Source organism: Methanofastidiosum sp. (assembly GCA_035362715.1).
Classification (GTDB): domain Archaea; phylum Methanobacteriota_B; class Thermococci; order Methanofastidiosales; family Methanofastidiosaceae; genus Methanofastidiosum.
This window is the reverse complement of the sequence record DAOSDU010000004.1, coordinates 102,501-146,403: the sequence shown is the minus strand read 5'-3', so window position 1 is coordinate 146,403 and position 43,903 is coordinate 102,501. Positions and strand designations below refer to the sequence as shown.

The 43,903-nt window shown below is 33.7% G+C and carries 42 protein-coding genes, 2 tRNA genes and 1 rRNA gene (1 of these 45 running past the window's edge); 30 read left to right on the top strand and 15 right to left on the bottom strand.

The features are described 5' to 3' along the window. Positions 1 to 87: 87 nt before the first annotated feature. Together PLI06_04365 and PLI06_04360 are read left to right on the top strand one after the other, a co-directional pair. Positions 88 to 1,035 (top strand): deoxyhypusine synthase, encoded by a 948-nt coding sequence (locus PLI06_04365; protein ID HOI76827.1) that lies wholly within the window; start codon positions 88 to 90, stop codon positions 1,033 to 1,035. Beyond that, on the top strand, positions 1,035 to 1,565 hold the full coding sequence (locus PLI06_04360; protein HOI76826.1) for a nicotinamide-nucleotide adenylyltransferase: 531 nt from the start codon (positions 1,035 to 1,037) through the stop codon (positions 1,563 to 1,565). Before PLI06_04365 ends, PLI06_04360 begins: the two co-directional genes overlap by 1 nt. Position 1,566: 1 nt before the next feature. On the opposite strand, the gene PLI06_04355 is transcribed toward PLI06_04360, so the two are convergent. Next, positions 1,567 to 2,427, bottom strand: coding sequence for a polysaccharide deacetylase family protein (locus tag PLI06_04355; GenBank protein ID HOI76825.1), 861 nt, complete (start codon positions 2,425 to 2,427; stop codon positions 1,567 to 1,569). A 6-nt stretch (positions 2,428 to 2,433) separates the two neighbouring features. Further along, positions 2,434 to 2,853: a nickel-responsive transcriptional regulator NikR gene (gene nikR, locus PLI06_04350; protein HOI76824.1), complete on the bottom strand. Its 420-nt coding sequence runs from the start codon at positions 2,851 to 2,853 to the stop codon at positions 2,434 to 2,436. 138 nt (positions 2,854 to 2,991) lie between these two features. Here nikR and PLI06_04345 point away from each other — a divergent pair, with 138 nt between their 5' ends. Then, the gene (locus PLI06_04345; protein HOI76823.1) at positions 2,992 to 3,564 is read left to right on the top strand and encodes an Lrp/AsnC family transcriptional regulator; all 573 of its coding nucleotides are present in this window, start codon (positions 2,992 to 2,994) and stop codon (positions 3,562 to 3,564) included. On the opposite strand, the gene PLI06_04340 is transcribed toward PLI06_04345, so the two are convergent. Continuing rightward, positions 3,561 to 3,998 carry a pantetheine-phosphate adenylyltransferase gene (locus PLI06_04340; protein ID HOI76822.1) on the bottom strand — a complete coding sequence of 146 codons (438 nt, stop codon included), beginning with the start codon at positions 3,996 to 3,998 and terminating at the stop codon, positions 3,561 to 3,563. The genes PLI06_04345 and PLI06_04340 overlap by 4 nt on opposite strands. Further along, positions 3,995 to 4,357 (bottom strand): DUF356 domain-containing protein, encoded by a 363-nt coding sequence (locus PLI06_04335; protein ID HOI76821.1) that lies wholly within the window; start codon positions 4,355 to 4,357, stop codon positions 3,995 to 3,997. Before PLI06_04335 ends, PLI06_04340 begins: the two co-directional genes overlap by 4 nt. Before the next feature lie 106 nt (positions 4,358 to 4,463). On the opposite strand from PLI06_04335, the gene PLI06_04330 reads away from it, so the two are divergent. The 14 genes from PLI06_04330 (at position 4,464) to PLI06_04265 (ending at position 19,431) form a co-directional block, all read left to right on the top strand. Continuing rightward, a tRNA-Gly gene (locus PLI06_04330) sits at positions 4,464 to 4,535 on the top strand. Between the two features lie 288 nt (positions 4,536 to 4,823). Continuing rightward, on the top strand, positions 4,824 to 7,727 hold the full coding sequence (locus tag PLI06_04325) for a phage/plasmid primase, P4 family (protein ID HOI76820.1): 2,904 nt from the start codon (positions 4,824 to 4,826) through the stop codon (positions 7,725 to 7,727). Between the two features lie 604 nt (positions 7,728 to 8,331). Next, complete coding sequence (locus tag PLI06_04320; protein ID HOI76819.1) at positions 8,332 to 9,015, top strand: hypothetical protein; 684 nt, start codon at positions 8,332 to 8,334, stop codon at positions 9,013 to 9,015. 176 nt (positions 9,016 to 9,191) lie between these two features. Then, on the top strand, positions 9,192 to 11,600 hold the full coding sequence (locus PLI06_04315; GenBank protein HOI76818.1) for a UvrD-helicase domain-containing protein: 2,409 nt from the start codon (positions 9,192 to 9,194) through the stop codon (positions 11,598 to 11,600). Between the two features lie 59 nt (positions 11,601 to 11,659). Next, positions 11,660 to 12,622, top strand: coding sequence for a hypothetical protein (locus PLI06_04310; GenBank protein ID HOI76817.1), 963 nt, complete (start codon positions 11,660 to 11,662; stop codon positions 12,620 to 12,622). A 69-nt stretch (positions 12,623 to 12,691) separates the two neighbouring features. Continuing rightward, positions 12,692 to 14,152, top strand: a complete 1,461-nt coding sequence (locus PLI06_04305; protein HOI76816.1) for a hypothetical protein — start codon at positions 12,692 to 12,694, stop codon at positions 14,150 to 14,152. Positions 14,153 to 14,235: 83 nt separating this feature from the next. After that, positions 14,236 to 14,667, top strand: coding sequence for a hypothetical protein (locus PLI06_04300; protein HOI76815.1), 432 nt, complete (start codon positions 14,236 to 14,238; stop codon positions 14,665 to 14,667). 531 nt (positions 14,668 to 15,198) lie between these two features. Continuing rightward, a complete protein-coding gene (locus PLI06_04295) occupies positions 15,199 to 15,918 on the top strand; it encodes a hypothetical protein (GenBank protein HOI76814.1) in 720 nt (239 codons plus the stop codon). Between the two features lie 91 nt (positions 15,919 to 16,009). Further along, on the top strand, positions 16,010 to 16,132 hold the full coding sequence (locus PLI06_04290; protein ID HOI76813.1) for a hypothetical protein: 123 nt from the start codon (positions 16,010 to 16,012) through the stop codon (positions 16,130 to 16,132). 19 nt (positions 16,133 to 16,151) lie between these two features. Then, positions 16,152 to 16,349, top strand: coding sequence for a hypothetical protein (locus PLI06_04285; protein HOI76812.1), 198 nt, complete (start codon positions 16,152 to 16,154; stop codon positions 16,347 to 16,349). A gap of 137 nt (positions 16,350 to 16,486) precedes the next feature. Beyond that, positions 16,487 to 17,011, top strand: a complete 525-nt coding sequence (locus PLI06_04280) for a hypothetical protein (GenBank protein ID HOI76811.1) — start codon at positions 16,487 to 16,489, stop codon at positions 17,009 to 17,011. Positions 17,012 to 17,321: 310 nt separating this feature from the next. Next, positions 17,322 to 17,636, top strand: coding sequence for a hypothetical protein (locus PLI06_04275; GenBank protein HOI76810.1), 315 nt, complete (start codon positions 17,322 to 17,324; stop codon positions 17,634 to 17,636). A gap of 151 nt (positions 17,637 to 17,787) precedes the next feature. Continuing rightward, positions 17,788 to 18,936 carry an ImmA/IrrE family metallo-endopeptidase gene (locus PLI06_04270; GenBank protein HOI76809.1) on the top strand — a complete coding sequence of 383 codons (1,149 nt, stop codon included), beginning with the start codon at positions 17,788 to 17,790 and terminating at the stop codon, positions 18,934 to 18,936. A gap of 3 nt (positions 18,937 to 18,939) precedes the next feature. Continuing rightward, on the top strand, positions 18,940 to 19,431 hold the full coding sequence (locus PLI06_04265; protein ID HOI76808.1) for a DUF4411 family protein: 492 nt from the start codon (positions 18,940 to 18,942) through the stop codon (positions 19,429 to 19,431). Between the two features lie 84 nt (positions 19,432 to 19,515). Here the strand turns inward: PLI06_04265 and PLI06_04260 are convergent, their stop codons facing one another. Next, entirely contained in the window at positions 19,516 to 19,767 is a 252-nt protein-coding gene (locus tag PLI06_04260) for a hypothetical protein (protein ID HOI76807.1), read from the bottom strand. Between the two features lie 185 nt (positions 19,768 to 19,952). Between PLI06_04260 and PLI06_04255 the strand changes: the two genes are divergently transcribed. Then, positions 19,953 to 20,240 (top strand): AbrB/MazE/SpoVT family DNA-binding domain-containing protein, encoded by a 288-nt coding sequence (locus PLI06_04255; protein HOI76806.1) that lies wholly within the window; start codon positions 19,953 to 19,955, stop codon positions 20,238 to 20,240. Next, on the top strand, positions 20,234 to 20,482 hold the full coding sequence (locus tag PLI06_04250) for a type II toxin-antitoxin system RelE/ParE family toxin (protein ID HOI76805.1): 249 nt from the start codon (positions 20,234 to 20,236) through the stop codon (positions 20,480 to 20,482). The genes PLI06_04255 and PLI06_04250 overlap by 7 nt, the downstream gene beginning before the upstream one ends. A gap of 32 nt (positions 20,483 to 20,514) precedes the next feature. Here PLI06_04250 and PLI06_04245 read toward each other — a convergent pair whose 3' ends face one another. The 3 genes from PLI06_04245 to PLI06_04235 all read right to left on the bottom strand — a co-directional run bounded on the left by PLI06_04245 (position 20,515) and on the right by PLI06_04235 (position 23,012). Further along, positions 20,515 to 21,036 carry a hypothetical protein gene (locus PLI06_04245; GenBank protein ID HOI76804.1) on the bottom strand — a complete coding sequence of 174 codons (522 nt, stop codon included), beginning with the start codon at positions 21,034 to 21,036 and terminating at the stop codon, positions 20,515 to 20,517. Positions 21,037 to 21,045: 9 nt separating this feature from the next. After that, positions 21,046 to 21,978 (bottom strand): hypothetical protein, encoded by a 933-nt coding sequence (locus PLI06_04240; GenBank protein ID HOI76803.1) that lies wholly within the window; start codon positions 21,976 to 21,978, stop codon positions 21,046 to 21,048. A gap of 410 nt (positions 21,979 to 22,388) precedes the next feature. Beyond that, positions 22,389 to 23,012 carry a hypothetical protein gene (locus PLI06_04235; GenBank protein ID HOI76802.1) on the bottom strand — a complete coding sequence of 208 codons (624 nt, stop codon included), beginning with the start codon at positions 23,010 to 23,012 and terminating at the stop codon, positions 22,389 to 22,391. A 216-nt stretch (positions 23,013 to 23,228) separates the two neighbouring features. Here PLI06_04235 and PLI06_04230 point away from each other — a divergent pair, with 216 nt between their 5' ends. Both PLI06_04230 and PLI06_04225 read left to right on the top strand, forming a co-directional pair. Next, the gene (locus PLI06_04230) at positions 23,229 to 25,268 is read left to right on the top strand and encodes a DEAD/DEAH box helicase family protein (GenBank protein HOI76801.1); all 2,040 of its coding nucleotides are present in this window, start codon (positions 23,229 to 23,231) and stop codon (positions 25,266 to 25,268) included. Positions 25,269 to 25,406: 138 nt separating this feature from the next. Beyond that, positions 25,407 to 25,712: a hypothetical protein gene (locus tag PLI06_04225; GenBank protein ID HOI76800.1), complete on the top strand. Its 306-nt coding sequence runs from the start codon at positions 25,407 to 25,409 to the stop codon at positions 25,710 to 25,712. A gap of 65 nt (positions 25,713 to 25,777) precedes the next feature. Here PLI06_04225 and PLI06_04220 read toward each other — a convergent pair whose 3' ends face one another. From PLI06_04220 to PLI06_04210, 3 genes are all read right to left on the bottom strand, one after another. Then, complete coding sequence (locus tag PLI06_04220) at positions 25,778 to 27,490, bottom strand: S8 family serine peptidase (GenBank protein ID HOI76799.1); 1,713 nt, start codon at positions 27,488 to 27,490, stop codon at positions 25,778 to 25,780. Between the two features lie 401 nt (positions 27,491 to 27,891). Beyond that, complete coding sequence (locus PLI06_04215; protein ID HOI76798.1) at positions 27,892 to 29,091, bottom strand: tyrosine-type recombinase/integrase; 1,200 nt, start codon at positions 29,089 to 29,091, stop codon at positions 27,892 to 27,894. A 116-nt stretch (positions 29,092 to 29,207) separates the two neighbouring features. Then, positions 29,208 to 29,597 (bottom strand): hypothetical protein, encoded by a 390-nt coding sequence (locus PLI06_04210; GenBank protein HOI76797.1) that lies wholly within the window; start codon positions 29,595 to 29,597, stop codon positions 29,208 to 29,210. Between the two features lie 157 nt (positions 29,598 to 29,754). Between PLI06_04210 and PLI06_04205 the strand changes: the two genes are divergently transcribed. The 4 genes from PLI06_04205 to PLI06_04190 are packed head-to-tail and all read left to right on the top strand — an operon-like array spanning position 29,755 to position 34,373. Next, positions 29,755 to 30,399 (top strand): corrinoid protein, encoded by a 645-nt coding sequence (locus PLI06_04205; GenBank protein HOI76796.1) that lies wholly within the window; start codon positions 29,755 to 29,757, stop codon positions 30,397 to 30,399. A gap of 4 nt (positions 30,400 to 30,403) precedes the next feature. Next, a complete protein-coding gene (locus PLI06_04200) occupies positions 30,404 to 31,474 on the top strand; it encodes a uroporphyrinogen decarboxylase family protein (protein HOI76795.1) in 1,071 nt (356 codons plus the stop codon). A gap of 42 nt (positions 31,475 to 31,516) precedes the next feature. Then, positions 31,517 to 32,539, top strand: a complete 1,023-nt coding sequence (mtaA, locus tag PLI06_04195; protein ID HOI76794.1) for a methylcobamide:CoM methyltransferase MtaA — start codon at positions 31,517 to 31,519, stop codon at positions 32,537 to 32,539. A gap of 25 nt (positions 32,540 to 32,564) precedes the next feature. Beyond that, a complete protein-coding gene (locus PLI06_04190) occupies positions 32,565 to 34,373 on the top strand; it encodes an ASKHA domain-containing protein (protein HOI76793.1) in 1,809 nt (602 codons plus the stop codon). A gap of 63 nt (positions 34,374 to 34,436) precedes the next feature. Here the strand turns inward: PLI06_04190 and PLI06_04185 are convergent, their stop codons facing one another. Next, complete coding sequence (locus tag PLI06_04185; protein HOI76792.1) at positions 34,437 to 34,715, bottom strand: hypothetical protein; 279 nt, start codon at positions 34,713 to 34,715, stop codon at positions 34,437 to 34,439. 63 nt (positions 34,716 to 34,778) lie between these two features. On the opposite strand from PLI06_04185, the gene PLI06_04180 reads away from it, so the two are divergent. Continuing rightward, positions 34,779 to 34,851: transfer RNA gene (locus PLI06_04180), tRNA-Arg, on the top strand. Between the two features lie 8 nt (positions 34,852 to 34,859). On the opposite strand, the gene PLI06_04175 is transcribed toward PLI06_04180, so the two are convergent. Further along, positions 34,860 to 35,819 (bottom strand): hypothetical protein, encoded by a 960-nt coding sequence (locus PLI06_04175; GenBank protein HOI76791.1) that lies wholly within the window; start codon positions 35,817 to 35,819, stop codon positions 34,860 to 34,862. A 71-nt stretch (positions 35,820 to 35,890) separates the two neighbouring features. On the opposite strand from PLI06_04175, the gene PLI06_04170 reads away from it, so the two are divergent. The 4 genes from PLI06_04170 to PLI06_04155 are packed head-to-tail and all read left to right on the top strand — an operon-like array spanning position 35,891 to position 43,028. Beyond that, positions 35,891 to 37,852, top strand: a complete 1,962-nt coding sequence (locus tag PLI06_04170; protein HOI76790.1) for a helicase C-terminal domain-containing protein — start codon at positions 35,891 to 35,893, stop codon at positions 37,850 to 37,852. A gap of 25 nt (positions 37,853 to 37,877) precedes the next feature. Continuing rightward, positions 37,878 to 38,096 carry a hypothetical protein gene (locus PLI06_04165; GenBank protein ID HOI76789.1) on the top strand — a complete coding sequence of 73 codons (219 nt, stop codon included), beginning with the start codon at positions 37,878 to 37,880 and terminating at the stop codon, positions 38,094 to 38,096. A gap of 24 nt (positions 38,097 to 38,120) precedes the next feature. Then, entirely contained in the window at positions 38,121 to 39,680 is a 1,560-nt protein-coding gene (locus PLI06_04160) for a DNA-directed DNA polymerase II small subunit (protein HOI76788.1), read from the top strand. Further along, the gene (locus PLI06_04155) at positions 39,681 to 43,028 is read left to right on the top strand and encodes a DNA polymerase II large subunit (GenBank protein ID HOI76787.1); all 3,348 of its coding nucleotides are present in this window, start codon (positions 39,681 to 39,683) and stop codon (positions 43,026 to 43,028) included. A gap of 23 nt (positions 43,029 to 43,051) precedes the next feature. On the opposite strand, the gene PLI06_04150 is transcribed toward PLI06_04155, so the two are convergent. Beyond that, positions 43,052 to 43,426 carry a roadblock/LC7 domain-containing protein gene (locus PLI06_04150; GenBank protein HOI76786.1) on the bottom strand — a complete coding sequence of 125 codons (375 nt, stop codon included), beginning with the start codon at positions 43,424 to 43,426 and terminating at the stop codon, positions 43,052 to 43,054. Positions 43,427 to 43,593: 167 nt separating this feature from the next. Then, positions 43,594 to 43,903 (bottom strand): 23S ribosomal RNA (locus tag PLI06_04145); it runs 2,708 nt beyond the window's last position.

The following is a 43,903-nucleotide window of genomic DNA, read 5'->3' as shown; positions in this document are numbered from 1 at the left end:
ATGTGATCATTGTAAAAGACTAGTGCTTAAAATAAATATGTCCCACAGCCGAAAAGTTATTTAAGATAATTTAATCATGTTACATATATGAAAAGAGAAATTGTAAAGGATATTGACCTTAATAAAATAAAGAAGATGAAAGATCTAACTGATCAGATGACTCTATCGGGAGGTTATGTAGCAAAAAAAGTTGGCGATGGTTCCCAGATTTTAGAAAAAATGGCAAGAGACAAAGATTGTAAGAGAATTTTATCCTTTCCGGCTTCTTTAGTTGCAACGGGAACAAGAGGTATAATCAAAGAGCTTGTAAAGAGAAAGCTCTTTGATATGATAATCACAACCCCCGGTACATTAGACCATGATATTGCAAGAGTCTATAGGGACTATTATCACGGCTCGTTTGAAATGGATGATAGAAAACTTCACAAGGAAGGTGTAAACAGAGAGGGTAATGTATTAATACCTAACGAGTCATATTCAGAGATTCTTGAGGAGAAGGTAAGAAAAGTTATTGGAGATTTATACAATAAGGGCGTTAGGGATGTTTCGCCTCATGAACTTGTATGGGAATTTGGAAAATCCTTAGAAGGAGAAAAAAATAAGGAAGATTCTATTATTTACTGGTGTTATAAGAATAATATACCAGTTATACTTCCGGGGCCTCTTGACGGTTCGTGGGGGTGGCAACTTTATTATTTCTGGCAGGATGGCCATAAAGACTTCAATCTTAATTTGATGAAGGATGAGGACATTATAAGTGACTTGATTTATTCGGCAGATAAAACTGGTGCATTGATGATTGGAGGGGGCATATCAAAGCACCATACAATATGGTGGAATCAGTTTAGAGGTGGTCTTGACTACGCAGTTTATATCACTACTGCGCCTGAATGGGACGGTTCTCTTTCAGGGGCAAGGATAAGGGAAGCTATTTCATGGGGAAAGGTAAGGGAAGATGCGGATTTTATTACAATAGAAGGGGATGCAACAGTAATATTGCCAATAATGATAGCCTCTCTTCTTGAAGTGATTTAATGAGTAGGGGCCTTTTTATAGGCAGATTTCAGCCTTTTCACAATGGCCATTATATGGCGATAAAAGATATTCTGAAAATAGAAGATGAAGTGATAATCTGTGTTGCAGCCTCTCAAGTATCATACACTATTTCAAACCCCTTTTCAAGTGGGGAACGAATTGAGATGATCTTGCGTTCTGTCAAAGATCTAAGAGATAAAGTAATAATTTTGTCAAGTCCAAATACAGAAAGCAACTCTATGTGGGTAGAAAACATTATTGATACTTTTCCGCCCTTTGACAATGTATATACTAATAACACCCTCGTAAGATTACTTTGGGAAAAAAGGGGTTACAAGGTATCTGAAGTTAGATTTCACCAAAAAGAGGAGTTCAATGGGACGTTGATTAGAAAATTGATTTCTTCGGATAAAAAATGGAGTGACCTTGTACCAAATGAAACAAGGAACTATATCAAAGAAATCAGCGGAGAAAAAAGAATAAAAGAGATTCTAAACATTGAAGAAAAATTAAGAGATGGCGCAGTATAGACTACTCTTGCACAATATAATAGAGCTCTTCTAGTGTTATGTAAACGACTTTTTGATTGCCGAGGTAATCTAAAAGTGAATTTAAGTTTTCTATTGTATAGTTTCCGCATGCTCTAGTATAGCTTTGGTATTCTTCTGGCGCTTCAATCTCAACTAGTTCCCAAGGGTGAAGTCCTATAACTATAATCTTAATATCCTTATCTGATTGCTGACTTACTGCCTTATTGAAACAATCAATCCATGATCTATTGTAGGTAGTTGGGGGGTAGAAGTATGCAGGAGTATGCGAAACTGGTACCCTTAGAATGCTCATATTGCCTTCAGATGTCCAGTCAGTTTCATTTGGGTGGTAAGGATATGAATTAATTTTTTCTGCAGATGCTTCAACAAGGTATCCGTGGTCTTGGAGTAAAATCACTAAATCATTACATGCGCTGTGCCCGGGAGACCTAAATGAAACTGGGCGAACGCCTATTGCTTTCTCTATCGCATTTGTTGAAAGAATAATCTCATTTTCTATCTCAGACTTAGTCTGCGCTTTAATTGATTTGTGGTGGTAGCTGTGTGATCCAATCTCATGGCCTCTTTGGTAGATCTCCTTTAAGATGTCAGGCCTATTATCCGTCACTTCTCCTGTTACAAGGAAAGTAGCTTTTACATCGTGCTCTTCAAAAATAGAGAGTAATACAGGAATACCCTCGTCTAGGCCTTTTTCAGTATTAAGTACTGGCGGGAAATCGTATTCTGTATCGACAGTAAATAAAACATAAGTTCCTTTAATCTCAGCTTTATTGAAGAGCTCAGAATTACCAATCAAAATTAATAAAGAAATTAGAATTGCAAAAATAATCGGCTTTTTCATTAAATCCTACTCAATGCCTTTACCAGTGGACACTATAATAAAATCTCCGTGTTTTATACCTTTTATTGACAAAAGATATCTCGCAAAGTCCCTTATCTTTTCACTGTTACCTTTAATAATAATGACCTCAAGACAGTTTTCTTCATCAAGATGGACATGAGAAGTTGTTACGATTTCTTTTATATGGTGGTGCTCTACATCTGTTATCTTTTCAGCTATCCCACGCTTAGTGTGGTCGTACACCAATGAGATTGTGCAGACGGCGTCCTCTTCCCCAGAAATCCACTGGCGTTTGACTATGTATCCTCTTATCATATCTCTGATTGCTTCAGAGCGACTATCATAACCCTCCGCCTCAATTATCTTGTCAAATTTTTCCAAAAGGTCCGGGGGGATTGAAACACCAAATCTTAAAACGCCGTTCATCAAACACGCCTCTGCTTAGTTAAGGCTACAATTTTATATAGTTATGCTCAATTAATATATAAGTCAATATTATTAATAATATATGGTATAGAAAGATTTATTAGTATATAAGTATATCTTATAGTATAAGGTGATGAAATGAATAGTAATGTGCGACTTGATGAAAAGGATAGGCAAATAATAACACTTTTTCAAAAAAATCCCGAGATATCACAAAGTGATATAGCCGAAATAATAGGTCTTTCACAGCCTTCTGTTGGGATGAGAATAAAAAAACTCAAGGATAGAGGAATACTCTCCCATATTGTAGGAATGAACTTTAAGAAGGTTAATCTCTTCCTTGCTAAAGTTGAGATAGCTGCAAAAAATTCACAAAATATAATTGATACTTTTTCCAAATGCCCGTTCTTCATTAATGCTCTTATGGTATCAGGAAAATATAATATGACGCTTCTTTTTATGGGGGAAAACATTGCAACTCTCGAATCTATTGTTGACTATCATTTAAGACAAAATCTGGACATAAAAGAAGTTGATTTTAATATAATTATAAGTCCAGTAAAGGATCTAGTAATGCCAGTCAAGATAACATTAGAAGGTGAAAGAGGATGCGATCTAGATTGTGATGGATGCCCTTACTACAAATCTGGAAGATGTCTTGGATGCCCAGCGACTAGTGCTTACAAAGGAGATTTCTGGAGAAAAGATTAATCATTTTCTTCCTTTCTCAAATCACTGGAAGATATTTTTTTATTATCTTTAATAATCAAATCTACTTCTATTATATCAAGGGGATAAATTCCTAATTCTGCTCTTATGTCATTTATTTCTTTTGCCGTATCAAGTGTATCAGAAGTTACAACAATCACATCAGCTTCCATTGACTCTATTGCAAATCCGTATCTATCATTTATTTCTATTATTTGGTAATCATAGTTATTTGTTTTCCCTTCTTCAGCCAAGCATTGGATTAGATTATTTTTTCTAGTTTCAAAACTTTGGATACTTTCTGCGTATGGTTTATTTTTTATCATGTTTTCAGATGTTAATCCGATATATACATAACCGAGTGAAAATGCAGACATTAAGAAATGTTTATGGCCTTCATGGAGTCGATCAAAGGTTCCTGATGCAATGACCTTCATTCTCCCACCTTTGGTTTTGTATACCCTTTTAGATTATTAAAATCTTTAAGTGACCTTTGAACTAGTAAATAGAGTTCATTTTTATCAGTTATAGCAATCATGTGTGCAGGAGGGTGAATCTTTCGAAGTCTGTCTATTATTAGACCGCCTTCGCCCTCAACGGATGCTATCACATTGGCTTTAAATTTTATTTTTACTTCTTGTTTTAGGGTTTTTTTCAAAAGTGTTTCTGAAAATTCCTCTGTGATAACTTTGGGTTTCCCAATTACCTTTAGGTCACCATATCTCTTCATATCAGAGAGAGATGTCAATATTTTATCAAATGATTCTGATCTCAGAAGCACAAAAGTAGTTTCCACAAATTGTTTAGTGAACAATGAAATAAAAGTTTTTGCCTAAAGTTAGAGAAAAATAACCAAAACCTTTATATATATTTTTTAGGAGTAGAAAAATACTCTTAGTAATGCGGTTGTAGTGTAGTGGCTAGCACGCGAGCTTGCCAAGCTCGCAACTCGGGTTCGAATCCCGGCGACCGCACTTCTTTTTATTACAAATGCGTATTGATTTTAGGCCATTTTTACCATATTTTAATTAATAGAATAGATTTTCTAAAATAAAGTCTAATTATAATCTATTTGGCCTTAAAATTAGGGCCAAATTCTAAAATAGGGATATTTTTAATAAAATTATCATTTGAAATGCAACTATGCCGAGATAAGGATAATCAATGGCTCAAAAATATTTTATCCATGTTTTCAATAGATGCTAATTTTAGGGCCAAGATCCTAATAATCACTAAGGCCTTCTGTAAGGTGGCCTGATATTATGCTATTTTCTTATTGGGAAAAGAGTGGTATAGTTAAGCATGAAGGCATAATTCACGACGTCTACTTTGATGATAAAGACCTCGAAAGCTATCTAGAGTATACCAGTAATTATCCAGTTTCGCATACTTGTTTAGACTACCCCATGATAACTAATGAGGATAGAGAAAAAAAGTTTCTTGAAGATCTTAGGGCATGCGCAAAGGACAAGCGTTTTCAGTATCTTGACCTAGATAATGCCGTACTTGTGTATGAGAATCTAGAGGCCCTAAATTTAGGGCCAAAAACATCGATTGAAAGATTGTTCTTCCTTAAAGGATTTCACTTAGCTATGTTGGAAAGCTTCGATATAGCTTCAAACTGGCAGCAGCCAACTTCTATCGAACTGGTCACATTATACTGGGGGACAAATGAGCTTTCAAGAGTAGAGATTATTCTCTTTGAACTAATCTACGAAAAAATATTCACGCCAGTACTAAAGAGTGTACACAAAGAAGGAAATACATGGCGTCATGTCCATAGGACAATTTCAAAAGAAAAGGCCATTAATTTTTTGTGTAAGAATTCCCCAATAATTTATAGAAATCAGAAGGTTCCAGAAACTATCCTGACACTTTCACTTAGGTTAAACTATCCTCTAATTGATGAACTGGCCCAAAAAATATATCTCAAGGAAGTCTTATTCTTAGAGGATGCTCCTAACTTTTACGGAGACGATCTAAAGGTATATGGCCCTTATAAAAAAGGAGATATTGGAAAGATACCAAAAAGAACATATGAGATTCTTATCGAAAATGCAGTTGTAAAAGATGCAGCTTGTGGCCCAAAGACACTGATGGATTGGGCTTTGACCTATTATGACGCAGGATTAAACATTCTGCCCCTCGTACCCCGTGATAAATTTCCAATGATCAAATGGGGGAAGTATGAGAAAGAGAGGGCAAGAAGAGAGGATGTTATTTCTTGGTGGACAAAGCAGCCTGAGGCAAATATTGGAATTATAACTGGAGAAATAAATAACTTAGTAGTAGTCGATGTAGATAAAGAACAGGGCAAAAAATCTTTAGAAATACTTTACAACAAGGAAATGCCATTAACGGTCGTAACAAAGTCAATAAGAGGAAAACACTACTATTTTAAAAACACAGACAAATGGGGCAGTCATATTGGGATCTATCCTGATATCGACATAAGGGGGGGAGGGGGGCTTATAGTGGCACCTCCAAGCATACACCCTACTGGAAAAGAGTATAGGTGGATTAATCCCATACTTGAAACAGAAATTGCTGAAATGCCTACCGAGCTAGTTGAAGCCTTCAAGGAAAAGATTAGAAGTAAGCCCAACATATTTGAAGGTAAGATAAAACAAGGGGAGAGAAATAAGGCCTTAACATCAATATCTGGAACTCTGAGAAACATCGGTCTTGATCCAGAGCACATCCGAGCCACACTCCTTGCGATAAATCAAGTTAGAATGCAAGAGCCGTTGCCAGAAAAAGAGGTATCTAAAATAACTACAGATTTTCAAAAGAGTTTTTTCACTTTGAGCGATATGGGAAATGCAGAGCGCATGGTCAAGTACTATGGCGAGACTATAAGGTATTGCAGTTCTCTTGGAAGATGGTATATATGGAACGGGGATAGATGGGAAGAGGACTCGGTAAAAAAGATTAAGCTCATAGCTATGGAAGTTGCAAGATTTATTTTTTCAGAGGCTTCTATGGAGCCATATCTAGAAAATCAGAGAAAGTTATCCAACTGGGCGTTAACTTCTCAGATGGAGCCAAGATTAAATGCAATGGTAAATGCTGCGATGGCTATGGTGCCTATAACTCCAGATGATCTTGATAAAGATCTATTTCTTTTGAATGTTCGAAATGGAACAATAGATCTAAAGACAATGGAGTTTGATGAGGCCCATTCTAAAGATAGCTATATCACAAAGATTGTCGATGTAGTTTATGATTCCGAGGCAAAATGCCCTTTATGGGAGAATTTCCTTCATGAGATCTTCGAAGGTGATATAGAACTAATTTCTTATATCCAGGAGCTCGTTGGATACAGCCTCACAGGAGATACAGGTGAGCAGATACTTATCTTTCTTTATGGTGGGGGCCAAAACGGGAAATCTACCTTTATGAATGTTCTAAAAGCCTTACTTGGAGACTATGCAAAGCAGACTGACTTTTCAACTTTCACTGTTAGGAAGAACGATTCTGGCCCTAGAAATGATCTAGCAAGACTCAAAGGAGCTAGGCTTGTAAGCACGATAGAGATCGAGGAGGGAAAGCAACTTGCAGAGAGTCTTGTTAAACAGGTAACTGGTGAGGATACAATTAAGGCCAGATTTCTATATTCAGAGGAGTTTGAGTTTCTGCCAAACTTCAAGATCTGGCTAGTAGCCAATAATAAGCCGATAATCAAGGGCGGTGACTTTGCAATATGGAGAAGGATAAGACTAATACCGTTTAATGTGAAAATCCCAGAAGAAAAGAAGGACAAAGAGCTTGGTAAAAAACTAAAGGAGGAGCTCCCAGGCATTTTGAACTGGGCGCTTGAAGGGTGCAGAAGGTGGCAATCTGAAGGGCTAAAAACTCCAAAGTCGGTTGAACTTGCAACAAAAGAATATGAGGAAGAGATGGATCCAATCAAGGAGTTTTTAGAGGATATCTGCACGACAGAGACTCTAGGCAAAACAAAGACCGGAGAGCTTTACCAGACCTATGAAGAGTACTGCAGCTTTGTAAAAATCAATCCAATTCCAAACAGGGTATTTGGAAGAAGACTTGCCCAGATAGGAATCAAAAGATCAAGAGATCACAACGGCAGATATTATGAAGGAATTGAAATTGATAATGATAAACTTGAAAGGATGAGAAATAGCTTTAGGCCAAATTTATATTAATCTAAAAATGTGACATATGTGACATCAATGACACATTTTTTAGAAAAACTTTTTTATTCACCCAATTATAGGAACTTTTATTATTTTTAATATTTTGATGTCACGTTTGACACGGATTATGATAATATAGTATATTTAATCTTAAAATTAGGGCCAGAATAACTGTGAGCCTTTTCCCTATTTTCCCTATTTTTTTCCATATTCTTATATATATGGAAAGATGAGATTAGGCTAATAATAAAAAAGTAAGGGCCATTAAAAGCGATTTAGCATGATAAATTTTATTCCACTTATTATTGGATCATATATTTTTATACTGATAGGACTTTACTATTTTTATTCAGGGAAGACCCTTTTTCCATTTTTTTCTGGAATTCCCAAAGGCATGTATCGATTCAATGCGTGGGGCTATATCTTAGGGGGTATTTTTTTCCAATTATTTTTACTATCTCTGCCTTTGTGGTCTTCAGAATCTAGAATCGAGTTCAAAATAATCATTACTTTCCTCTATGTTTTTTCTATAGGCTGGCTTTTCTATAATACATACCAAAAATACAAAGTCAGAATAGATAAGATTAATCAAAAACAAAGAGGGACTAAATAAATGACATCTGACTTCAAACCCGGCAAGGCATACCTGATAAAGGGCAAGGACATAGAGCAGGTCAAGAGTGAGATCAAGCAATGGCTTGCAGAAAAAGGGATAGAGGTAAAAGAAGAAGATGAAAATTCACTTTTAGCATATAATTATTTTTATAGTTTTAAGATTAGTCGGATATGGATTAGTCTAAAATTGGAAAATCACATTTCTGGAACTGTTATCACTTTTGATGAAAGAGTGTATGGTTTTTGGATGTGGTTTGTTGGGGCTGAATACTATTACCATGACGAAATAAAAAAAGATATGGTAAGATATCTCAAAGGAAAAAAAGAAATTGGAATCAATACAATTGGCAGATATTATGCTTTATCACACTTGCCCACTTTACCTGCCTTAATATTTTGGGGCGTTCCATTCTTTTCGGGTATGTTTTCCATTATGCTTGAAGAGAATATCTGGAATTTATTTTTTAAATTATTTCTAATTTTTATCTTAATTGGCAATATATTCTCTATGTATCTGGCATTTATTCCTATTAAGAAAAGACTAGACAATCTTGCAAATTCAGAAGAACATTATATTGAAAAATATTCTGGAGAAGATTATAAAGTGGACATATTTCCGCTTATTGGATTCTATTTCATCTTTCTACTATTCTTTATCTTTATGTATTCTAAGATTCCCTGAAATGGATTATTATATCAAGAAATAACCAAATCTAGTTTATCAAGTTAAACTGAATGATTTTACTAGTGTTATTTTTAGGGCCGCCCTTTTCGCTATTTTCCCTATTTTTTTCCATATTCTTATATATGCTGTATCATATCAGTGTTCATAGTATTTTTTTTATTGATGGTGAAATAATGAATCCTACTCTCCAAGGACTTAACGAAAAGCAGAGAGAAGCTGTTGTAAGTGAGGACAAACGGTTACTTGTCTTGGCCGGTGCAGGAAGTGGCAAGACAAAAACAATAATTCAAAAAATCATGTATCTTATTTTTGAACAGAATGTAGACCCTTCAGAGATTTTAGCCATTACATTTGCCAGAAACGCAGCAAATGAAATGTTTGATAAGTTAATTATTGAAGCCGATGATAAATGTGAGTACAAGAATATAGTATATAATAAAAAAATAACAAACAAGCAGAAATATGAGGAAAGAAAAAAATATGTATCAAAATATCCGTGGCTCAATAACTTAACAGTCAGAACTTTTCATAGTCTTTGTTTTTATATATTGAGAAATAATGGTGCCAAAGAATTTGATAATAGATTTAAAATTCTGCCAGATAAGGAATACGGTGATACACTAGGAACTTATTTTCAAGCACCTGAGGATTCTAAAGAAATCTTACATAAACTAATATTAGCTTGTGCTAGCGATAAAGAATATTTATTGTTATTAAAAAGGTATATTCTAGACCATTACGTTGAAGAATTAAGGTTAAAGGTAAATACTAATTACCCTAATCAATATCCACGGCCTTATATTACTCTAAGGGGCGAATCTGTAAGATCCAAATCTGAGAGATATATTGCAGATTGGCTTTATCGACACAATATAGATTATGAGTATGAATCACCCCTTCAAATATCGGATTATAAAGCAAATCCAGATTTTTTCATACCAGAAGCTAATCTCTACATCGAACACGTAAGCAATCGCAGCTCCCCAACGGCACTAAAGGAAATAGATTTCAAAGAAGCAGGCAAAGCTTATTTCAAAGTTTTTGAATCTATGACTGTCGATATAAATGAATTTCACAGAGAATTAGAGAAAGTTATTTCGCCAAGAATTCACAAAGATATTACAAAATTACCTGCCCTTAAGTTTGAAGAAGAGTTTTCAGGTTATCATAAGGAACTGGATAGATTTGTAGCGGAGTTAACTAGTGTAATAGATAAAATAAAAGTTGAGGGAAGAGATTTTTTAGAAATATATCAAAAATCTCAGAATGATCCGCATAAAAGAGTAAAAGATTTTTACATTCTTATAGAACCAATAATCAAAAGCTTCTCAGATTATTGTACTTATCATTCATATCTAGATTTTAACGATTTAATAATAAAAACGATTGACTTACTTAATAACTATCCTGACGTTAAAAGTATCTTCCAAACAAAATACAAATATATTCTAGTAGATGAGTTTCAGGATGTAAATACTCTCCAAGTAAAATTACTTAAACTATTATTGACAGAAGAAACACAATTATTTTGTGTAGGAGACGACTGGCAGAGCATTTATGGGTGGAGAGGTTCAGAAGTAGAATACATAGTTAACTTTGAAAAATATTTTGAAAACTCTAAAATCATAAAACTTGATATAAATTACAGGAGCCATGATAATATCGTTTCTGCTTCTAGTGAGGTTATAAAGCACAATAAATTTCAAATAGCTAAAGAAATACGCTCTATATCAAAAAAAGGAAAAAAACTTTATCTTTACGCATCAAAGAAAGAATCAGAAGACGGTGTCGAAAAGGTAGTAGAGAATATAAAGCAATTTTTAGATAACGGCTATAATCGTGAAGATATTTTAATTCTTTACAGAAAGAAACGAATGTTTGACCCATACAAATACGAACTAGCTAAAGCAAATATCAGAGTGCCCTCTGGAACGATTCATTCTGCCAAAGGCTTAGAAGCTAGAGTAGTATTTCTAATAGGATTAACTTCAGGCTTGTATGGATTTCCAAGTGTATGGGGAGAAGATCGAATATTCCAGATCATAAAAGAAACAAATTACGAGTTAAGGATGGAAGAAGAGCGAAGGCTTTTTTATGTGGCAATGACTAGAGCCAAGGAAGAGCTATTTTTGATAACTGAAATAGGCAACGAGTCTTCTTTCATAAAGGAAATACCTGGAGAATTTATCGATAGAAGTAACTTCTTGATATTAAATATAATAAATAATGATATCCCTTTAGTTTGCAGTGATTGTAGTAACAGGATAGAAGATAGTTTTTTGTTTTGCCCTTATTGTGGCAAGAAACTTCTTAATGAAAAAGAAGATGTACAAATCCCTGATGAAGTTAAATCTGTAAGGCTTGAAGATCTTATCCCGAAAAAATCTTATCAGGATAGAATAGATAAATTAAGAATGAAACACCCCAGAGCCTATGAGAAATGGGAGTCTGAAGAGGAAGCTAAATTGATTAATTTATTTAATCAAGGAACTTCAATAAGTGACATTGCTAAAGTTTTTGAAAGACAAAATAGTGCTATTAGAGCCAGACTAAAAAAGTTAGGATTAATTGATGAATACTAAAATCAATCTTATTAATAATTATTATAAATAATAAAAAACTACTATAAAAGAGGGATTAAATGAATTCAAGCATAATAACAAGTTTTAATGTAGCAATTGCTAGGCCCGGACCAAAAAGATATCTATATGCGCCTAACTATCATCTTCTTGAAACTTTAATAGGATGTTCTGCATATAAAGTTTATATCCCCTATGATATTGAAACATTTGGAACTTTTATAGATAAAAGTATTGAAGAATTTCCTGAAAGTCTTAAACATAGATTAGAACTTATCGATAAAAAAAGAAAAACATATAATAAAGTTTTTGATTATCTGGAACCTATTCACTATGATATCTCCAAAACTCCATTAGAAATTTCATATGGTCTATTATTTGATTTTTTATACAAGATCGTATTGGCAAGTGAACGTAAGACTGAAGCAGATGTAAGTGGGTTAGAATATTTATCAAGTAACATCTCTATCCTGATGACGCATGTTCAAGATAAAGAATCAAGGATTCGGCTTGCTCAATTGAAAGGATTGCTGTCATTATACGATCCAACTCAGGACTTAGAAGGATTTAAATTGACTGCGCCAAATATTTCACCTTCCGTGCACCATAGGGTGATGGATTTTCTTGATGAATCAGAAATTATCAAGTTATCCGAAGATAGGAGTCAATTAGGTATTCCAAGTAAATCAAAAATGATACTCCCAAAATTAAGAAAAAACATCAGAAATATAAATATGGACAAGTATAAAGACATACTCTCGATAGTCTTGTATACTATTAAGTTGGCATATAAAGAACACGACATTGAAAACGTTTTAGATACTTTGCTTGATTTGTTTAGTGAATTACTAACTTTTAAGGAATATAGCCCTCCGTTACTGAATCTAGACAAATATCGTCTATATGGATGTAAAAAAACTTTCCCAAAGAATCCTCCAAACTTTGTTACGTCTACTGGAGCTACATGTGCTATGGGAGAAGTATTCACTTGGAAAGAAGAGAAAGATAATAATTGGAGAATTTAAAATCTTTTGATTACTACATTAAAATCAAATAATAGAAACTTTAATATTCCCCAGCCCATATTTTTGTTCATGAAATATCTCACCTTATTGTTTATTTTCTTATTATTGTTTTCATTATGTGGCACTCAGGTTATTAGAGGAGAAGAAAATGATATTGAAAATAAACTAATCTCTAAAGGCGGAAAATTATCTCTCGTGACATTATTTGATTTCTATTTTGATTATGGCATGTATGAGCCCATTCCAACTTATACAAATATAAAAGGAGACTTAAATTTAGATTTAGAAAATATTAAAAATTTTTCAAAAACATCCTCTCACCTAGATTCTTGGAGAGAGAGTGAACTAATTCCCGAACCTTACAAATTAAGAAAGTTTGCTCAAGAATGTATAAAAATCCATGAAAATGGAAAATATAAATATTTAATTAGCTCAATTAAGTGTAGGACAAAAGAAGGAGATAAAAACTATCAAAATTTAACAAAATACGAAGATGTAGTAGGAATTGTATTTGAAACCTCCGGCAAAGGTCATGAACTTTATTATGATGGTATTTTTTTATATGATACTTTTGATTTAGATGAAGATATAGACTTAGATAGAGATACTCTTTTACAATTAATTATAGACAAGAACAATGAAACGAGCAGAGAAAGATCGGAAGCAGAAAAAATTCTAGAAGAAGGATACTTCCAATACATCAAGAATAATTATATTTATCCAGATTATAAAACAACATTTATTTCTCGTAACGGTTTTGTATATGCCTATCCTGCAGACATACTATCACTTACTTACCGAAGATATTTATCCTCATCATACTTTCCAATAAAGGATCGTACTGTTAATTTTTATAATTGGCATCCCAGAATTTTCTTTTATGTAGCATCGTTAGAAGTAGACAATCTAAACAAATCATTTAATAATAAAGATGGCAATTTTAATTCATTTTCTTTCTATAATTATATTGTAGACGTTAATAGAAATAAAAGAATGTGGATAGAATTAAGCCCTCATGAAAATGGAGATTATGGATTTGTTTATTCTAGCCAGTTAATTGTAGAATTATATCCCCATGATTACTCAGAAAAAATGAAGTATCATAAACATTGGTTTAAGGAAGAAATAAATGATTATTTACTTTTAGAGTATACTCAAGCAAGAATGAACCAAATTAAAATAATAATTACTTCAGAAAATTACATTAAAAAATATGACAATGATCTAGACAATCTAAAATATGAAAAATCATGTTTTAATGAAATAAAAAAATATTTAATTAATTCAAAGATATTTTTAAATAACTATATGTTTAAAAAATATGATTTCTTGAGTAATGATACAAAAAACATGATTGAATCTGACATAGATATTTATTTGCCTAAAGTTGAAGTGATGATACTAGAGAGAAGTGAACTGATTGAAAATCAGTACCAGAATTCTGCCATAAAGTATGCTTGGCTTTCTATCTTTTTGGGTGCCGTCGCACTTATAATCAGTGTTTTTGGGTACCTCAGACCTAGACAATAAATTAGTAAAAATATACCAATACAATAACGACTCCATATTGTTATATATGAGTAATTCCAATATTAAGATATTAAGGGATTTAAATGGATGAAATTGATAAATTGGAAAAAGAAATAATTCATAGCAAGGTAGAAAGTTTTCCTCTCAAAGAAGATGTACTAAAGATATTAAAAGAAGAGAATATGCCTTTCGAAGATCAGAAGTATAATGAATTAATACTTTTATTGGAATTTAAAAAAATTGAAAAAAATGTTGGAATTATCAAAGGAGAATACTATCAAAAAGACAAATTGGAGTATAGGGGATCTCTTTTATTGCCACTTAATGATAAAAACGAGGCTAATCCATCTATTTTTGATAATCTTGACATCAATGAATCTAGATTTTTTGGTTTCACTTTAGACTCTAGGGAACCAAACCTCTCTGAAAAGGCAATTAATTTCTTCAAACGTAGTTTTGAAGATGCTACTATACAAAACTTTATTCCTTTCGCAGGCGGATCTAGGAAAGAATAGTACAACTATAATTGTTTGGTGCTTATCTTGCAAACTAGTAAGAATAAAGATCAAGAAATTGAAGATATAGTTGATGAAATTATATACAATATTGACAATGCTAATCAGTCTAAATGGCATTATATTTTTGATTTTATTTTGATAATAATGATACCATTTCTACCAAAATATCCCTTTTGGAAAAATCGTAACTATATGGACTATTCATTTAAAATAACTCTACTTGTTCTTATTTATTTTTCTTTATTGCTCAATATCTTTGATTTTTGGTATCAAAATACTGTATCCATCATAAATATAGTTCTAATTTTGTTTCCTTTATCCACTTTATTTTATTGGGGATATAAATTTTATAAACATAGGTCAAGTTGGGTTACCTATAAGATATTTGATTATCTTATTTTTTTAAATTTAACATCCATATTCATATCTATAATTATTACATCTCTATTTTTTTCTTTTTTCTTGAGAGATTTATTTTTTAAAAATATAGTCTTAATAGTTTTACCCATCTTAATAATTCTTTTTTCTATGTCTGGAATATTTTATATTAAACCCCTAAGAAAAAGATTAGGATATCAATTCAAATTTGTTAAATACTACCCTAATCTAATTTTAGCTATTACTTATTCAATATTTAAATCTGGAACAAAACTATGTAGTAAAGAAAAATTTGATGACGATTGCATAAAAGAGATAATAGATCGCAAAGATGTCATATATGGAAATGATTTTATTACTATTTTAGGGATGGAATTACAAAAAGATATTGAGTACTTAACTATACTCAATAAAGAACTTGAGAATTCTTTAGATTATCCTATTGATGAATTGTCAGAAATATTGGAATTCATGATAGACCATTATTATCATATAGATTACGAAAGAAACTCTTTGAGTAAATACTTAGACATTGATCCGATGTTGGGGAAAAAGGATATCAAAAGATTCGTTGATAATGTAATAAATATGATCTTCTTTTACTGTGAGCCAAATATCAAAGAAGGATTATTAGCATTAATAAATTCTCAATTTAAAGTCTTAAATGGTGAAATTCCAGATGAAACTTTTGACCATTTTGTATCTCAGTTAATCCAAAGAGAAAAGCATAATTTGTCATCTATCAAAACTATATCAGAATACTCTTATCTTTACGCTTCGAGATTGCTTAGTGTTACAAATGTAATTATTTCAATCTTAATAGTATTATTAACTATATTTTCTATTTGGTTAATAAGAAAAGGTGTTTAACAGATTGTCCATCATCAATGTTTAAAATAAAACACGAATGTATAATTTATTTCATATAATTAGGCTTATACGCAACCCATGGTGGATCAAAATGAACATGTTTAGTCTAATCCCAAGAAAAGAGTTTCCTGATGATCTTTTAGCAAAAATCCAGAAAGAAATCCAGAACTTTGAAGACTATCTCAAAAGTTTGGGCCAAAACGTCAATTTTTAAGATTTTATTGGGAGGTAACATGCCTAAGACTCCACTTGAATACTGCCCAATCTGTAACTGCTTCTATTATGACATCACAGAAAAAAAGCTCTGCCCACATGAAAAAGATTACCCTCATGCAGAAATTAACGAGCCATTTATAAATAAGGCCAAAATAATTGACCATTCCGTGAAAATTGGAATTCTATATAAACAATTCCAATCCTGGTGGAATTAATATATCCTGATATGCTAATTTCTGGATTTATAACATATTATGGCATCTCTTACCATATTGTCATATAAAGTAAACATATGTAACATTTTCTAAACAAAGTAAGGTAAATTTAAATATTTCTTATATAAAATTATTTTATGAAAAACAATGCAAAAAAATTTGATATAAAAAATGAACTTCCAATCTATTCTTTGATTTTAACTATTATTTTTCTGTTATTATATTCTGTTTATTGGTTTTATAGTGTTCTTGTTAAAACAATCGATATTATTGGTATCTTGGGTATAAATTTATATGGCCTTAGTTATTATGATTTGCTAGATAAATATCATTGGTTATGTTCTGCCATAATACAAAGCAATTCGGCACTGATTGGATTAACTCTTGTAGTTATAGGATTACCTTTAATTAATCGCACAACACAATTAAAAAAAAGAGATATTCGGGTAAGCATAATCTATCCTTTTTTAATGGCAAGTTTTATTTTGGCCATGACTACTATTTTTGCTTTATTTAGTTTACTTGAATATCACCAAGATTATGTCATTGCGTATACAAATCTACTTGTCTTTATGGAAATATTTTGTTTAGTATTTCTCGGTATCGGAATATGTAAACTTACTTTTTATATTATTGGCAATGATGTTGAAAGTAAATCATAATTTCTAGACAAACAATCTCGGCTTTGCCCTTTCATAATCATCCTTGTGTTCTCATGGACATAACCTTCAGTAGTTTTAATGTTTGAATAGCCCATAGACGAGAAGTATTTATATACTTTTATTCAAAGAGTATTATTGAGAGAATACCTACACCAAGGGTTCTCTTCAAAGGGAGACCTTTGAGAGTAATTAGATAGAATATATATTAGCATGTCAATGTGAAGGGAGTTTTCTCTTCACATTTTTTTAATGTGTTTTGATTGACTAATATCTTCATTGAATAATCAAGTTGGCATGAAGGTGAATATGTATGAGTACATCAGATAAAATCATTATTATAAGCGAAAAAGTGTCAAAAGACTTGGCTTTGAGGGGCATAGCAGATGCGCTATTTGATGATATTGAATCTCTAACAGAAAGTGCTGTAGTTATAGATTTCTCAGAAGTTACCTCAATCGCAAGATCATTTGCTCATCAATATTCCCTTAGGAAGAAGTCCTCAAAGAAGGATATCTCAGAGATAAATATGCCCATTAATATCCGGAAAATGTTTGATATTGTAGAGAACAAATACGAAAAGACAAAGCTGATTGAAATCGGCTCAGTCAAACCTATAGTAGTTTAGATCGCCCTACTCTGAGGAATAATATTCCTTTATACTAAATCTTTATATCTGGCCCTAATTTTAGAGCCAATCTTTTCCTATTTTGGACTGATTATAAAAACACCCACTATGCCCCAATAATATTTAAATAAGAAAATACAAAGTGAAATTTATGGGAGAATCCTTTAATATAGAAATAAATCCAAAAACACTGGCTTATGCAATAGATAATTCAGGGTACACTCCAGAAGAGCTAGCGGATAGCATAAAATCAAGATTTAAAGTTAAATATTTCGATAATGAATACTTAATGAATATATTAAAAGGTGCAATATCTCCTAAATATACTGACTTAAAAAAAATCGACTCTTTTCTCAAAAGAGGAGTTCCGTATTACTTTTTATCTAATCCCCCAAAAGATAGGTTATTCGTCAAATTTAGAAATAAATACCCCGACTTTAAACTTTCGCCAAGCTTAGAAATCAAATTAAGAAAGTATGAGCTTCTTAGAGAGGACATAAAAGATCTATGTAATCTAGAAAACATTCCTTTTGAGAGAACTCTTTCTATTTACACTTTAGACGATAATCCCATAGAAGTTGCACATGAACTCAGAAATATATTAAGCTTTGATAATATAGATGTAAAAAATCTAGAGTCAAAAGACGTATTTAAGAGTATAAGAGAAAAAATTGAAGATAAATTAATTTTTGTTTTTAAGGATGATTTGGAATTCTTAAGAGGTTGTATTTTTATTGGAGATAATTTACCTACTTTGATATTAGTCAACTCAACAGAAGACAAGAATGGGGAAATTTTTACTTTACTGCATGAATTTGCTCATTTTCTACTAAATAACGAAGAAATCGACGTTGACATCTCAAAATATGAAACTGACCCAAAAGTTGAAAAATGGTGCAATAGTTTTTCTTATCATTTCATGATGAAAGATGAAGATGAATCAAAAGAAAAATTTATTGGTAAAACTAAGGAGAAACTATTAGATAGTTCTTATTTAACCCACTTATCTGATAAGTATAAGATTAGTAAGCTGGCCTTTGTTTACAGATTCTATTTACTCAAGCTAATTTCGTCAGAAGACTATCATAATTATACAAATAGATTCCCCTATAAACAGAAAAGAACTTCTGGCAAAAGCGGGGGAGGAAATTATTATCTCACCTTAAAAACACGATTAAGCAATAAGTTTACCTCATTAGTTTACAGAAATTATATCACAGGAAATATTTCAACTTATGAAGCGTTTAATTATTTGCATGTCAAAGATCATGCAAGAATGAATGATTTAGTAGAGGTGTAGTCTTTGGATAAATACGTGGTAGACACCTCAGCTTTGATATCTGCAAAAGATTATTATCCGCCCGATAATTTTTCTAGTTTTTGGGATTATTTGCATAGACTGAATCTTGATAATAAATTGATTATTCTAAAAAAAGTAAAAGAAGAGCTAGCCGAAGGTAACGATTATCTTAGCAATACTTTTTTTCGGGGTAAAATAATTACAGATGACGAAGATCAAGAAACTATCGAAAATCTAAGATTCATTGTTAACAGATTAGAAGAGGACAATAAAGGCGGATTTCAAAAATGGCTAATAGGAGCAGACCCCTATATCGTAGCTTATGCGTATAAATTAAAAAAGCAATTTGCCAATGGAGTCATATTGCTCACAGGTGAGGAAGAAAAGGGAAATATTATCAAGATTCCTTTTGTATGCCGTAAGTTTGATATACCTTTTGGGAAGATACCAAAATTAATTACTGAAGAAAGAATTAATTTTTCCTTGATTAAATAATCCTTGTTTGATAACATATAAAAATTCAAGGCCATAAAGATCCAAAATATGTATAATTTGATTTCTCAAAATATTTTAAAAAAATTAAAATAATTTTTCTATTCCTTCATTTACTTCCAACTCTCTTCCGGAAAAGTATCCCCATTCCTCCGTTGTTCCTAAAACTAGGCCGTAGTAGATTATGTCGTTTTCTGGCTTTCCGTTTATAATTGAGCCTCCTGTCTCGTCCTCTACTCTTCTAATTTCAGAAACTTCAGTTGCAAGCCAAGCCCAGCCTGTTTGGCTCTTCCAAGCTGCTATTATCTCGTTCCCTTCAACAAATTTCTTTCCGTTCATTTCAATTATTGCTGCCGTTTTGCATCACCTGAATCTATTCTCTAAAGACTGGACTAATACATTGTCATAGAATAGATCTAGAATTACGGCCATATATTGGCCCTATTTTTAAGGACAGTCCTATGTATTTTATTGGCCAGCTAAATTACCAAAAGGAATATAAATAAGTAAGATAATCTTACTTTATGACTACAACTACCGTAAACTCCAAGGAAGAGTTCACCCGTGTAAGCTCTAAAGGCCAGATTGTCATCCCCAAGGACATCAGAGATAATCTAAACATCCAGGAAGGGGATCTGTTGGCTGCAGTTTCTGAAGAGAACTTTATCATCTTGAAAAAAATCGACCCAAAAATTACTGAAGAGGAGAAAATACTCCTCAAGAGAATCAAAGAGGCCTGGGACAGCATAGATAGGGGCGATTACAAAGAGATGGAAGGAAGCGAACTCTTAAAGGAAATGAAGAAATGGTAAGGGTAATCTATTCTAAGGAATTTGAGCAGGACGTCAAAAAGGTCCGTGATAAGGCCGTAAAAGAGCGAATGATAAAACAAGTTGAGAAGATCTTGAAAAATCCCGAGATTGGAAAGCCCCTTCGATATAATCTAAAAGGTGAAAGATCAGTTTACGTTTCTCCATATAGATTGGTATATGCCTTAGTGGATGACAAGATATTTCTTCTAAGATTTAGGCATAGAGAGGATGTTTACGAGTGATGGCGCCTGGCCTTATTTTTAAGGCCAATTTCTTAAGAAGAAGCAAGACCCATAAATTCCAGAATTACCTTTATCCCAAGTGCCTTACTTGCAGCTATCAAAATAAACTCTTTATTTTTAACAATATCATTGTAATCTGTGGTAAAAAAGTAAGGCATTATAGGATTATCTTTGACTGCCCACAAGATAGAATTACTCAATATTCTAGCGTCATTTCCCAGGATTTCATATGGTTTGCCAGTTTTATCAGATAACTCATTATGGATTGATTTTTTCACAGTATTGAATTTACTATCGTTATGGTAGTTTTTTTCAATGGCAAAGGTAAAAAATTCTTTTGATTGGAGTTCAATTGTCCTCTCAATCCTTGATCGCAATCCAATCCTCTTTATTCTATCGATCTTTTTGTGATCAAACTCTTTTTTTACCTCAAGGCAGTAAAAATATTTATTAGAGGTGAGAGGATATTTTTGAAAATGCATGCTGCAGCTTCTAGAAAAGGAATCTGGAAGGCTATATGCTATGAGAATTCCGGTGTCACAAAAGAATTCCATATTTTTCTCCTACGACAAAAGTGCCTTTTCTATCTCTTTGATTTCTTCTGGTTTAAGGTTAGAGCATAGTTTTTTGGTATATTCCATCATCTCTTCATGGGAGAGCCACAACTGCTCCTTTCTTAGATTTGACTCTAATTCTTCAAATTTTTTCCTTAATGCAGAAACTTCTTTATTCTTTGAGTTTGTGAAAATTTTGAGTATGGCTTCTCTGTTAGGGCCAGTTAATGTTTCTTTGTAGGGGGTTAAGAAACTGTATAGTCTGTCATGTAGTGATGTTAATTCTTTTATGTACCCGGCAATTTTCTCTTTACTTTTATTGTATCTAAGGCTAACAAAAAGCCCTTCTAGAATATCTGTAAAATCACAGAATGCCTGGTAGACTTCTTCGTCTTTTACGTGGTTCAACTGATTATAATATTCAGTGATATCGTTTTCTATTTTTGTTAGATAATTATCGTCAATATTTAACCTTTGGATATCCTTAGATAAATGATTAAGATCCAAAGTAAATTTATAATAGGTGCTGTAAAACTTTCTGTATTCTTTTGGGCTAATTACTCTATATACCCACTCATAGAATTTTTCAGTTGCTCCTAGGAAGATACCCTTGAATTCATTTATGGTCATATCGATAATTTTTTTCTGTTTATCTGTAGACTTAATGTTTTCAGATACATAGTCTTCTAGGCTCAGAACATTTTTATCAGAAAGAATTTCGAAGGCTTTTTGACAGTAGTAGCCGTTTCTGTACCATCCGTAAGTAAGGCCATTATACCCTACCTTCTGGGCCATCAGGACAACGAATTTTATTAATCTAGTTTTTTGAAGTATCTCTCGCTCTTTCTGGTCACGGATATTAAATTTCAGAGAATCTAGGGCAAATTTGATAAATTCTTCTTCAGAAAACATACTAAAATCAACAAGATCTGCCACTTTCAAACTAAGCCCCCTATACTATAAAAAATACCCAATGATATATTTCTTAACTAAATACTATATAAAAGTATAGTGCTTGCTTGTGTTTTTTATATTCATAGATTAAGGATCATAAGGTCTAGATTATTCCCTCTTGATGATAGAATTTTGATTTAAGTTCCTGGCATAGAGATATGTTATCACGTTATTGACAATTGGCCCTATTTTTAAGGCCAATACTAATGTTTAAAATAAAACATATATGCATAATATATTCGCATAATAGTTGTTATACGTATAGTTGGCCCTAATTTTAGGGCCAGATACTATTAAACGAATCGGCCTTTTCTTTTAATAGAAGTTGGGAATGCTAAAGGATCCTTTAATAGATGAAATATATCTAAATGAGATATATCATATTGTGTTTATAGAAATCAATATTCTTGACCGTAATCCTGATACTCCCGCATTGTTCTTCCAAATCCAGGGCGACCATCCCTATAGTAACCTTTTCTGTTAACGCCAAAGTTATTATATCCTTCTCTGTCATAGCCTTGTCGGTCATAGCCATCTTTGTTGTAAGGAGTTCCTGTGTCCTTGTGAATGCCTTCTCTATTGAAACCATTCCTATTGTAGCCATTTGTGTCGTATCCTTCCATATTATATCCTCCTCTGTCATACCCTTGTCGGTCATAGCCATCTTTGTTGTAGCCATATCGATCATACCCATCTTTGTCGAATCCATCAAAGTCAAATCCATCTTTATCGATATTTTGAAAATTGAATTTTCTACCTGTATACCTATGGAGGCCCTCTCGATTGAATTCATTTTTATCAAAGCCTGCTTTAGAGTACCCTTCTCTATTGTATCCTTGTCTATCATATCCCTGGGCGTCATAGCCATCTTTGTTGAATCCATCCTTATTGAAGCCAGATATATCAAAAACTTCTGCATTCTTAATGATCTCTAAATCCACATTGCATATTGGGCATTTTTCTAGCTTCATGACAAATTTAATACCACAACTTGGACATTTCTTGTCTAGAGAATCTAACATCATATCTCCTTTGCATAATTAATTTGGACAATATTCATACATATAGACATATAAAAATACTGTTCTTAATTTATAAAAATATGGAAAAAAATAGGGAAAATAGGGAAAAATTAATTTTTTCCATTTTGGCCCTAAAAATAATGCCAACATTATTGTTTAATAGTAATCTTTTGAATTAATAGTAAATTTTATATTATTTCTTATCTCTTTTTATGCATGTCCTTAGAATTAAGGCAATGGCAAATTGAAGCATATGAAAAATTTATTGAAAATGATTGTCGGGGCATAATCAAAGTTGCAACAGGAAAAGGTAAAACACGATTTGCCATACATTGTATTCAAGAATTGAAGAAAATACAAGAAAACTTAAGGACATGCATTGTTGTTCCTACAATTGATTTGATGCACCAATGGAGAAAGGAACTTATAAGTCAAGGAGTCCATTTTCACGAAATAGGATTTTATTACGGCGAAGAGAAACAAGCAGATAGGAATATAGTTATTTTTGTTCAAAATTCTGCATCTACTTATCTTAATGATGTGCATTTTTTTAATAGTTTTAATTTCATGATAGCAGACGAGTGCCACCATTACGGAACAACAAATGCAAATGAAATTTTTAAAAATAATATCCCTTTTAGATTAGGACTTAGTGCAACGCCTGAAAGACATAACGATCCTGACGGAACAAAAAGAATTGAAGATGGTATTGGTCCAATTATCTACAAAAGAAGTCATTTTGATGACCCGGATGAAGTTCCGCCTTTGATTATTAATAGTATATTTGTAGAATTAATGCCTAAAGAATTAGATGAGCATGAGAAATTAACTACAAATATTAATGATCTTAATTATAGAATTGAAAAAATAACTAGAGGTAGAATAAAAAGAATCCATAAAGATTATTTGGAGAAAATACAGAAACTTGCAAAATCTGAAGAATCTAAAGGGCATAAAGAAGCAAATATATTGATGGGATTGTGGACAAAAAGGCTGGACATCTTATACAAAGCGACGAACAAGAAGCCTTTGATAAAAAAATTAGTTGATATGGAATTAGATAATAAAATTATAATATTCAATGAAAGAATTGATTTTTGTGAAGATCTAAAAGAAATGCTTGAAATCGCTTATGGCCATATACCTGATTTTAAGGTATTTATGCTTCATAGCAAATTAAGTGGCCGGGATTGGATTCTAAGTCAATTTAATAAGGCAAGTAGAGGTGTATTGATAGCCCCAAGATTGATAGATGAGGGGGTTGATGTTCCTGATGCATCCACTGCCATAATTTCTGCGTTCTCCGGATCACCTCGACAAACAATTCAAAGATTTGGGAGGATACTGCGCAACTCTCCAGGTAAGGATTTGGCAACTATATATTATTTAGTTATCGATGACATAGAAGAAAAAAAATATTTTTATGTATTAAAAAAATCTGATTATCTTGATCTTGCCAAAAGAGGCGAGTGGCTAACTTATAAAAATGGAAAACTAAATAAAAATCCTTTTTATAAGATGCCAATAAACAAGGACACCGAAAGTTATAACGAAACATCTAGAGACCAATCTTTCGAACAGATAGATAAATTTGATGAAGAAGACTTAGACAAAAAATATATTTTGTATATAGAATTAAAAGAAAAGGAACCTAACTTTAAAGGTAGTAAATATCGAAAAAGTATATACGAAACTATTCTAAATTTTATTGAAACTAATCAGCTTGATTTGTCTAACAAAGAGGGGAACGAAAATACATTTGATTACTTAACAAAACTTACTGATCCAAAGTATCCAGTGCACAATTTTTCTCCGGAACTATATAATTTTTTAAAAGAGGAATTATTGAAAAATAATCTTAAACCATACTATGGTCATTTTCAGAATGAAGGATTAGATGAATTATTGGATAATCCAGAAGAGGATGAAAGCAGATCTGAGGAGTATGATGGCCGGGGATTTGATAAAGAAGGAATTCATAAAATAACAAAAACAAAATATGATGAATATGGTTACGATAAGAATTGGATAGATAAAAAAGGTTTTGATTGGAAGGGCATTCATGTAGAAACAGGAACAAAATATGATCTAGAAGGATATGACAAAGAAGAGTATGATAGATACGGTTTCAATAAAGAAAATAAGCATAAACATACTAAGGAAAGTTATGACTCGTTATATAAATCAAGAGAACAATGTATTGAAGATGAAGAGAAACTATTACGAGAGTATAATCTAAAAAAGAATAATCAATAGAAATCTGAATTAGAAAGAATTATGGCCCTAATTTTAAGGCCAATATTTTCCCTATTTTCCCTATTTTTTTCCATATTCTTATATATAGGGAAAAGACAAATAATAAATTGAATTTATACATAAAAACGGAGGGAGAAAATGAAAAAGATTGTAGCAATAGTTTTTGGATTAATATTCGTTTTAGGAACAGTAGGCATGGCAAGTGCAGCAACACAAGAGGTCATAGTTAGAGAGATGTGCAGGGGTGGGCCGATAATATCCTATGGGGTATACGATGCAAAGACAAATCAAAGAGTAACTGTTATAGAAGCAACTGGATTTAGTAATCTTATAGAACAGATAAAGCAGTATGAAAAGGACAACGGAGTAAAGCTCTTTTGGAACTACTACACTAACAAAAAAACAGAACCGGGATCTGGAGTCTTTATAGGGGACTGTAAATAATCTTAATTTCCTTTTCCTTATTTTTATTCTTAAAAATATAAAGAAAATAAATTAAGAATAAAGATCTAATTATTTTTCTTTTCTTTATTCTTTTCTAGAATTTTTAATATTTGTGGCATAGCTTTTAGTCTTACAGTAGACTCTCCACCTATCCCGTTAACAAGCCCCCATCCCTGTTCGTATTTAGAATAGCCAAGGCTTGTTGCGCCCATTGTTATTCCTCTTTTTACCATTGATGGACTGTACCCTGGATGCCTTGATAAGATGTATCCCGCAACACCTGCAACATACGGTGCAGATGCGGAAGTCCCAAAGAAGCTTCTACCTAAATTACGATCTAAATTTCTATTTCCACTTGAAAATCCGTAGACAAGACTTGAAGTTCCATCTGGCCCAATAACATCAGGTTTTTGCCTTCCATCTGAAGTTGGCCCTCTAGAACTGAAATCTTCAAGACCATAGCTAGAAGGGTTCCAATATGTTGCGCCCACAGTAATAACTTTCTCTGCGGTAGCGGGGTCAGTGAGGCTCATTGCAGAAACCCTATCGTTTGGCAATCCAGTGAAGTTTCCTATTTCCGCACTGGTGCTAAAAATGTGGATGCCCAAAGGAATAAAATAATTCCCTGTAGCGGAATATGTCCAGTTATCAATGGCTATCCCATACCAGCCAGATACCAAAGGAGTGTAACTGATTTTTTCCGTTGGGGAAAGAAATGCACCGCTTTGTTGATCATTAATAGATGAACTAACAGTCCCATCTCCTAAGAGAACAAGGTATAGATCTAAGTCCTTTCCAATTGTATTGGCATAGTTGTTCCAATTCATATAAAAAGAATAGCTTTGCCCTTCATACAGGTAGACTGGGAGATACTCTGCACCTGATGGAAACTCCATAAGTCCATCGCCATCAATATCTGTGAAACCGACTCCGTAATAATGATTTTTTGCAGAGTTACCTGCAGAGTTTACCCAAACAATTCCAGAATCTACAGCCCTATTAGCGATTTCATTAATTGTACCAGTGCCATCGTAAAAACTATAATTAAACCAACCTACTGAGTGAGAGATTATCCGGACATTGTTCTGTTTTGCCCAAATTACAGCTGCTTCTAATTGAGCTGGGGTATACACCTTGTAAAGATGAAGCTTTACTCCAGGTAAAGTTGCCACAATAATTTCTGCACATGCTACCCCATGAGAACCTTCTCCGGGGTTAGTGAATCCCGTTCCAGTAAAATCCTTAGTTTCAACTACATAAGGCGAAACAATCTCATTTACATTCCAGTTCTCAAATTGCAAGTCAATGACGGCTATATCACATGACCCAGGATTGCCCGCTTTGATATACCTTACACCTTCTATATTCACAAAAACAGCTTGAACTATAGGATAACTTATGTCCTCCACTCTTTCTACAAAATCTAAGTTTCTAACTTTATTGATGCTATCTAAAGGAACTAAAGCTTGCCATACTTTTCCGTAATTAAGCTCGATATAGCAGCCGTGTTTCTCAAGTACATTTGAAATATCAATTTTCCATTTTGGTGTATCGTCAGATTTAGAAATATTTCCTTCCATGCCCACCGCTGAATCTTTTAGGATTATTGAAAGCCTAGCTTTATTTCCGATTATCTCAGAATAATTATCTGTATTCTTGTTTCTACTAATATCGATTTTAAAGTCTTTTATATCAGGAAAGTTTTGACTTTCTCCAAATACTGGAGCTACAGATAATATAACTATGGCCATTATTATGATTGATATCTTTTTACACATATATTAACCACCCCTAACTTCATATGATAAAAAATAGAACACATTATTAATATATAAATTTATCCAATATTGATTAGCAATAACTAATAATAAAATATATGATAGTAAATATAATAAAAATGGATAAAAGAATTAGGTAATTTAAAAATACAGTTTGTTGCAATGAACTGCGGATGCTCAATTAACTATCACGCATATGAATGCATCAAAAATGTAATTAGGTATTCTAAACAATTTTTCAAACTTTAAGAACATTGAAGTAATCATAGTTAATTAAGTTGAACTTTATGATTTTGCTAATTTTTTTAAGGCCAGATCCTATTAAACGAATTGGCCCTATCTTTTAACAGAAGTTGGGAATGTTAAAGGGTCGTTTAATAATACCAAGTGAAAACTTATTATTAATCACCTTTTCTTTGTAACTCAAATGCCTTTTTTCTCATTTCAGGATTTGAATTAATAATTTCCATCATTTCCATAAAAGTGTTTAATCCTTTAAGTAAATCAACATTGTCTGCTGCCATTTCAAAGAATTCTTTTCTTACTACTTTACTGTGTTTTTCCAACTCGAATATTTTTTCTTCCTTTAGGGGCATCCCGCAACGATAACAATACTCTGAAGAAGGGCCACAGTTCTCCTTGCATCTTGGACATGCCACAGGTCTTATCTTCTCTTCTTCCGGCCTATCTTCAGTTTTTATTCCATATACCTTACTGTAAATGGCCTTATCAATATCCCTCCCTGAAAGATGGACATATACCTTTGGCATACCTGAGCCAAGCTGCCATCCAAGGTAGTGGCACATTTCAGACTCGGTCAATTTTGAGGCCAGGTGAGTTGCCCTTGTATGTCTTAATATATGTGGGGTAACTTTCTTTTGGATTCCAGATTTCTTTACAGCTCTTTTAATTATGTTCATGTATGATTCATAAAATAAGGGCTTGCCATAATTTTTATTCCCAGTACCTATAAATAATGATTCATTTGGATGAGGATTTGGGTGTATTTGAACCCAGTTTTTTATATATGGTTCTGCCATGACAAAGGGCACTAATCTTTCTCCGGTTTTTCCCCTGACCTTTGCCTTGCCACCGAAGTTGTTGAAGGTTAGGTCCTTGAAAGTAATTGAAGCAAGTTCTCCGATTCTAAGGCCTCCATCATAAAGAAGTGCAATAGCGGCTTTATCACGGGGATGCATTGCCGATTCAATTAGCAAAAGCACTTCATCCTTAGTAAGTACATCTGGTTTTCTAGGATGCTTTCTTTCACCTTTTAATGACTGAAGGTCTTTCCAATCGTCACCCTTTTGCCATTTGAAAAACTTTCTTAATGTTCTTCTGTATTCATTTTTAGATGATTCAGATATGTCTTCTACTTCCACTTTTTCTAAGACTTCTATTATGTCTTTTGAGTTCCATTCTGTAAAATCTTTATCCTTGTATCGGATACAAATCATTCTAAGGTCTACCATGTATCGAAGTGTTCTAAGTATCCCAATCCTAGAGGCTATGAGAAAACTTTTAAACTCCTTGATGGATTGTTTATTGATGTCAGATATAGAGGACTTTGACAAGCGCTCTTCTTCTTTGAGCAGAATCATTTTTTCCTTATATATCCCCATAAATTAATAAAAGATTGATTAAGACTTATACATTATCTAAAGGCATTTGTAATAAAAAAAATGGCCCGGCGACCGCACTTCTTTTTATTACCAAATCAACCTTCGTTTTCTTCTATTGCGCCCCTTCTTTTAAGAAAAGGGTAGATCTGTTCAATTCCAGTGATATATTTCTTTAGATATTTCTTAAGATCACGATAATAAATTATAATTACTTTTTTACCGGAAGATTGAAGTTCTTTCACATATCGTTTGAAAAGATAAGTCCCTTTTTTATCAAAATCAGTTAATACTATGACATCTTTTTCAGAAATATTGTCAATAACATCGAAAATATTATTTTGAGAAACAGCAATAATCTTATTCCTAATCCCAAGATTTACCAGAGACTCGATATCTTTTTGCCCTTCAACTATTATTACTCCTTCTTCTTCCTTTAATCTATTTAGGATATCTATAGCATTTTCAACATCTTCTTCGATAGACATCAAAAAATCTATTCAATTTATTATTTATAATCTTAATTAATTATAGTTACACAAGATAATTTATATGTTGGACGGCGAGGCCATCCATTAATAAGTTTTATAAGTTAGGAATTTCTAATTTTGACGAATAAATATTCTAAAAATATTGGGTGTTTGTATGGTATCAAAAGAAGAAATTCTTGAAGGGTTGGCAAAGGCTGTTATAGATGGCGATGAAGTAAAAAGTGAAGAACTAGCAAAAAAATCTCTTGAACTTGGAGTAGATCCTTACGAAGCTCTGATGAACGGTTGCAATAAGGGTATGGCGAAGGTAAGTGACCTTTACGAATGCAAAGAGATGTTCGTTCCTGAGATACTTCTATCGGCTGACGCTATGTATGCTGCAATCGATATTTTGAAGTCCCATCTAAAGGTCGATGCTTCTGCAAAAAAGCCAGCGAAAGTAATAATTGGAGTTGCTCAAGGAGACATACACGATATAGGAAAAAATCTGGTAAAAATGATGCTTGAAGTCGCAGGTTTTATCCTAATTGATGTTGGAAAAGATGTTCCTGTGGATACATTCGTTAAAAAGGCCGAAGAAGAAGATGCAGACCTTGTTACAATTTCTGCTTTAATGACCACCAGTATGTTATATATGGAGCCAGTCATCAAAAAACTCAAAGAAAAAAATCATAAGGCACAAGTAGTTGTCGGTGGGGCTCCTATAAGTGCTGATTTTGCCAAAAAGATAGGTGCTGCTGGATACGGAAAAGATGCCGTTGAAGCTGTTAAAGTAGCCAAAAATTTAACTGGAGCGTGATAAAATGGATAAAATGTCGCCCCCTGAAAGATTTCATGCAGTGTTAATGGGTGAAAAACCTGATAGAGTGCCTGTAAATCCTTTTATTCTAGGCTTTTCTGCTAGGGTAATGGGTATGTCTTTAGGAGATTTCTATGCAGATGGAAATAAATCTTTTGAAGCTCAATTTATGTGCATGCGACTATACGGATATGAGTCGACTCCGATGTATGGATATGCTTCTTGTGGCCCATGGGAATTTGGTGGGGAAATTGGATTTCCATATGGTGAAGGACATAGCGCCCCTTATGTTAAAAAACATCCCGTGATGGAGTTAGGGGATATAGATAAACTTGAAGTTCCAGATTCAAATAAGCCAGTTGGTGGATATGTTGAAGCTCAGAAAGTATGCGACCGCTGTGTAGAAATGGGTATGCCTGCAATATTCCAAGGAGGAAGTGTTTTCACTGCTGCAGCAGTTGTTGCCGATACTTCAAAGTTCTTAAAATGGACAAAAACTGAACCTAAGTCAGCACATGCTTTACTTGATAAAGTGAGTCAGATGTATATTAATCAAATAGAATATTTTGCTAATAGGTATGGCCCAGAAAAATGCGTTGTCTTTGATGGGGGGCCTGTAGAAGCAAACACAGTTATTTCGCCACAGAAATTTGAAGAATTTGCATTTCCCTATATGATGAAGGTTCATAAAAAAATAAGAGAACTAGACATACCTGTAACTTTGATGCATCCATGTGCTGATCAAAATTTGAACATACCCTATTATATAAAATTGAGGGAATCATTTAACTGGAAAGGGATATATGCTTGGATATTCGGTCCTGAAACTCCACTTAAAACTCAAATTGAAAAATTTGGTAGTCATGATATAATTGGAGGAAATGTCGATCCGCCATCGATACAGACAAAATCATATCAAGAAGTAGTCCAACTGTGCAAAGAAAACATTGAGCAGGGAATGGACAATCCGAGAGGATTTATCTTGTGCCCGGGCTGCGAATTTCCACCTCAAGCCGAACCAATTAAACCAATGGCATTTTTAGACGCTGCGAGACAATTTGGGGTATATAAATAAATTATTATTATCTTTAATTTTTTCAAACATCAGGTGATTTCTATGGTAGATTTGACTCTAAAAGAAAGACTAAAAAAAACATTGAATGGCAAAAAAGTTGATAAAGCCCCTGTTTTAGCCGTTACCCAAACAGGAACAAAAGATCTAATGAATCTGACTAAATACTATTGGCCGGATGCTAATTGGAATCCAAAAGCATTAGCAGAGCTTGCAATAAGCGCTCATAGAGAAATAGGATTTGAAGCAGTAAGAATACCTTATTGTCTTACAGTGCTATTGGAAGCTTTAGGTTGTGAGATTGAAAAGGGAGACACCACAAGACAGGCTGCAATAAGAGGTCATCCTTACAACTCGAGAAAACCTTTGCCCATAGGTCAGTTTTCAGAAGATATTCTATCAAAAGGTAGGATACCCATTATGCTGGAAGCCATTAATATAATTAGAGATAAAGTAGGAGAAAATGTTCCAATAGTAGCAGGTGCTGAAGGGCCTGCCACGATTGCTAGTGGACTTGTCGAAGTCACAACATTGATGAGATGGTTTATCCGAGAAAAAGAAGCTTTGATTAATTATCTAAAGTTTGGAGCAGATGCAATGATAGAATATGCCAATGCCTTATTTGATGCTGGTGCTGATGTTTTTGCAGTTTTGGACCCAGTGGCTTCACCTGAATTAATTAATCCTAAAGATTTTGGTAGTATGGTGCTACCAATCTACAAAGATATTTCTAATAGATTAAAAGGGGACAGCATACTACATATATGTGGGGATATCCATTCAATACTTCCTTCACTTAGAGAAAGTGGTTTTTTGGGGCTCAGCATTGAAGAAAAAACAGATATGAAAGAAGCAAAGGATATTTTAGGCGATAAATTAAGACTAATTGGAAATATTTCTTCTGCAAGTACTATGTTGAACGGCACTTATAATGAAGTCTATAAAGAATGTATAACTGCATTGGAAAAAGGAACAGACATACTTGCTCCTGGCTGTGGTCTTGCACCTTTGACTCCAATTAAAAACTGTATAGCTATGATTGACGCAAGAAATAATTATTTCAAATAATTTATCTTGAATAAATAAGGAGGAATTGGAAATTAAGATTACTATCCCCAATCTAAAAAAAGAAATAGAAGTTAAGGATAATAGAAATAATCTGTTAGATACCTTAAATGATGCCGGAATTAAGATAGAAGCCATTTGCGGTAGTAAAGGTAAATGTGGTAAATGTAAAGTAATAATTAATAATCCTGAATCTGTAAATGAGATTACTCAAGAAGAAAAGAAAGTTCTTTCTGAAGACGAAATAAAAAAAGGGGTAAGGCTCAGTTGTCTTGTAAGTGTGAATGGTGATATTAGTGTTAAAATTCCTGAATCCTCCCTCCAAAAAGAGCAAAGAATACTCTGTGAAGGTGTCTCAAAGAAAATAAAATTTGATCCATGTCTAAAGATAAAAAAAATAAAAATTCAAAAACCTGCATTGGGTAGTGAATGGAGTATAGTTGATCTTATAAAAAATGAATTGAAGGAAGAGGACCTTTCGATTGATTATCTAGCTCTGAAAAAATTATCAAAAAAATTAACATTTGAAAAGTATATTAAGATAATTGAATACAATAAGGAACTAATTGGTATTTCTGACATAGAACAGAAAATCTATGGAATTGCTGTTGATATAGGCACGACAACTGTTGTGACTTACCTTATTGATATGGAAACTGGAGAGCTTATAGATATTGAATCAATTTTAAATCCCCAGATAAGATATGGCGAAGACGTAATATCTAGGATAACTTATTCTATGAAAAATGGCGTTGATATCGTTCATAAAGCCATAGTTAATGGAATAAATTTAATGATTGGTATACTCTGTGAGAGAAATAATATTTCCTATGATTCTATTTATGAAATGACTGCTGTGGGAAATACTGCAATGCACCATATATTTCTCAATATTAACCCAAAAAGTCTTTCTGCATCGCCTTTTACACCAGTTGTTTCTAACTCAATTGATATTAAATCACAAGACATGGAAATCAAGATAAATCCATCTGGAATTATTCATTTGCTACCCATAATCTCTGGCTTTGTTGGTGCAGATACTGTGGGAGTGCTACTTGCAACTGAAATTTACAAAAAAACTGAAATTTCGCTTGCAATAGATATAGGGACTAATGGGGAACTTGTTTTAGGAAATAAAGATAGTATGTTAAGTTGCTCATGTGCAGCAGGTCCTGCTCTTGAGGGTGGACACCTTATGTTTGGCATGAGGGCGTCTACTGGGGCAATTGAAACTGTTTTTATTGAAGAAGATACTTTCAATACTTTTTACAAAACAATTAATAATGGAAAGCCAAGAGGTTTATGTGGTTCGGGGATAATTGATGTAGTATCTGAGATGTTAAGAGTTGGATTATTAGATTCAAGTGGAAAAATCTTAGAGAGAGATAATGAGCGAATAAGGAAAAATCCTTTGAATGGTCAAAAGGAATATGTGATCGAATGGAAAGAGAATACAGAGACAGAGAAAGATATCGTTATTACGGCGTCAGACATTAGAGAAATTCAGTTGGCCAAAGGTGCTATAATGACAGGTATAAATATTCTTCTTGAAAAATTAAAAATTACAGTAGATGACATAGAAAATCTTTACCTTGCAGGTGCTTTTGGAAATTATATTGATATTAAGAATGCAATAAGAATTGGCCTTATACCAGATATTCTATTAGATAAGATTAAGCCAGTTGGAAACGCCGCAGGGGAAGGTGCAAAGATGTCTCTTTTGTCAAAAGAAAAAAGAATTGAGGAAAATATTATTAATAAAAAAATAGATTATATTGAGCTTGCTGCTGAAAAAGACTTCAATGAAGAATTTGTAAAATCACTAAGATTTCCGTAGTTAGAGAAATTACTTTTCAAAATATATTACTAATTATTTCTAGAAATTAAATAAAATAGAATATTATTTTTTGAGCATATTTGATAGCACGTTTGTGTATAAAGCAAGAATAGTTTCAAAGTCGTCTTCTTTTACATTATCAGGGACTAGTGAGTTAGCAGCGACTATCTTAAGTATCAATGACTTTAACATTCCTTTTCTGATGTCCTCTATCTCAGCAGGCGTAAGCTCATAGTTTACTTCTTTTGCTGCAATTCTTATGCCTTCTCTATCACTCTCTGCGATCTCTTCAGGTGATGGCTCTCCCTGAATTACTACATTATCGATGTCTTCATCTTCCATTGCCTCACCAATGAAACCTAATACCAAAAAGTTTATTAATCTTTCTATTTTGACCTTTGTGCTGCCCCCGTAGTTTAGCCGGATAAAATATTGGCCTGCGGAGCCGAAGCGCCGGGTTCGAATCCCGGCGGGGGCGTAGTTTTATCAAATGTCTACTTCTATCCCTATACCGTTCTTCTTAGATTCATTATACGCTAGTTCAGCAGTAATAATGTCTTCTAAAGAAAATCCAACAGATTTGAAAAATGTAATATCGGAATTATCTCTTGAAATTCTTTTTAAAATTACATCAGAAATCTCCATAATATCCTCTTTGTTAATTAATCCATTTTGGAGAGGATTGACAATATCTCCGGGCTCAGAAGTTGCACCTTCAAGAGTGTCAACAAAGACTTTTGCCCTTATTACAAGTCCTTCTGGTATCTCTTGCATTGTTATTTTGTAAGATCCAATTCCATTTATGTGGGTTCCTTCCTTAATAGAGCGAGAATTAAAAATAGGGGTGTTGGAAGTAGTTGCTGTAATTAGTATATCTGAATTAGATACAACTTCATTTCCATCTTTGCATAGAATTATATCTGGATTGGTGCCAACAGTTAATCTTTGTGCAAATGAATTAAGGGAATAATCTTGTTTATCAAATGCATATATTTTCTCTATTCCAAAATGAGATAGATGAGCTTCACATGCCATCGTTCCCACTTTACCCGTTCCAATAATGCCCAAGGTCTTTGGATCATTTTTTGCCAGATACTTTGATGCCAATAAGGAAGTAACTGCAGTTCTTATATATGTTAGATAAGTTCCATTCATGATGCAGAGGGGGGCACCATTTTTAAGGGATGCTAAAACATAAATCCCCTTAGTATAAGGAAGTCTGTTTGAAGGATTATTCTCGCACAATGACACTATTTTTACTCCAGACTTGTCTAGAAAAGAGGATGGCATGAACAATACAGTTGTTTTGTTTTCTTCGGAATCTATTGCCGTTCTAAGTGGAAATTTTCCTTTTCTTTTGTATGCAACAAAACCTAATTCAAGTGCCTTGAGCACATTTTTATAATTAAGAACTGATCTAAGATCATTTTCCGAAAGAATTAACATGTTTATTATTTGGAAACAATAATATAAATAGCTATCCAAACATTTTTTAACAAAGTATGTAAATTCATTTTATGGAGAACTCCTTCTTCCCTTATGACAATTTCAGGACAAATCAAGAGGAGTTTATCCAATTTGTTCAGACAAGTCTTATCCAGAAAAAAAATCCTATAGTAGAAGCTGCTACAGGATTTGGTAAAACTATCTCTGTTTTGTCTGCGGTATTGCCCATAGCAGAAAAGTTTGGTAAAAAAATTGTCTATTGTTGTAGAACTCATAAGCAGATGGACAGGGTCATGGAAGAGTTAATGGAAGTTGGGAAGAAAGTAGAAGTATCTGGCATTTCAATAAAGGGTAGAAATTCTATGTGCCTTCACCCAACTATTGTTAACAATGAAATGGACACCTCGATGGCACTTCACGTTTGTAGATTGCTAAGAAAAGAGAATAAATGTGAGTATTATGAAAATATGAAAGAAAAAGAGGATAGGGCTTACGAGATTGAGGTAAGCCTTTCACAAAAACCTTCTTTATCCCAAGATGTAGTAACACTTTGTATTGAAGAAAATATGTGCCCATATGAAGTAGTGAAAGGTATATTGCAAAACGTTGAAGTGATTTCCTGTAGTTATATGTATATTTTTCACCCCGAAATAAGAGATAATTTCCTTGAGGGTATTGGGGCAACACTTGATGACATCATTTTAATTCTTGATGAAGCCCACAACCTTTCGGATCTTGCAATAAATCTAGGCTCGGACCAGCTTTCAATATATTCAATTACCGCTGCGATAAATGAGTCGATAGAATTTGAAGAATCTGCTGTCTCAGAATTTCTAAATAAATTTTATGATGTATTTCTAGAGTTAGAAAATGATTTTAAGTTAGAATCAGAAGATGAGGCCATCATATCCTATCAAGACCTTTTCACAAGATTAGAGGGTTTAAAGGGTCCTTTTGTCTCAAAGAGTTTTGAAAAGACTCTTTTTGATCTGATTGTATATATGAAGGGTGTTGGGGAAAAAGTTCAAAAGACTCGTCTTAAGAAGAATAAGATGCCAAGGTCCCACATCTTTAGAATAGCATCATTTCTTGAAAATTGGTTTAATGCAAGAGGGAATCAGGGTTATTGCTACATATGTGAAAAAACTAAATCAAAAAAAGATGAAGATACCTTAAAACTTGGGATATTGTCTCTTGACCCAAGACCAATAACTAAGCAGGTTTTAGATTATGCATTTGGTGCTGTTCATATGTCAGGGACCCTAGAGCCCCTTGATGCTTACTCAGATATTATCGGCATAAACAATCCAGCTTTCAAGGTATTTCCTTCTCCTTTTTCACCTTCAAACATAAAGGGTATGGTTACCAAAGGAGTAACAACAAAAGGGGCTCACAGAAATGAAGAAATGTATAAGAAAATAACGCTCAAAGCAATAGATGTTATCCATTCTGTGCCTGCAAACGTTGGAATATTCTGCTCTTCATATGAAGTTGTTGATGGTCTACTTGACTCAGGGATAGCTTTGATGTCTGATAAGCCAGTGTTTATGGAAAGGCGAAACATGGACTCCAGAGAAAATGATAGTTTAGTCTCTGACTTCAAGCATCACTCTGGAAAGCAAGGCGCAGTCCTATTGGGAGTAATGGGTGGTAGAAACGCCGAGGGTGGAGACTACCCAGGTAATGAGATGAATACAGTAATAATTGTTGGTGTGCCTTATGCCAGACCCACGCCAAGGATAGAAGCGCAGATAGAATACTACCAAAAGGTCTTTTATGGAAAAGGAAAGTACTATGGTTATTATCTGCCAGCCCACAGAAAATTAAGTCAAGCGGCAGGTAGAGCCCACAGACTTCTTTCAGATAAGGCGTTAATTGTCTTCCTTGATGAAAGAGTCGCTAATAAATTTGTCTCAAAAGATATACCCAAATGGATAAGAGATAGCCTTGAATATATCCCGGACTCAGAAGAAATCCTAAAGGAAAAGGTAAAAGAGTTCTTTGAAAATCACATAGATAGATTTAAAAGTTAGGTAAAAGCGTATAGGTAGGGATTGAATGAAGGAAATTGATTGCCCTGTATGTCTAGAAGTTATAGAGTTTAAAGAAGTCAAGGATGGATTAAACATTGAGTGTCCATTCTGTGGTGAAGAGCTCATTCTAATCAATTTTGAAGAAGAATGGGAGCTCATTGAGAAAGAAGAGATATTGGGATGGTACGAAGAGGAAGAAACCTTTGAGGACAACCTCGAAGAAGACCTTATTTACGACAATTAATCCCATTAATCCTGTGGTGATTTGGTGGGAGACTCGACATCATTTAATGAAGAAATAAATAATCTATTTTTAGAAAACAATCTTATACTTACTGTTAACTCCGTCCAAAGTTTATCTTTAATCGAAAAAAAAAGGTATACAGAGTTAATTGATTTTTTAAAAGAGAAGGGAAAATTATTTGTTAACGATAGCGATCTTGAGGATTTTTTGAATAATGATCAAGAACTTGAAATACCGTTGGCAACTGAGAAAGAAAAGATAGAAATTAAAACAGAAGAACCTGAGTTAGAGATTAAGAAATCTATTAATGGTAAAAGAATACCTGCCAAGGAAAATGAAGCCCAGATTAAATTTACCAAAAATATAAAACAAGAAAATGTATCACAGGGGTCAATAGAAGACTTTGTCAAACTTTTCAATGACAGATATGCCAAAATGAAAAAGATGTTTAGAGAAAGACCCTCTACGAGAGATTTCATTCCCATAGGCGAAGCTTTGAGGGCAAAAAAGGGGGAAGAAACAAGCGTAGTTGGTATGATAACAGAAAAAAATGAATCAAAAAAAGGAAATCTTATTTTAACAGTTGAGGATGATACGGGTAGAATTAAAGTATTTTTCTCAGGTTCAAAAGAACTTGATGAAAAAGTCAAGTTTATCATGCTTGATGAGATTATATGGATTAAAGGAGCTCTTGGAGATGGCATAATATTCGGAAAGGAGTTTGAATTTCCAGATTTACCCGTTTCAAGGGAGGCATGCAGAAGTGAAGTGGATCTATGCTCAGTTCATATTTCTGATATACATGTTGGCTCAAACGCTTTTCTAGAAAAATCCTTCTTGAAGTTTGTAAAGTGGCTTAATATTAGAATGGGCTCACCAGCACAAAGAGAATTAGCTTCCAGAGTGAAATATTTAGTTATTGCCGGGGATCTGGTTGATGGGGTAGGCACATACCCCAATCAGCAAAAAGATCTAGAAATACTTGACGTTTATGACCAGTATGACAGACTTTACGAACTATTGTCTATGGTTCCTGACTGGATAAGAATAATTATGTCACCGGGAAATCACGACGCAACTAGGAGTGGAGAACCCCAATTACCTGTAGAAAAACAGTATGCTGAAAAACTGTATGAATTGCCAAATGTAGACATGGTTCCAAATCCTTGTTTTTTTGAAATGCATGGCGTAAAGACAGTTGTCTATCATGGAACAAGTATATATGATTTTGTCGAAGGCATAGCTGGGGTGGGACATGACAAGCCCGTACCTGCTATGAAAGAAATGCTTAGAAAGAGACATTTGGCGCCAGTGTATGGTGGCAAAACATCTATCTCCCCCGAAGAAAGGGATTACTTGTTGATTGATAATCATCCAGATATTTTTCATACAGGGCATATTCATGTAAACGGTTATGGTAATTATAGGGGAACATCAATGATTAATTCTGGAGGTTGGCAGGCGCAAACTGACTACCAGAAGATGAGAAATATTATGCCCACACCAGGTCGAGTTCCAATATTTGATTTAAAAACTCACAAACTATCAATTATGGGATTTTGTAACGACGGCGGGGGATATTGATTGATAGAAGCTTATTTTAATTCATTAGAAATTGAAGCTAAAAGGGCTTATGAGATTGCCCAAGAAGCAAGAAAAAAAGGATTGGATCCATCTCCTTCTGTTGAAATACATTTAGCTGCAGATATGGCAGGAAGAATAGAAGGAATAGTGGGGCCAAAAGGAGTTGCAACTAAAATAAAAGAGCTAGATTTGCAGGGACATCCCAGAGAAAAAATAGCTATTATGATTGCAGATGAAATTCTTGCTGAAAAATATTCAAAGAAAAATTCAAAGGAAAAACTAGCTGAGCAAGCTGTAAGGACAGGTCTCGCAATTTTGACTGAAGGTATTGTTTCTGCACCCTTAGAGGGTATTTCTGATGTTAAGATTAAAACTAATTTTGATGGTACTGATTATCTAGCATTGTATTTTGCAGGACCGATTAGATCTGCAGGGGGTACAGCGGCGGCACTATCAGTTCTTTTAGGGGATTATGTAAGAAAAAGACTTGGCCTTTCTAAATACAAGGCAACTGAAGAAGAGATACAAAGATTCATTGAAGAAATTGAACTGTATGAAAGAGGAAAGACCCATTTGCAATATAAACCCTCAAATAAAGAAGTTATACTTTCACTCTCAAACATACCAATTGAAATCACTGGTGAAAGTACAGAAGATATAGAAGTTTCGGGGTATAGGAATCTGCAAAGGATAGAGACAAATAAAGTAAGAGGCGGGGCCCTACTTGCTTTAGCAGAAGGAGTTATCCAAAAATCAAAGAAAATTGAAAAAGTTTTGAAGGTGTTCGAGCTAGAAGGATGGGAGTTCATAAAGGATTTGAAAAAAGAAGAAAAAAAAGAAAGCGACGATGATTCAGAAAAGATAAAAGCAAACTGGAAGTATCTCTCAGATTTGCTTGCAGGAAGACCTGTTATAGCTCATCCGAGTAGTAAAGGTGGATTTAGGCTAAGATATGGTCGCAGCAGAGACACGGGTTTTGCTGCATGGGGTTACCATCCTGCAACTATGCATATAGTAAATGGATTTATAGCTGTTGGAACTCAGCTTAAAACTGAAAGACCTGGTAAAGCCACAGTTGCTATGCCGGTAGATTCTATACTGCCTCCTTTTGTAAAATTCAAAGATCAAAGCTGTGATTGGCTTTATTCATATGAAAATATTAAGCCTTCAGATATTGAAGAGATAATATTCTTGGGTGATGCCCTTATCGCATATGGGGACTTTGTAGAGAATAATCACCTGTTAATGCCTTCAGGTTATGTAGAAGAATGGTGGGCCTTAGATTTAGAAAAAGCTTTGAAGGAAAAAGAAGGTAGCGGAGAGCTCAATGACATCTTAGAAGGTAGAAAAATACCAGATGTAAAAGAGGCAATCGAATTATCAAAAAAATATGGAATTCCCCTACATCCAAAATATAACTTGTTCTGGAGTTATATATCACTAGAAGATTTGGATTATCTGATTAGTTATGATGATTATACTATAAATGAGAATTTAATAATCTTTGATTTAAAAGAAGGCGTCAGAATAAAAAATATTATTGAGAATTTATGTTTGCCCCATCAAGTATCAGAAGATAAAGTAAAAATAGAATCCCATATACTGGCACTTGTTATTTCAGGAAAACATACATATGGAGAAACAGTTTTAGAAAAAGTATCAAATTTATTAGGGATCAAAGTTAGAGACGCTATACCTACCACCGTTGGTTGTAGAATGGGAAGACCTGAGAAAGCCAAAGAGAGAAAAATGAGCCCACCTGTTCACGTGTTATTCCCTATTGGAATGTCAGGTGGCTCAACTAGGAGTATAATCAAGGCGTCGCAGAAGAATTTCATAGAAGTAGAAGCGGTAAATAAGAGATGCCCAAAATGTAATACTAAAACACATCTCACAAAATGCCCAGACTGTGAGAGTATGACAAAAATGTATATGTCTTGCTCTCACCAGACATGTTCTTATGAGGGTTCAAGTGTAGTTAGTGAAAAGTGCCCAGAATGTGGATCGCGTCTTAGAGTATACTCAAAGAAAAAAGTGAATTTAAAAGAAGATCTAAGTCTAGCACTTTTAAATTTGGGATATGAACTCCCAAAGGAAGTCAAAGGAGTTCAGGGTATGAGTTCTGAGTACAAAATCCCCGAGCCACTAGAGAAAGGCATATTGAGGGCTTCAAATGAAATCTATATTTTCAAAGATGGAACCTGCAGATATGATGCAACCGATGCTCCATTGACTCATTTTATTCCAAAAGAAGTTAATGTTGGCATTGAAAAACTAAAAGAACTTGGATACATAAAAGACTATCTTGGAAACGAACTTACAGATGAAAATCAAATCCTTGAATTAAATGTTCAGGATATTATTGTGCCAACGGATTCAATTTCATATTTATTTAAAGTTTCTAAATTTATTGATGGAGAGTTAGAAAAGATATATGGATTGAAATCTTATTATAGTCTCAAAAATGTAGATGATCTTGTAGGCCAATTAGTAGTTGGATTAGCGCCCCATACGTCAGCTGGCACTATTGGACGTATAGTTGGATATACAGATACTAAGGTTGTCTATGCCCATCCTTATTTCCACGCTGCAAAGAGAAGAAACTGTGATGGGGATGAAGATTCAATAATGCTTTTGATGGATGCGTTACTTAATTTCTCCAAATACTATCTTCCGCAAACAAGAGGGGGCCAGATGGATGCGCCTCTTGTATTAACAACGCGAATTGACCCAAGAGAAGTTGACAAAGAAGTCCATAATATGGACATTTGTAATAGTTATCCTTTAGAATTTTATGATGCCACAATAAAATATCTTCACCCAAAAGAGATAAAGATTGAAAGAGTAGAAAATAGATTGGGAACGGATCGAGTTTATTCTGGACTTAAATTTACGCATCACACATCGGATATATCCAAAGGCCCGAGGGCCAGTAGTTATACAACTTTAAATTCTATGGAAGAAAAGTTGATGTCCCAATTCGATATTGCTAAAAAAATAAGGGCGGTAGATGAAAACGATGTTGCAGAGAGAGTTCTAAAAACACACTTTATACCAGATATTAAAGGGAACATAAGATCATACGGAAAACAGAAAGTAAGATGCACAAAATGTAATACTACGTATAGGAGAGTTCCTCTTACCGGTAAGTGTGCAAAATGTAGTAATAAACTTATATTAACAGTTACTAAAGGTGCAATCTTAAAGTATATGCAGTTAAGTATAGACATAACTACAAAATTCAAGATAAAAGAATATACATCTCAAGAAATTAATTTAGCGGATTCAGAAGTAAAAATGAACTTTAGAGAAAAACATAAACAGCTATCAGTATCAGATTTTTGTTAAATAATAAAAATAATGGTAAGATATCAGATTATTTTAGATATTTCATCGGCAGTTCTTTTCATGTCTAAGAATACAAGCCCCAATTTTGCATCCTTTCTGGCAAGAGCAGTCAACACCGATTCTTCACCCGCTCCCATCATTAGGATATACCCGTTAACACCTTTAACAAATACCTGTTCTAATGAACCTCTCTTCAATTCTTGAGAAGTCCTTTCGCCAAGTGACAGCATTGCAGCAGACATTGCGGCAACTCTATCTTCTTCAACATCCTGTGGAAGAGCACTTGCAATGATGAGCCCATCTGTAGACACAACAGCAGAAGCTTCAACATCAGGAGTGGTGGCCTCAAGTTCTTTTAATAATTCAGTTAAATTTTGAGTTCTAGATTTTTGAGCCATTATAATCCCCAATTTATTAATTAAAAGGCCTTCTATATAAAGTTAATGAATAAACAAATGAAAATGACAAATATTAAACATTATTTTATACATTTAAAATCTAATTAAAAAAGAATGCATAGGCAAAACTTCGTCAAAATCCTATCGTTTGACCTCGAACAATTTCGGAATAATGAACCTTAGACTATTAGTATCGGTAAGCTGAATACCTCGCCCGAAGGCTTGGCACTTACACTACCGACCTATCAACCGGATCTTCTATCCGTGTCTTCGTCTCTAACTAAAGTTATAGTCACCTATCCCCTTTTGCTATTAGAGAGTGGTTGTCTATTTTCAGGGATTATTTCGGGCTTAGATGCTTTCAGCCCTTATTAACTATGGCGTAGCTACCCGGCGATGCCTTATCAGACAACCGGCACACCAGAGGCCACGGCAGTCAGTTCCTCTCGTACTGGGACTACCTTCCCTTCAGACGAC

Excerpts from the sequence above, each read along its gene's own strand:
- PLI06_04365 (HOI76827.1), top strand. The coding sequence starts at position 88 with ATGAAAAGAGAAATTGTAAAGGATATTGACCTTAATAAAATAAAGAAG.
- PLI06_04360 (HOI76826.1), top strand. The coding sequence starts at position 1,035 with ATGAGTAGGGGCCTTTTTATAGGCAGATTTCAGCCTTTTCACAATGGC.
- PLI06_04355 (HOI76825.1), bottom strand. The coding sequence starts at position 2,427 with ATGAAAAAGCCGATTATTTTTGCAATTCTAATTTCTTTATTAATTTTG.
- nikR (HOI76824.1), bottom strand. The coding sequence starts at position 2,853 with ATGAACGGCGTTTTAAGATTTGGTGTTTCAATCCCCCCGGACCTTTTG.
- PLI06_04345 (HOI76823.1), top strand. The coding sequence starts at position 2,992 with ATGAATAGTAATGTGCGACTTGATGAAAAGGATAGGCAAATAATAACA.
- PLI06_04340 (HOI76822.1), bottom strand. The coding sequence starts at position 3,998 with ATGAAGGTCATTGCATCAGGAACCTTTGATCGACTCCATGAAGGCCAT.
- PLI06_04325 (HOI76820.1), top strand. The coding sequence starts at position 4,824 with ATGCTATTTTCTTATTGGGAAAAGAGTGGTATAGTTAAGCATGAAGGC.
- PLI06_04320 (HOI76819.1), top strand. The coding sequence starts at position 8,332 with ATGACATCTGACTTCAAACCCGGCAAGGCATACCTGATAAAGGGCAAG.
- PLI06_04315 (HOI76818.1), top strand. The coding sequence starts at position 9,192 with ATGAATCCTACTCTCCAAGGACTTAACGAAAAGCAGAGAGAAGCTGTT.
- PLI06_04310 (HOI76817.1), top strand. The coding sequence starts at position 11,660 with ATGAATTCAAGCATAATAACAAGTTTTAATGTAGCAATTGCTAGGCCC.
- PLI06_04305 (HOI76816.1), top strand. The coding sequence starts at position 12,692 with ATGAAATATCTCACCTTATTGTTTATTTTCTTATTATTGTTTTCATTA.
- PLI06_04300 (HOI76815.1), top strand. The coding sequence starts at position 14,236 with ATGGATGAAATTGATAAATTGGAAAAAGAAATAATTCATAGCAAGGTA.
- PLI06_04295 (HOI76814.1), top strand. The coding sequence starts at position 15,199 with ATGTCTGGAATATTTTATATTAAACCCCTAAGAAAAAGATTAGGATAT.
- PLI06_04290 (HOI76813.1), top strand. The coding sequence starts at position 16,010 with ATGAACATGTTTAGTCTAATCCCAAGAAAAGAGTTTCCTGATGATCTT.
- PLI06_04285 (HOI76812.1), top strand. The coding sequence starts at position 16,152 with ATGCCTAAGACTCCACTTGAATACTGCCCAATCTGTAACTGCTTCTAT.
- PLI06_04280 (HOI76811.1), top strand. The coding sequence starts at position 16,487 with ATGAAAAACAATGCAAAAAAATTTGATATAAAAAATGAACTTCCAATC.
- PLI06_04275 (HOI76810.1), top strand. The coding sequence starts at position 17,322 with ATGAGTACATCAGATAAAATCATTATTATAAGCGAAAAAGTGTCAAAA.
- PLI06_04270 (HOI76809.1), top strand. The coding sequence starts at position 17,788 with ATGGGAGAATCCTTTAATATAGAAATAAATCCAAAAACACTGGCTTAT.
- PLI06_04260 (HOI76807.1), bottom strand. The coding sequence starts at position 19,767 with ATGAACGGAAAGAAATTTGTTGAAGGGAACGAGATAATAGCAGCTTGG.
- PLI06_04255 (HOI76806.1), top strand. The coding sequence starts at position 19,953 with ATGACTACAACTACCGTAAACTCCAAGGAAGAGTTCACCCGTGTAAGC.
- PLI06_04250 (HOI76805.1), top strand. The coding sequence starts at position 20,234 with ATGGTAAGGGTAATCTATTCTAAGGAATTTGAGCAGGACGTCAAAAAG.
- PLI06_04245 (HOI76804.1), bottom strand. The coding sequence starts at position 21,036 with ATGGAATTCTTTTGTGACACCGGAATTCTCATAGCATATAGCCTTCCA.
- PLI06_04235 (HOI76802.1), bottom strand. The coding sequence starts at position 23,012 with ATGTTAGATTCTCTAGACAAGAAATGTCCAAGTTGTGGTATTAAATTT.
- PLI06_04230 (HOI76801.1), top strand. The coding sequence starts at position 23,229 with ATGTCCTTAGAATTAAGGCAATGGCAAATTGAAGCATATGAAAAATTT.
- PLI06_04225 (HOI76800.1), top strand. The coding sequence starts at position 25,407 with ATGAAAAAGATTGTAGCAATAGTTTTTGGATTAATATTCGTTTTAGGA.
- PLI06_04220 (HOI76799.1), bottom strand. The coding sequence starts at position 27,490 with ATGTGTAAAAAGATATCAATCATAATAATGGCCATAGTTATATTATCT.
- PLI06_04215 (HOI76798.1), bottom strand. The coding sequence starts at position 29,091 with ATGATTCTGCTCAAAGAAGAAGAGCGCTTGTCAAAGTCCTCTATATCT.
- PLI06_04210 (HOI76797.1), bottom strand. The coding sequence starts at position 29,597 with ATGTCTATCGAAGAAGATGTTGAAAATGCTATAGATATCCTAAATAGA.
- PLI06_04205 (HOI76796.1), top strand. The coding sequence starts at position 29,755 with ATGGTATCAAAAGAAGAAATTCTTGAAGGGTTGGCAAAGGCTGTTATA.
- PLI06_04200 (HOI76795.1), top strand. The coding sequence starts at position 30,404 with ATGGATAAAATGTCGCCCCCTGAAAGATTTCATGCAGTGTTAATGGGT.
- mtaA (HOI76794.1), top strand. The coding sequence starts at position 31,517 with ATGGTAGATTTGACTCTAAAAGAAAGACTAAAAAAAACATTGAATGGC.
- PLI06_04185 (HOI76792.1), bottom strand. The coding sequence starts at position 34,715 with ATGGAAGATGAAGACATCGATAATGTAGTAATTCAGGGAGAGCCATCA.
- PLI06_04175 (HOI76791.1), bottom strand. The coding sequence starts at position 35,819 with ATGTTAATTCTTTCGGAAAATGATCTTAGATCAGTTCTTAATTATAAA.
- PLI06_04170 (HOI76790.1), top strand. The coding sequence starts at position 35,891 with ATGGAGAACTCCTTCTTCCCTTATGACAATTTCAGGACAAATCAAGAG.
- PLI06_04165 (HOI76789.1), top strand. The coding sequence starts at position 37,878 with ATGAAGGAAATTGATTGCCCTGTATGTCTAGAAGTTATAGAGTTTAAA.
- PLI06_04150 (HOI76786.1), bottom strand. The coding sequence starts at position 43,426 with ATGGCTCAAAAATCTAGAACTCAAAATTTAACTGAATTATTAAAAGAA.